64 protein-coding genes, 2 pseudogenes and 2 riboswitches (2 of these 68 only partly in view) are annotated in these 57,232 nt (G+C 35.1%); of the genes and pseudogenes, 44 read left to right on the top strand and 22 right to left on the bottom strand.

What is annotated here, in order from left to right:
• From FH036_RS11320 to kdpDN, 16 genes are all read left to right on the top strand, one after another.
• Positions 1-493: the 3' portion of an ABC transporter permease gene (locus tag FH036_RS11320; protein WP_139895770.1), read on the top strand. The gene continues 260 nt to the left of window position 1, outside the view; only the last 493 of its 753 coding nucleotides appear in the window; its start codon lies off the left edge, out of view; it ends in the stop codon at positions 491-493.
• Entirely contained in the window at positions 490-1,491 is a 1,002-nt protein-coding gene (locus tag FH036_RS11315; protein ID WP_000670443.1) for an ABC transporter substrate-binding protein, read from the top strand. The genes FH036_RS11320 and FH036_RS11315 overlap by 4 nt, the downstream gene beginning before the upstream one ends.
• Before the next feature lie 10 nt (positions 1,492-1,501).
• The gene (tenI, locus tag FH036_RS11310; protein WP_000787179.1) at positions 1,502-2,122 is read left to right on the top strand and encodes a thiazole tautomerase TenI; all 621 of its coding nucleotides are present in this window, start codon (positions 1,502-1,504) and stop codon (positions 2,120-2,122) included.
• Positions 2,115-3,224: a glycine oxidase ThiO gene (thiO, locus tag FH036_RS11305; RefSeq protein WP_000335189.1), complete on the top strand. Its 1,110-nt coding sequence runs from the start codon at positions 2,115-2,117 to the stop codon at positions 3,222-3,224. Before tenI ends, thiO begins: the two co-directional genes overlap by 8 nt.
• Positions 3,225-3,239: 15 nt before the next feature.
• Entirely contained in the window at positions 3,240-3,443 is a 204-nt protein-coding gene (gene thiS, locus FH036_RS11300) for a sulfur carrier protein ThiS (protein ID WP_001049505.1), read from the top strand.
• Between the two features lie 2 nt (positions 3,444-3,445).
• Positions 3,446-4,216, top strand: a complete 771-nt coding sequence (thiG, locus tag FH036_RS11295; protein ID WP_000931981.1) for a thiazole synthase — start codon at positions 3,446-3,448, stop codon at positions 4,214-4,216.
• Entirely contained in the window at positions 4,209-5,228 is a 1,020-nt protein-coding gene (thiF, locus tag FH036_RS11290; protein ID WP_001065442.1) for a thiazole biosynthesis adenylyltransferase ThiF, read from the top strand. The genes thiG and thiF overlap by 8 nt, the downstream gene beginning before the upstream one ends.
• Before the next feature lie 15 nt (positions 5,229-5,243).
• A complete protein-coding gene (gene thiD / locus FH036_RS11285) occupies positions 5,244-6,056 on the top strand; it encodes a bifunctional hydroxymethylpyrimidine kinase/phosphomethylpyrimidine kinase (RefSeq protein WP_000867394.1) in 813 nt (270 codons plus the stop codon).
• An 86-nt stretch (positions 6,057-6,142) separates the two neighbouring features.
• Positions 6,143-6,290, top strand: a riboswitch (cyclic di-AMP (ydaO/yuaA leader).
• Positions 6,291-6,383: 93 nt separating this feature from the next.
• Complete coding sequence (locus FH036_RS11280; RefSeq protein ID WP_000424093.1) at positions 6,384-6,770, top strand: hypothetical protein; 387 nt, start codon at positions 6,384-6,386, stop codon at positions 6,768-6,770.
• Positions 6,771-6,786: 16 nt separating this feature from the next.
• Positions 6,787-7,017 carry a hypothetical protein gene (locus FH036_RS11275; protein WP_044790931.1) on the top strand — a complete coding sequence of 77 codons (231 nt, stop codon included), beginning with the start codon at positions 6,787-6,789 and terminating at the stop codon, positions 7,015-7,017.
• Between the two features lie 260 nt (positions 7,018-7,277).
• Positions 7,278-7,423: riboswitch (cyclic di-AMP (ydaO/yuaA leader) on the top strand.
• Positions 7,424-7,522: 99 nt separating this feature from the next.
• Positions 7,523-7,627 (top strand): SipW-dependent-type signal peptide-containing protein, encoded by a 105-nt coding sequence (locus FH036_RS11270; protein ID WP_000887889.1) that lies wholly within the window; start codon positions 7,523-7,525, stop codon positions 7,625-7,627.
• On the top strand, positions 7,624-7,704 hold the full coding sequence (gene kdpF, locus FH036_RS11265) for a K(+)-transporting ATPase subunit F (RefSeq protein ID WP_000150654.1): 81 nt from the start codon (positions 7,624-7,626) through the stop codon (positions 7,702-7,704). The genes FH036_RS11270 and kdpF overlap by 4 nt, the downstream gene beginning before the upstream one ends.
• Positions 7,705-7,723: 19 nt before the next feature.
• On the top strand, positions 7,724-9,391 hold the full coding sequence (gene kdpA, locus FH036_RS11260; protein WP_000638352.1) for a potassium-transporting ATPase subunit KdpA: 1,668 nt from the start codon (positions 7,724-7,726) through the stop codon (positions 9,389-9,391).
• 13 nt (positions 9,392-9,404) lie between these two features.
• Positions 9,405-11,495, top strand: coding sequence for a potassium-transporting ATPase subunit KdpB (gene kdpB / locus FH036_RS11255; RefSeq protein ID WP_001248013.1), 2,091 nt, complete (start codon positions 9,405-9,407; stop codon positions 11,493-11,495).
• 16 nt (positions 11,496-11,511) lie between these two features.
• A complete protein-coding gene (kdpC, locus tag FH036_RS11250) occupies positions 11,512-12,093 on the top strand; it encodes a K(+)-transporting ATPase subunit C (protein ID WP_001085556.1) in 582 nt (193 codons plus the stop codon).
• A 56-nt stretch (positions 12,094-12,149) separates the two neighbouring features.
• On the top strand, positions 12,150-13,304 hold the full coding sequence (gene kdpDN / locus FH036_RS11245; protein WP_080559624.1) for a KdpD-like non-kinase potassium sensor: 1,155 nt from the start codon (positions 12,150-12,152) through the stop codon (positions 13,302-13,304).
• Between the two features lie 22 nt (positions 13,305-13,326).
• Here kdpDN and FH036_RS11240 read toward each other — a convergent pair whose 3' ends face one another.
• The gene (locus tag FH036_RS11240) at positions 13,327-14,508 is read right to left on the bottom strand and encodes an MFS transporter (RefSeq protein WP_138322462.1); all 1,182 of its coding nucleotides are present in this window, start codon (positions 14,506-14,508) and stop codon (positions 13,327-13,329) included.
• Between the two features lie 139 nt (positions 14,509-14,647).
• Here FH036_RS11240 and FH036_RS11235 point away from each other — a divergent pair, with 139 nt between their 5' ends.
• The 7 genes from FH036_RS11235 to FH036_RS11205 all read left to right on the top strand — a co-directional run bounded on the left by FH036_RS11235 (position 14,648) and on the right by FH036_RS11205 (position 19,974).
• The gene (locus FH036_RS11235; RefSeq protein ID WP_138322461.1) at positions 14,648-15,109 is read left to right on the top strand and encodes a MarR family transcriptional regulator; all 462 of its coding nucleotides are present in this window, start codon (positions 14,648-14,650) and stop codon (positions 15,107-15,109) included.
• A gap of 128 nt (positions 15,110-15,237) precedes the next feature.
• A complete protein-coding gene (locus FH036_RS11230) occupies positions 15,238-16,092 on the top strand; it encodes a patatin-like phospholipase family protein (RefSeq protein WP_139895765.1) in 855 nt (284 codons plus the stop codon).
• A gap of 196 nt (positions 16,093-16,288) precedes the next feature.
• Positions 16,289-16,684 carry a hypothetical protein gene (locus FH036_RS11225; protein ID WP_000676979.1) on the top strand — a complete coding sequence of 132 codons (396 nt, stop codon included), beginning with the start codon at positions 16,289-16,291 and terminating at the stop codon, positions 16,682-16,684.
• An 87-nt stretch (positions 16,685-16,771) separates the two neighbouring features.
• Positions 16,772-17,845 carry an ABC transporter permease gene (locus tag FH036_RS11220; protein ID WP_000280206.1) on the top strand — a complete coding sequence of 358 codons (1,074 nt, stop codon included), beginning with the start codon at positions 16,772-16,774 and terminating at the stop codon, positions 17,843-17,845.
• A gap of 9 nt (positions 17,846-17,854) precedes the next feature.
• The gene (locus FH036_RS11215) at positions 17,855-19,087 is read left to right on the top strand and encodes an ABC transporter permease (RefSeq protein ID WP_044790938.1); all 1,233 of its coding nucleotides are present in this window, start codon (positions 17,855-17,857) and stop codon (positions 19,085-19,087) included.
• A complete protein-coding gene (locus FH036_RS11210; RefSeq protein ID WP_000615501.1) occupies positions 19,088-19,738 on the top strand; it encodes an ABC transporter ATP-binding protein in 651 nt (216 codons plus the stop codon). It abuts the gene before it with no gap.
• A complete protein-coding gene (locus FH036_RS11205; protein WP_014481573.1) occupies positions 19,726-19,974 on the top strand; it encodes a hypothetical protein in 249 nt (82 codons plus the stop codon). The genes FH036_RS11210 and FH036_RS11205 overlap by 13 nt, the downstream gene beginning before the upstream one ends.
• Before the next feature lie 97 nt (positions 19,975-20,071).
• Here the strand turns inward: FH036_RS11205 and FH036_RS11200 are convergent, their stop codons facing one another.
• Complete coding sequence (locus FH036_RS11200; protein WP_000482726.1) at positions 20,072-21,373, bottom strand: NCS2 family permease; 1,302 nt, start codon at positions 21,371-21,373, stop codon at positions 20,072-20,074.
• A 201-nt stretch (positions 21,374-21,574) separates the two neighbouring features.
• Here FH036_RS11200 and FH036_RS11195 point away from each other — a divergent pair, with 201 nt between their 5' ends.
• The 3 genes from FH036_RS11195 to FH036_RS11185 all read left to right on the top strand — a co-directional run bounded on the left by FH036_RS11195 (position 21,575) and on the right by FH036_RS11185 (position 23,624).
• Positions 21,575-22,441 (top strand): SDR family oxidoreductase, encoded by an 867-nt coding sequence (locus FH036_RS11195; protein ID WP_139895764.1) that lies wholly within the window; start codon positions 21,575-21,577, stop codon positions 22,439-22,441.
• A gap of 66 nt (positions 22,442-22,507) precedes the next feature.
• Positions 22,508-23,269 (top strand): L,D-transpeptidase, encoded by a 762-nt coding sequence (locus FH036_RS11190; RefSeq protein ID WP_000732014.1) that lies wholly within the window; start codon positions 22,508-22,510, stop codon positions 23,267-23,269.
• Between the two features lie 103 nt (positions 23,270-23,372).
• Positions 23,373-23,624 (top strand): hypothetical protein, encoded by a 252-nt coding sequence (locus FH036_RS11185; protein WP_000834195.1) that lies wholly within the window; start codon positions 23,373-23,375, stop codon positions 23,622-23,624.
• 12 nt (positions 23,625-23,636) lie between these two features.
• On the opposite strand, the gene FH036_RS11180 is transcribed toward FH036_RS11185, so the two are convergent.
• The 13 genes from FH036_RS11180 to FH036_RS11120 all read right to left on the bottom strand — a co-directional run bounded on the left by FH036_RS11180 (position 23,637) and on the right by FH036_RS11120 (position 35,352).
• On the bottom strand, positions 23,637-24,578 hold the full coding sequence (locus tag FH036_RS11180) for a carbohydrate kinase family protein (RefSeq protein ID WP_001246636.1): 942 nt from the start codon (positions 24,576-24,578) through the stop codon (positions 23,637-23,639).
• Complete coding sequence (gene scrB, locus FH036_RS11175) at positions 24,575-26,050, bottom strand: beta-fructofuranosidase (protein WP_139895763.1); 1,476 nt, start codon at positions 26,048-26,050, stop codon at positions 24,575-24,577. The genes FH036_RS11180 and scrB overlap by 4 nt, the downstream gene beginning before the upstream one ends.
• A 16-nt stretch (positions 26,051-26,066) precedes the next feature.
• Positions 26,067-27,443 carry a sucrose-specific PTS transporter subunit IIBC gene (locus tag FH036_RS11170; protein WP_139895762.1) on the bottom strand — a complete coding sequence of 459 codons (1,377 nt, stop codon included), beginning with the start codon at positions 27,441-27,443 and terminating at the stop codon, positions 26,067-26,069.
• Between the two features lie 135 nt (positions 27,444-27,578).
• On the bottom strand, positions 27,579-28,565 hold the full coding sequence (locus FH036_RS11165; protein WP_001140405.1) for a LacI family DNA-binding transcriptional regulator: 987 nt from the start codon (positions 28,563-28,565) through the stop codon (positions 27,579-27,581).
• A 117-nt stretch (positions 28,566-28,682) separates the two neighbouring features.
• On the bottom strand, positions 28,683-28,898 hold the full coding sequence (locus FH036_RS11160) for a DUF1540 domain-containing protein (protein ID WP_001115394.1): 216 nt from the start codon (positions 28,896-28,898) through the stop codon (positions 28,683-28,685).
• Between the two features lie 72 nt (positions 28,899-28,970).
• The gene (locus tag FH036_RS11155) at positions 28,971-29,390 is read right to left on the bottom strand and encodes a thioredoxin family protein (protein WP_000721874.1); all 420 of its coding nucleotides are present in this window, start codon (positions 29,388-29,390) and stop codon (positions 28,971-28,973) included.
• A gap of 12 nt (positions 29,391-29,402) precedes the next feature.
• Entirely contained in the window at positions 29,403-29,822 is a 420-nt protein-coding gene (locus FH036_RS11150) for a disulfide formation protein C (protein WP_000532254.1), read from the bottom strand.
• Between the two features lie 165 nt (positions 29,823-29,987).
• Entirely contained in the window at positions 29,988-30,236 is a 249-nt protein-coding gene (locus FH036_RS11145; protein WP_001195458.1) for a YhdB family protein, read from the bottom strand.
• A 117-nt stretch (positions 30,237-30,353) separates the two neighbouring features.
• A complete protein-coding gene (locus FH036_RS11140; RefSeq protein WP_000761019.1) occupies positions 30,354-30,863 on the bottom strand; it encodes a PCYCGC domain-containing protein in 510 nt (169 codons plus the stop codon).
• A 45-nt stretch (positions 30,864-30,908) separates the two neighbouring features.
• On the bottom strand, positions 30,909-32,018 hold the full coding sequence (locus FH036_RS11135; RefSeq protein WP_139895761.1) for a GerAB/ArcD/ProY family transporter: 1,110 nt from the start codon (positions 32,016-32,018) through the stop codon (positions 30,909-30,911).
• Positions 32,019-32,034: 16 nt separating this feature from the next.
• Complete coding sequence (locus FH036_RS11130) at positions 32,035-33,117, bottom strand: Ger(x)C family spore germination protein (RefSeq protein ID WP_139895760.1); 1,083 nt, start codon at positions 33,115-33,117, stop codon at positions 32,035-32,037.
• Positions 33,114-34,631: a spore germination protein gene (locus tag FH036_RS11125; RefSeq protein ID WP_000467475.1), complete on the bottom strand. Its 1,518-nt coding sequence runs from the start codon at positions 34,629-34,631 to the stop codon at positions 33,114-33,116. The genes FH036_RS11130 and FH036_RS11125 overlap by 4 nt, the downstream gene beginning before the upstream one ends.
• Positions 34,632-34,755: 124 nt before the next feature.
• Positions 34,756-35,352 carry a hypothetical protein gene (locus tag FH036_RS11120; RefSeq protein WP_000277029.1) on the bottom strand — a complete coding sequence of 199 codons (597 nt, stop codon included), beginning with the start codon at positions 35,350-35,352 and terminating at the stop codon, positions 34,756-34,758.
• Positions 35,353-35,584: 232 nt separating this feature from the next.
• Here FH036_RS11120 and FH036_RS11115 point away from each other — a divergent pair, with 232 nt between their 5' ends.
• A complete protein-coding gene (locus tag FH036_RS11115) occupies positions 35,585-36,145 on the top strand; it encodes a nitroreductase family protein (protein ID WP_000214808.1) in 561 nt (186 codons plus the stop codon).
• 114 nt (positions 36,146-36,259) lie between these two features.
• Positions 36,260-37,678, top strand: a complete 1,419-nt coding sequence (spoVR, locus tag FH036_RS11110) for a stage V sporulation protein SpoVR (RefSeq protein WP_001202710.1) — start codon at positions 36,260-36,262, stop codon at positions 37,676-37,678.
• A 76-nt stretch (positions 37,679-37,754) separates the two neighbouring features.
• On the opposite strand, the gene FH036_RS11105 is transcribed toward spoVR, so the two are convergent.
• Both FH036_RS11105 and FH036_RS11100 read right to left on the bottom strand, forming a co-directional pair.
• Positions 37,755-39,353, bottom strand: coding sequence for a restriction endonuclease (locus tag FH036_RS11105; RefSeq protein ID WP_138322457.1), 1,599 nt, complete (start codon positions 39,351-39,353; stop codon positions 37,755-37,757).
• Positions 39,354-40,072: 719 nt separating this feature from the next.
• The gene (locus FH036_RS11100; protein WP_001070031.1) at positions 40,073-40,600 is read right to left on the bottom strand and encodes a TcaA NTF2-like domain-containing protein; all 528 of its coding nucleotides are present in this window, start codon (positions 40,598-40,600) and stop codon (positions 40,073-40,075) included.
• 178 nt (positions 40,601-40,778) lie between these two features.
• On the opposite strand from FH036_RS11100, the pseudogene FH036_RS11095 reads away from it, so the two are divergent.
• The 3 genes and pseudogenes from FH036_RS11095 to FH036_RS11085 all read left to right on the top strand — a co-directional run.
• A pseudogene (locus tag FH036_RS11095) lies at positions 40,779-41,005 on the top strand (SpoVR family protein); the annotation flags it as partial.
• 145 nt (positions 41,006-41,150) lie between these two features.
• Positions 41,151-41,474 (top strand): annotated as a pseudogene (locus FH036_RS11090) (trypsin-like serine peptidase); the annotation flags it as partial.
• A 40-nt stretch (positions 41,475-41,514) separates the two neighbouring features.
• Positions 41,515-41,901, top strand: coding sequence for a DUF2606 family protein (locus tag FH036_RS11085; RefSeq protein WP_000478590.1), 387 nt, complete (start codon positions 41,515-41,517; stop codon positions 41,899-41,901).
• Between the two features lie 62 nt (positions 41,902-41,963).
• Here FH036_RS11085 and FH036_RS11080 read toward each other — a convergent pair whose 3' ends face one another.
• On the bottom strand, positions 41,964-42,434 hold the full coding sequence (locus tag FH036_RS11080) for a MarR family winged helix-turn-helix transcriptional regulator (protein WP_000372886.1): 471 nt from the start codon (positions 42,432-42,434) through the stop codon (positions 41,964-41,966).
• 145 nt (positions 42,435-42,579) lie between these two features.
• Between FH036_RS11080 and FH036_RS11075 the strand changes: the two genes are divergently transcribed.
• From FH036_RS11075 to FH036_RS11030, 10 genes are all read left to right on the top strand, one after another.
• Positions 42,580-43,164 carry a DUF3238 domain-containing protein gene (locus tag FH036_RS11075; protein ID WP_139895759.1) on the top strand — a complete coding sequence of 195 codons (585 nt, stop codon included), beginning with the start codon at positions 42,580-42,582 and terminating at the stop codon, positions 43,162-43,164.
• A gap of 89 nt (positions 43,165-43,253) precedes the next feature.
• Positions 43,254-44,611, top strand: a protein-coding gene (locus FH036_RS11070; RefSeq protein ID WP_139895758.1) for an IS3 family transposase whose coding sequence is annotated in 2 segments (ribosomal slippage) — positions 43,254-43,710 and positions 43,710-44,611 — 1,359 coding nt in all. Because the reading frame shifts where the segments join, the coding sequence is not laid out codon by codon here.
• A gap of 180 nt (positions 44,612-44,791) precedes the next feature.
• Positions 44,792-45,055, top strand: coding sequence for a metal-sensitive transcriptional regulator (locus tag FH036_RS11065; RefSeq protein ID WP_000456204.1), 264 nt, complete (start codon positions 44,792-44,794; stop codon positions 45,053-45,055).
• 88 nt (positions 45,056-45,143) lie between these two features.
• Positions 45,144-45,704 (top strand): sulfurtransferase TusA family protein, encoded by a 561-nt coding sequence (locus tag FH036_RS11060; RefSeq protein WP_000023967.1) that lies wholly within the window; start codon positions 45,144-45,146, stop codon positions 45,702-45,704.
• Between the two features lie 38 nt (positions 45,705-45,742).
• Complete coding sequence (locus tag FH036_RS11055) at positions 45,743-46,873, top strand: MBL fold metallo-hydrolase (RefSeq protein ID WP_139895757.1); 1,131 nt, start codon at positions 45,743-45,745, stop codon at positions 46,871-46,873.
• Between the two features lie 39 nt (positions 46,874-46,912).
• The gene (locus tag FH036_RS11050) at positions 46,913-47,143 is read left to right on the top strand and encodes a sulfurtransferase TusA family protein (RefSeq protein ID WP_002035794.1); all 231 of its coding nucleotides are present in this window, start codon (positions 46,913-46,915) and stop codon (positions 47,141-47,143) included.
• 30 nt (positions 47,144-47,173) lie between these two features.
• Positions 47,174-47,533 carry a rhodanese-like domain-containing protein gene (locus FH036_RS11045; protein WP_001092321.1) on the top strand — a complete coding sequence of 120 codons (360 nt, stop codon included), beginning with the start codon at positions 47,174-47,176 and terminating at the stop codon, positions 47,531-47,533.
• A 14-nt stretch (positions 47,534-47,547) separates the two neighbouring features.
• On the top strand, positions 47,548-47,844 hold the full coding sequence (locus FH036_RS11040) for a rhodanese-like domain-containing protein (RefSeq protein WP_000661804.1): 297 nt from the start codon (positions 47,548-47,550) through the stop codon (positions 47,842-47,844).
• A 60-nt stretch (positions 47,845-47,904) separates the two neighbouring features.
• A complete protein-coding gene (locus tag FH036_RS11035; RefSeq protein WP_000437743.1) occupies positions 47,905-48,384 on the top strand; it encodes a DsrE/DsrF/DrsH-like family protein in 480 nt (159 codons plus the stop codon).
• A 33-nt stretch (positions 48,385-48,417) separates the two neighbouring features.
• Positions 48,418-49,182, top strand: coding sequence for a sulfite exporter TauE/SafE family protein (locus FH036_RS11030; RefSeq protein WP_000060722.1), 765 nt, complete (start codon positions 48,418-48,420; stop codon positions 49,180-49,182).
• A gap of 33 nt (positions 49,183-49,215) precedes the next feature.
• On the opposite strand, the gene FH036_RS11025 is transcribed toward FH036_RS11030, so the two are convergent.
• Positions 49,216-49,656, bottom strand: coding sequence for a hypothetical protein (locus FH036_RS11025; RefSeq protein WP_000642359.1), 441 nt, complete (start codon positions 49,654-49,656; stop codon positions 49,216-49,218).
• 148 nt (positions 49,657-49,804) lie between these two features.
• Positions 49,805-51,007, bottom strand: coding sequence for an LCP family protein (locus FH036_RS11020; protein WP_000437409.1), 1,203 nt, complete (start codon positions 51,005-51,007; stop codon positions 49,805-49,807).
• A gap of 314 nt (positions 51,008-51,321) precedes the next feature.
• Here FH036_RS11020 and FH036_RS11015 point away from each other — a divergent pair, with 314 nt between their 5' ends.
• A complete protein-coding gene (locus FH036_RS11015; RefSeq protein WP_139895756.1) occupies positions 51,322-52,320 on the top strand; it encodes a YhdH/YhfP family quinone oxidoreductase in 999 nt (332 codons plus the stop codon).
• Positions 52,321-52,355: 35 nt separating this feature from the next.
• Here the strand turns inward: FH036_RS11015 and FH036_RS11010 are convergent, their stop codons facing one another.
• Together FH036_RS11010 and FH036_RS11005 are read right to left on the bottom strand one after the other, a co-directional pair.
• The gene (locus FH036_RS11010; protein WP_139895755.1) at positions 52,356-54,011 is read right to left on the bottom strand and encodes a Na/Pi cotransporter family protein; all 1,656 of its coding nucleotides are present in this window, start codon (positions 54,009-54,011) and stop codon (positions 52,356-52,358) included.
• A gap of 330 nt (positions 54,012-54,341) precedes the next feature.
• The gene (locus FH036_RS11005) at positions 54,342-55,544 is read right to left on the bottom strand and encodes an MFS transporter (RefSeq protein ID WP_000503265.1); all 1,203 of its coding nucleotides are present in this window, start codon (positions 55,542-55,544) and stop codon (positions 54,342-54,344) included.
• Positions 55,545-55,862: 318 nt separating this feature from the next.
• On the opposite strand from FH036_RS11005, the gene FH036_RS11000 reads away from it, so the two are divergent.
• Positions 55,863-56,951 carry a DUF871 domain-containing protein gene (locus tag FH036_RS11000; protein WP_001253341.1) on the top strand — a complete coding sequence of 363 codons (1,089 nt, stop codon included), beginning with the start codon at positions 55,863-55,865 and terminating at the stop codon, positions 56,949-56,951.
• A 74-nt stretch (positions 56,952-57,025) separates the two neighbouring features.
• Positions 57,026-57,232, top strand: partial view of a BglG family transcription antiterminator gene (locus tag FH036_RS10995; RefSeq protein ID WP_000169846.1) — the 5' end (the start) only. 1,734 nt of this gene lie beyond the right edge of the window; only the first 207 of its 1,941 coding nucleotides appear in the window; it begins with the start codon at positions 57,026-57,028; the stop codon falls past the right edge of the window.

The following is a 57,232-nucleotide window of genomic DNA, read 5'->3' as shown; positions in this document are numbered from 1 at the left end:
GGAGAGAGCATTTTATCCATTATTAGTTGCCTCACAAACGATTCCTATTACAGCGCTTGCTCCGCTTTTCGTTTTATGGTTTGGATATACGATCTGGAGTAAGGTTGTTGTTACAGTTTTAATTACGTTTTTCCCAATTGCGGTTAATACGTATGATGGACTGCGCAGTACGAAAAAAGAATGGGAAGAGCTTTTAGTTACGTATGGGGCAACGAAAAAAGATCTTTTTCTTAAATTAAAATTGCCGTCTGCACTTCCTTATTTTTTCTCAGCTTTAAAAATTGCAGTACCGCTTAGTGTAATTGGGGCGGCAATTGGTGAATGGCTCGGTGCACAAGCGGGGCTAGGATATTTCAGTAAGAGAATGATGACGCAATTAGACGGGGCAGGTGTATTTGCACCCATTGTATTGTTATCATTATTAGCTATTTTCTTCGTCGTACTTATTTCGGTATTAGAAAAGAAATTCATTAGTTGGAGGAAGCATTCATGAAATTTTTAAAACGCATCTTTGTGCTTACATTATTAGTTGCAATGATTGCTGGATGTTCGAGTAATTCAGCATCAGATAAGAATAAAAAAGAGAAAGAAATAACGGTCATGCTTGATTGGTACCCAAATGCGGTACATAGCTTTATTTATGCGGCAATTGAAAAAGGTTACTTTAAAGAAGAAGGAGTAAAGGTAAATATTAAATTCCCTTCTAATCCGACTGACCCATTAACGTTAGCAGCTGCAGGAAAAGTAACAGTTGGCTTATATTATCAGCCAGATGTTGTCATGGCAAAAGCAAATGAACAAATTCCAGTGAAATCAATTGGAGCCGTCGTACGTTCACCATTAAATCATGTTGTATCGCTGAAGTCTGCAGGCATTCAATCGCCAAAAGATTTAGAGGGTAAAACAGTTGGATATTCTGGAACACCTTTAAGTGAGATGTATTTAAAAACGATGGTAAAAGAAGCTGGTGGTAATCCAGATACAGTGAAAGTAGTCGATGTTGGTTTTGATTTAGTACCAGCATTAATTACGAAAAAAGTGGATGCGGTAACAGGAGCATATATTAACCACGAAGTACCTGTTATGCGTCATGAAGGTCATGAACCAGCATACTTTAATCCAGCAGATTATGGTGTACCGAATTATCATGAGCTCGTATTTGTAACAGGTGATAAGACATTGAAAAAAGATAAAGAAGCTTTGCAAGCTTTCTTGCGTGGTACGAAAAAAGGCTATGATTTCATGAAGAAAAACCCAGATGAAGCATTGAATATTTTATTAAATCATCAAGAAAAAGAAAACTTCCCACTTGTGCCAGAAGTTGAAAAGGAAAGTATGAAAATTTTATTAGAGAAGATGGAAACGAAAGATGAGCCATTTTTATCAGATTCAAAAGAGTCATGGGAGAAACAAAATAAATGGTTGAAAGATAAAGGAATGACGAAAGAAATCGTTCCGGCCGATGAGTTATTCGAAAACATTTTAAAGTAGGCGAATGAATATGAAAAATGAGCTTCATGTAATCTCAAATGGTCACATGTCATTCGAAGAGTTAGTGAATGTAGCGATGCAAATTGAAAGTGAAATTGATTATTTGCATATTCGTGAGCGTGAGAAAAGTACGAAGGAATTGTATGAAGGTGTGGAAAGTCTTTTGAAGAAGGGCTTTCCAGCATCGAAAATAGTGATAAATGATCGAATTGATATTGCTATTTTATTAAATATTCCGCGTGTGCAGCTAGGATATCGAAGCGCAGATGTAAGGTCAGTGAAAGAAAAGTTTTCTTATTTGCATGTCGGTTATTCTGTGCATTCTTTAGAAGAGGCGATTGATGCATTTAAGAATGGCGCGGATTCACTCGTCTATGGTCATGTATTTCCGACAGATTGTAAAAAAGGTGTGCCAGCGAGAGGGCTTGAAGAAATTTCAGACATTGCAAAGTGTTTATCCATACCGATTACAGCAATTGGAGGAATCACTCCGGAAAACACTGGAGATGTTCTTACTAACGGCGTCAGTGGTATTGCTGTTATGTCTGGGATTATAAGTAGTAGTAACCCGTATAGCAAAGCGAAATCTTATAAGGAATCAATAAGAAAGTGGGCGGAAAAACATGTGTAAGAAGTATGATGTAGCGATAATTGGCGGTGGTGTAATTGGTAGTTCGGTTGCACATTTTCTAGCAGAAAGAGGCCATAAAGTAGCGATTGTAGAGAAGCAACAGATTGCATCTGAAGCCTCGAAAGCAGCCGCTGGTTTACTTGGGGTGCAGGCAGAATGGGATGAATATGACCCGCTATTTGAACTTGCTAGAGAAAGCCGTGCTATATTTCCACAACTTGCAGAAGTTTTACGCGAAAAAACAGGCATCGATATTGGGTATGAAGAGAAAGGCATTTATCGCATTGCTCAAAATGAAGATGAGAAGGAAAGAATTCTTCACATTATGGATTGGCAGCAGAAAACCGGTGAAGATTCTTACTTTCTAGCGGGAGATCGTTTGCGAGAGAAAGAGCCGTATTTATCTGAGTCAATTATAGGGGCTGTATATTATCCGAAAGATGGTCATGTTATTGCACCAGAGCTTACGAAAGCATTCGCACATTCCGCATCATTTTCGGGCGCTGATATATATGAACAGACAGAAGTGTTTGATATCCGTATTGAAAATAATAAAGTGAATGGAATTGTGACGAGTGAAGGCATGATCACTTGCGAGAAAGTTGTTATTGCGGGTGGCTCATGGAGCACGAAGTTACTAGGTTATTTTCACCGCGAATGGGGTACATATCCAGTTAAAGGAGAAGTAGTAGCGGTAAGAAGTAGAAAACCACTTTTAAAGGCGCCTATTTTCCAAGAAAGATTTTACATTGCACCAAAGCGCGGCGGACGTTACGTAATTGGAGCAACGATGAAGCCCCGTACATTCAATAAAACTGTGCAACCAGAGAGTATTACTTCTATATTAGAGCGCGCGTATACAATATTGCCAGCATTAAAAGAAGCGGAATGGGAAAGCGCATGGGCAGGATTAAGACCACAGTCGAATCATGAAGCTCCTTATATGGGAGAGCATGAAGAAATAAAAGGTTTATATGCTTGCACAGGCCATTATCGAAACGGCATTTTATTAAGTCCTGTTTCTGGTCAATATATGGCTGATTTAATAGAAGGAAAGCAGGAGAATCACTTGCTAGATTTATTGCTTTCTAAAACAGTTTAGAAAGGGGATGGAAGTTTGAATTTAAAAATTAATGGTAATCAAATTGAAGTGCCAGAGAGTGTGAAAACAGTAGCTGAGCTACTTACACATTTAGAGTTAGATAACAGAATTGTTGTAGTAGAGCGTAATAAAGATATTTTACAAAAAGATGATCATACAGATACATCTGTTTTTGATGGAGACCAAATTGAGATTGTAACTTTCGTAGGAGGCGGTTGATTATGTTAAACATTGGACCATTTTCATTTCATTCTAGACTTTTATTAGGAACAGGCAAATTCCCTGATTTTGATGTGCAGCAAAAGGCAATTGATGTATCTGAGGCAGAAATTTTAACGTTCGCAGTACGTCGTATGGATATATTTGATGCAAAGCAGCCTAATTTATTAGAGAAACTTGATGTAAAAAAATATACGTTATTACCGAATACAGCCGGAGCAAAAAATGCTGAAGAAGCTGTTCGTATTGCAAAATTAGCAAAAGCTTCAGGGCTGTGCGACATGATAAAGGTAGAAGTTATTGGTGATGATAGAACGTTATTACCTGATCCGGTAGAGACGTTAAAGGCATCTGAAATGTTACTAGAAGAAGGATTTATCGTACTTCCGTACACATCTGATGATGTTGTATTAGCACGTAAATTACAAGAACTTGGCGTGCATGCGATTATGCCAGGAGCATCTCCAATTGGATCAGGACTTGGTATTGTAAATCCATTGAATTTGAGCTTCATTATTGAACAAGCGACAGTACCAGTTATCGTTGATGCTGGTATCGGTAGCCCGGCTGATGCGGCATTTGCGATGGAATTAGGAGCAGATGGTGTGTTATTAAATACAGCTGTATCAGGAGCAAAAGATCCTATTAAAATGGCACAAGCAATGAAATTAAGTATTGAGGCAGGTCGTTTAGGCTTTGAAGCAGGTCGCATTGCACGTAAACGTTGTGCAACAGCAAGTAGTCCTTTAGAAGGAATGAGCGTAGTTGAATAATCGATATTCTCGCCAAGAACTATTTTCTCCGATTGGAGAAGAAGGACAGCAAAAGATAAGGGAAAAGCATGTGCTTATTATCGGTGCAGGCGCACTAGGTAGTGCAAATGCAGAAATGTTTGTAAGAGCTGGTGTTGGTACAGTAACGATTGTTGACCGGGATTATGTCGATTGGAGTAATTTACAAAGGCAGCAATTGTATGCAGAGAGTGATGTGAAAAATAATCTTCCGAAAGCTGTAGCAGCGAAGAAGCGTCTAGAAGAGATTAATAGTGAAGTAAGAGTAGAAGCGCTCGTTCAAGATGTAACAGCTGAGGAGTTAGAAGAGCTTGTTACAAACGTTAATGTAATGATTGATGCAACTGATAATTTCGAAACGCGTTTCATTGTGAATGATATAGCACAAAAATATTCTATTCCATGGATTTACGGAGCATGTGTAGGGAGTTACGGCCTTTCTTACACAATCCTTCCTAGTAAAACGCCATGTTTATCTTGTTTATTACAATCGATTCCGCTTGGCGGAGCGACATGTGATACAGCGGGGATTATATCGCCTGCTGTATCTCTCGTCGTTTCTCATCAAGTAACGGAAGCTCTTAAACTATTAGTAGAAGATTACGAATCGCTTCGAGATGGACTTGTATCGTTTGATGTATGGAAAAATGAATATTCATGTATGAATGTGCAAAAGCTTCGTAAGCACAATTGTCCTTCGTGCGGAGAGAATGCCTTGTATCCGTATTTAAATAAAGATAATACATCGAAAACAGCAGTTTTATGCGGGAGAAATACAGTTCAAATTAGACCACCTCATAAAGAGGAAATAGATTTTGAACGATACAAAGAGCTGCTGAATGATCGTGTGAATGATTTAAATGTAAATCCATATTTATTATCATTTTCTGTGGAAGAAAAGAGATTAGTTGCTTTTAAAGATGGTCGTGTACTTGTACATGGAACGAAAGATATAAGCGAAGCAAAAACGATTTATCATCGATATTTTGGATAGAAAAGGATGAGTGGGATGAAAGTAAATAAAGCTTTAACAATTGCAGGTTCTGATAGCGGAGGCGGTGCTGGCATTCAAGCAGATTTAAAAACATTTCAAGAGCTTGGCGTGTATGGGATGACGGCTATTACGGCAATTACTGCTCAAAATACGCTTGGCGTTCAAGGGGTATATCCAGTTTCGTTAGAAGGTATTACGGAACAGTTGAATTCAATTGGTACGGATTTAACACCAGATGCTGTAAAAATAGGTATGTTATTTAGCAACGAAATTATTCAAATTGTAGCAGAATATATTAATAAATTTGGCTGGAATAATATTGTACTAGATCCTGTTATGATTGCTAAGGGCGGTGCATCATTATTACAACAAGAAGCAGTACAAGCTTTAAAAGAATATTTATTGCCAGTAGCAACAGTTGTAACGCCGAATGTTCCTGAGGCAGAAGTGTTAACGGGGCTAGAAATTCATAACGTTGAAGATAGTAAAGAGGCTGCAAAAGTATTGCATGAATTAGGGGCGAAATATGTACTTATGAAGGGCGGACATGCAGAATATCAAGGTAATGAAGTAATTGATTTACTTTTTGATGGAGAAAAGTTTATTGAATTTAGAAGTGAGCGAATTCCTTCAAAGCAAACACATGGAAGCGGCTGTACATTTGCTTCAGCGGTTACAGCAGGGCTTGCGAAAGGCTACTCGATGGAAGAGGCAGTTCAAGAAGCAAAACGATTTATTAGTATAGCAATTGAAGAGCCGTTGCATATTGGAAGTGGTCATGGGCCGACGAATCATTTTGCATATAAAGTGAATAAAACGAGTGTGTAGGTAAGTAAAAAGTCAGTTTTATAACTGGCTTTTTTTTCTGTTTACTTTTTCTAAATACAGGAGTAATATATCAGCCAGAATATATTTTTTGTAATACGCTGAGTCCAATTATATGGAGCGGGGGAACCAATTTGTGCATTGTCACTTGGGGTGAATCTTTCAATTTTGAAAGTAGGGCTACTCTCAAAGTCCGAATCCGACAGCTAACTTCGTAAGCGTCTTGAGAGAGGACGGTGCCATGATGGATACATCACTTCATCGATCTGATTAGTATAAGGGAATATCAATCTATGTTTGAGTTCTTTTATACTAAGGAGGATGAGGTACATGGAACTAACACTTATTTGTGTTGGAGAAGAAAGCAAGGTAAATAGTTTAAGAAATTTAGTAGCATTTCAACATGAGTTAATTATTTTTACAGCAAATGAAGAGATAGCGGCTGAAGTGAGGAATTGTGGATTTGATTGGACGTATAGTTGTAGTAAGGAGCAAGATTTTACTAGTATTTGTGAGTGTATTAAGAAGGTAATTTTACTAGGGGATGAACTCCCAATCGTTAGTTTTTTCACAGAACACATTCGCTTTTCTTTTCAGGCACCTATTACTGTTGTTACAAGGAATAAACGATATCCAGCGAGGCTCTATGAAACAATTGGAGCTACATTTGTCGTGTTTACGAATTGTGATAATATTACTTTTTTATTTTTTGAATAGGGCGGGGGAAAAGAAGATGAAGGTTTTGTTACTAGGAGATATAGCGAATCGTTGGGCGGTATCGGTAGAGCGAGTTCAAGAATTGGTGGTGCTCGACCCCATTTTTCCAAAGCCCTATATCATACTGCCATCAAAAGACGCTTTATATTTAAAAACAGATATTATCGAATATGAGCAGCTACATGCAGAATTGTCACAAGTTTATATTCGCGGGAGAAATTTACGTACTTTTTTACGAGGAGAATAAATAGTGAATAAAAAAGAGCGAATGCTAAGTGCAACAAGCGATGCACTTCATGTCATTCGCTCTTTTTATTTCGTATTTAAAATATCATTTCTATGAAAAAGCAAGAAAAGACGAGAAAATAGATGGAATAATATTAATAACACTTAATGTAAGCGTTTAAATAGATGGATATTTTCTTATTTTCAGTAATTTAGCTCTTTACAAGTGAAATATAGAGGAGTATATTTACTCTCATAAATCATTCATAAAATTTCCAAAAAAACCTAAAATCGCTGAGTTCCAGAAATGGAGCGGGGGAACCAATTTTGTGCATCGTCACTTGGGGTGAATCTTTCAGTTTTGAAAGTAGGGCTACTCTTTAGGCCCGAATCCGACAGCTAACCTCGTAAGCGTTTAGAGAGGAGGTTTACTTTTTGTTGTTCATTTTTTGAACACTGAGTAGAGCTCAGTGTTCTTTTTTAATATTTTAATGGTAAAATTTAACAATTAGAAATGAGGGATAGCTATGTTAGATGTTGTAATGATCGGGATTTTTGTTGTGTTAGTTGCATCGATGGCAAGTCTTGCAAGTTGGTCAGATAAAGTTGTGAAAGAAGGGAAGCAATCATGACGATTGCCTTATCAATTATTGTTGCAGCAATTACGGTGTACTTAGTGTATGCATTATTAAATCCGGAAAAGTTTTAATTAGGGGGAGTCATTCATTATGATCTGGGTTGCAGTCGTTATTACAATGCTATTGTTTATTCTTGTGGCAAAGCCAACGGGAATTTATTTAGAGAAAGCCTTTCAAGGGAGTAAAAAGCTAGATAAAGTATTCGGGCCTTTTGAAAAACTTATTTTTAAAATTACGGGTGTAAAAGAATATAATCAAACGTGGAAACAGTACGCATTATCATTAGTTTTATTAAATGGATTTATGATTGTTGTCGTATATTTCATTTTCAGACTACAAGGAGTATTGCCATTAAATCCAGCACACATTGAAGGAATGGAGCCTACGCTCGCTTTTAATACAGCAATTAGTTTTATGGCTGATACGAACTTACAGCATTATAGCGGTGAAAATGGTTTATCTTATTTATCACAATTAATCGGAATTACATTCTTAATGTTTGCAGCACCGGCAACGACTTTAGCGCTCGTTATGGCATTTATAAGAGGGCTTGCTGGAAAAGAACTCGGTAACTTTTTCGTTGATTTTACGAGAGCACTAACGAGAGTATTTCTTCCTATCGCATTTATGGCGGCACTAGTCTTTGTTGCACTTGGCGTACCACAAACGTTAGACGGTGCCGTTACAGCACAAACAATTGATGGGGCAAAGCAAAGCATATTACGCGGGCCAGTTGCATCATTCGTTTCTATTAAGGAACTTGGAAATAACGGCGGTGGATTTTTCGGAGCAAACTCTACACATCCTTTCGAAAATCCAGGACAAATGAGTAATATTTTGCAAATGATGCTTATGATGTTATTGCCAACAGCACTTCCATTTACGTACGGACGAATGGTGGGCAATAAAAAGCAAGGTCGCATCCTTTTTGTTTCACTATTCATGGTCTTTTTACTAGGGTTTATAACGATTACGACATCTGAATTACATGGAAATCCAGCTTTAAATGGAATGGGTATCGAACATGTACAAGGAAGTACAGAAGGAAAAGAAGTAAGGTTCGGAACAGTATTTTCTTCACTATACGCAACAGTAACGACAGCTGCTGAAACTGGAGCGGTGAATACGATGCATGATACGTTAACACCAATTGGCGGGTTAGTACCACTCGTAAATATGATGTTAAATACAGTATACGGCGGCGTTGGAGCAGGCTTTGTGAACATTATTATGTATGCGATTATCGCAGTCTTTATATCTGGATTGATGGTTGGACGGACACCGGAATTTTTAGGTAAGAAAATTGAAGGTAAGGAAATGAAATTAATTGCGGTAACAATACTATTTCATCCACTGCTTATTTTAGGATTTTCAGCATTGGCTCTTTCTACACATTTAGGAACAGAAGCGATTTCTAACTCGGGCTTCCACGGTTTAACACAAGTTGTTTATGAGTATACGTCATCAGCTGCGAATAACGGATCTGGATTTGAAGGGTTAGCAGATAATACACCGTTTTGGAATATTACAACTGGTTTAGTTATGTTTTTAGGACGCTATTTCAGTTTAATTACGATGCTAGCTGTTGCAGCTTCATTGAAAGAGAAGACGGTTGTGCCAGAAACAGTCGGAACGTTCCGTACGGATAATAGTTTATTTGGCGGCATTTTCATCGGAACAATTGTAATTGTCGGTGCATTAACATTCTTCCCGATGTTAGTACTCGGCCCAATTGCAGAATTTCTTACATTGAAGTAATGGAGGGTAAATGATGAGACCGGTAGTAGTAAAAGAAAAAAGAGTAAATGAGTCACACATACATGCAGTAGAAGATGAGGTTAGACAAGCGAAAACGATGGATCGTGATATCGTGAAACATGCGATGAAACAATCCTTTGCGAAATTGAATCCGAAAGTTATGATAAAAAATCCGATTATGTTCGTTGTGGAGATTGGATTTATCATTACGTTCATTTTATCGTTTCTTCCAAGTCGTTCTAGTAGTGTACCAGGATGGTTTAATATAACAGTTTCCCTCATTCTATTATTTACAGTTTTATTTGCTAACTTTGCAGAAGCATTAGCGGAAGGACGGGGGAAAGCGCAAGCTGATTCTTTAAAACAGTCGAAGAAAGATGTGTTTGCCAATGTTGTAAAAGAAAACGGGAACATTGTTCAAGTTTCAGCAACGGATCTGAGAAAAGGTGATGTTGTTATTGTAAAACAAGGAGAAATGATTCCAAGTGATGGAGAAGTAATAAAAGGGTTAGCATCTGTTGATGAATCTGCGATTACAGGGGAATCAGCTCCTGTAATAAAAGAAGCTGGCGGTGATTTTTGTTCCGTAACAGGCGGTACGATGGTTGTAAGTGATGAGATTACAATTATCATTACGAGTAATCCTGGTGAATCATTTATTGATAAAATGATCTCTTTAGTAGAAGGGGCTGCTCGTCAAAAAACACCGAATGAAATTGCTTTAAATACAGTATTAACGAGTTTAACGCTTATTTTCTTAATCGTTGTTGTGACGCTGCCGATTTTCACAAATTATTTAGGGTTTCAAATTGATACAGCTGTACTTGTAGCATTGTTAGTATGTTTAATTCCAACGACAATTGGTGGTTTGCTATCAGCGATTGGTATTGCTGGGATGGACCGAGTGACAAAATTTAACGTGTTAGCGATGTCAGGGAAAGCAGTAGAAGCTGCGGGTGATATTAATACAATTATTTTAGATAAAACAGGTACGATTACTTTTGGGAACCGAATGGCTCATACATTATTACCTGTAGGAAATGAAACGATTGAGCAAGTTGGAAAGTGGGCTGCTATTAGCTCAGTTTTAGATGAAACACCAGAAGGTCGATCTGTTATCGAGTATGTGCAAGCGAAATCTATATCATATAATAGAGAACTTGCAGAACAAGGTGAGTTTGTTCCATTTAAAGCAGAAACGAGAATGAGTGGTGTTGATTTACAGGACGGAACGAAAGTGAGAAAAGGTGCTGTCGGTAGCGTGATTGAATGGGTTCAGTCACAAGGTGGAACAATTCCGAAAGATGTAAATCAAAAAGCAGATTTCATTTCAAAAGAGGGCGGAACACCACTTGTAGTTGCAGTGAATAATCGTATTTACGGTTTAATCTATTTAAAAGATACAGTAAAACCTGGTATGCGTGAACGTTTTGAACAGTTGCGTCAAATGGGGATTAAAACGGTTATGTGTACAGGGGATAACCCATTAACAGCAGCAACCATTGCAAAAGAAGCAGGAGTAGATGAGTTTGTTGCTGAGTGCAAACCAGAAGATAAAATTGCAGTTATTAAAGCAGAGCAAGATAAAGGAAAACTCGTAGCGATGACAGGTGATGGTACAAATGATGCGCCGGCATTAGCACAGGCTGATGTTGGATTAGCGATGAATAGTGGTACAACAGCTGCGAAAGAAGCAGCCAATATGATTGATTTAGATTCGAACCCGACAAAAATTATTGAGGTTGTAGGAATCGGTAAGCAATTGTTAATGACACGTGGTGCGTTAACGACGTTTAGTATTGCAAATGATATAGCGAAATATTTTGCAATCATTCCAGCAATGTTTACACTTGCGATTCCGCAAATGGAAGCATTGAACATTATGAAACTAACATCACCACTGTCAGCGATTTTATCAGCATTACTATTTAATGCGGTTATTATTCCATTACTCATTCCATTGGCGATGAAAGGTATCGCATATAAACCGATGAGTTCGAATGCACTACTTGGCCGAAACCTACTTATTTATGGGCTTGGCGGAGTGATTGTACCGTTCATTGGAATTAAAGTAATTGATATGATTGTCGGCTTGTTTATATAAGGAAGAGGGGAAAGAGATGGCGAAGAAACAAAGTATACTATCACCAATCATCCGTATTACTTTTACATTTTTAGTGTTGTGCGGACTTGTATATCCGCTTATTGTTACTGGTATTGCACAAGCAGTAATGAAGGATAATGCGGATGGAAGTCTAATATATAATGATAAAAATGAAGTGATTGGTTCTAAATTAATCGGTCAAAATTTCACAGATCCACGTTATTTTCATGGGCGTGTCTCTAGTATTGAATATAAAGCAGAAGCGTCAGGTTCAAATAACTATGCACCGTCTAATCCAGATTTAGAGAAACGAGTAGAGAAAAGTATTGAAGAGTGGAAGAAACAAAATCCGAGCGTTCCAGTTACAGAAGTACCAATCGATTTAGTGACAAATTCAGGTTCAGGGCTTGATCCTGATATTAGTCCGAAGGCGGCTTCCGTACAGGTAGAGCGTATCTCAAAATTAACGAAAATTCCGAAAGAAACACTAGAGCAATTGATTAAAGATCAAACAGAAGGTGCGGCACTTGGTTTATTTGGAGAGACCCGCGTAAACGTCTTAAAGTTAAATTTAGAATTACAGAAACTAATGAAATAGTAACGGTGCTACCTCAATCTAACGGATTGAGGTAGCGTTGTTTCAAAAGAAAGGTTGTGAATGTTTTGTATGCGGATGACTATAAACCCACTTTTCAAAGGCGAACACCAGAAGAGTATTTAGAATATATTCGTCAGCAAAACCGTGGGAAGTTAAAGCTATATGTAGGAGCAGCTCCAGGAGTAGGGAAAAGTTATAAAATGCTCTTTGATGCTAGAGAGATGAAAAAGGACGGTACGGATATTGTAATTGGTTTAATTGAAACGCATGGGAGAAAAGAGACGGAAGACGCAATTGCTGATTTAGAAAAGGTTCCTTTAAAAGAAATAGAGTATAAAGGGAAAGTGTTTTATGAACTTGATGTGGAAGGAATTATAAAGCGTGCACCTGGGGTCGTTGTTGTGGATGAACTTGCACATAGTAATATTCCCAGCTCTAAAAACAAGAAGCGTTATATGGATGTACAAGAATTGTTAGAGGCTGGTATATCCGTATTGTCAGCGTTTAATATTCAACATTTAGAAAGCGTTCATGACATTGTAGCTCAAATTACAAATGTAAAAGTAAGAGAACGTATTCCGGATTTTATTTTACAAAAAGCAAATGAAATTCAGCTCGTCGATGCAACGCCGGAAGTACTTCGGAAGAGATTAATAGACGGGAAAATATATAAGGAGGAAAAAATTCAGCAAAGCTTACAAAATTTCTTTACGCTTAATAATTTAGGAGCACTCAGGGAATTATCGCTTCGTGAAGTCGCTGACGATATGGACGAGAAAATTAGTCAAACAGTGATAGAACCAATTGGCGTGAAAGAAAAAATTCTCGTTTGTGTACAGTACAGTTCAACAGCAGAGAAATTAATAAGACGGGGCTGGCGCATGGCTGATCGGTTAAACGCTGAATTGTATGTATTAAATGTTGAAAGAGAAAATATAGATTCTCTTTCAGCTGGAAAAAAGCAGACGATTGAAGAGTGGAAGGCGCTCACGAATCAATTTGATGCAAGTTTTGTATTAGAAGAAGCAAAAGGAAGAAAGCCAGCGGATGTTATTATTGAAGTTGCAAAAAGATTACAAGTAACGCAAATTTTACTTGGGCAATCAGCGAGAACGCGATGGGAAGAAATTCGAAAAGGTTCGATTGTGAATGAAATTATGAGACAGACGAAGCATATTGATATTCATATTGTTGCGGATCAACGAGTTTAAAATAGAGACCATCTGTAGGTCTCTATTTTGCTTTTTGTGTGGCAGGGAATCGTAGCATTTTCATTGCATATAAGATTACAAGTAAAAACATAATTGCGCCTAGGAAGAAAATCCAAAAGTAATTTTGGTTAAATAAAAGAAATCCACCTATAAGTGGGCCTGTGCCCATACCAAGATAGCGGATGAAGTTGTACATACCGATAGCAGTTGCGCGTTCTTGTACGAATTCTTCCGTTAATAAAGTAGTGTGAGTTGGCATAGAAAGTCCCATACTAAAACCGTACAAAGATGTAACGATAATGATGAATGGGATATTAATGCTATATGTGAAAGAGAATAAAACGACACATATAATATTGAAGAAACTCGTAATAAATAAAGTTTGCTTTGTTGTCAGGCGTTTTTGCAAAAACTTGTAGCAAAAACTTCCCAGCATGATAGAAAGAGACATTGGTACAAACATAAGACCAATTTCATTTACAGTTAAATGAAATGAATTTGTTAAAATACTCGGTAAAAAAACGAGAAAGCAAAAGTAAATACAAAATTGAATGAAGCCAATAAGAGTAATAGAAAATCCAGTTTTATTTTTTAAGATAAACCAGTAATTCTTTTTTGATTGCGGTTGCTTACTTACAGTTGGTTTTGTTTCTGGAAGTAGTGAAAGGTTTATCATTAATAAAAGAATGCCAAGTATAGATAAAAATAGAAATACGGATAAGTGGCCATTTATACTGCCGAGATAACCACCAATGAGAGGACCAATCGCAGGTGCGAGGGCAAGTAACATTTGGTATAGGCTCATCGCTTCTCCGCGTTCTTTTCCTTCAAACAAATCACCAATAATCGTTGCTGAAACTACAGGTATAGCCGCTATTCCTATAGCTTGAATAACTCTAAAAAAGAGAAATAAATAAATGTTTGCCGAAAAAGCACATCCGATTGAACCAATTGTACTAATGACTAAACTAGGGATAAGGACGGATTTTCTCCCTTTTGTATCAATTAAAGGTCCATATACGAGCTGCATAATTGCAAGAATGAATGTGAAAAGTGAAACTGTGACATTTACAAGATAAGGAGAAGTATGAAAAGAACCTTGAATCATGGGCAAGATAGGTGTGTAAATATTTTGAGCGAAGGAACTGAGTAAGGCACTAATACAGACAACATATAAAATGAAATGTAGTTTGGATTTTTTCATTATGTTAACCTCCTTCTTTTTAGTTTCCTAGGAAACTAAATTTATTTTAACATGTTTTTCTAACTTGTAAATATGAAAAAATGATTTTAAAATGGTATATAGCTAAATTGTTTCTTTGGAAACTTAGGGGGTGAACAGATTGGATTATACAACGAAACAAATGGAAATACTTTCGAACATTCGTACACTTTTGCATAAAAGAGAAGAACATTTGAAAGGACAAAATGAGAAGTTTCTTCGTGAGACAGGTGTAAGTGGTATGTCTTTATCTGAGTTACATGTAATCGAGTGTATCGGGAAAAATGGTCTGATGAATGTAACGGCAATTACGATAGAAATGGGAATGACGAAGGGTGCAATCTCTAAAGTTTGTACAAAGTTGTTCCAAAAGAAATTCGTTGAGAAGATGCAAATGTTAGACAATCAAAAAGAAATTTTCTTTCGCTTAACGGAAAGCGGAAATGAAATATATAAAGCTCATGAGAAATTGCATAAACAAGCTGAAGAAAAGTGGCTGTTACTCTTAGATAGATATACGAAAGAAGAACAAGATTTTATTCAAAGGTTTATAAAGGATGTCTCGGATCATTTGGAAATATAATTGGAAGAAAAAATTCCGTTTTCTCAAGTCTTTTAAATATAATTTCTGAAAGAACTCATATATAATAGAAAAAGATACTTAACATGGTGAATAATTAAAGAGTCAATATATATAGAGGAGAGAGTAACATGCTTGAAAATACAGGGTTAGTATTAGAAGGCGGCGGTATGCGTGGTGTATATACGGGCGGGATATTAGAATACTTTATGGAACAAGATTTATATTTTCCATATGTAATTGGTGTATCAGCTGGTGCTTGTCATGCAGCGTCGTATCTTTCCAGACAAAGAAATAGAAATAAAACAGTAAATATTGATTATGCATCACATCCGAAATATTTATCGTATAAAAACTTATGGAGAAAACGTCAGCTATTTGATATGGATTTTATTTTTCATGAAATTCCAGAAAAGCATGTGCCGTTTGATTTTGAAACATACTTTAATAGCCCAGAGCGTTTCCTTGTAGGAACGACGGATTGTGAAACAGGACAGTCTGTTTATTTTGAAAAAGAGGGAACGAATGATGATGCACTAAATTTATTACAAGCTTCTAGTTCATTACCTTTCATTGCACCAGTAGTAAATTACCGTGGTAAACAATTATTAGATGGCGGGATTTCAGATCCGATTCCAGTTCGTAAAGCACAGGAAGATGGATTTAAAAAATCAGTCGTAATTTTAACAAGAAATCACGGTTACACAAAGAAAAAATCAAGATTTGGTTGGGTTGCTGCGAAAGCTTATAAAAAATATCCGAATCTTGTTAACACGATGCTAAATCGCTATGAAGTATATAATGAAACACTGCACTACATTGAAAAAGAAGAACAAGCTGGGAATTTATTTGTTATTCGCCCAGAAGTGCCGCTTCAAGTAGATCGTATGGAAAAAGATACAACAAAACTACAAAATCTATATGAGCAAGGCTATGAAGATGCAAAGAGACAGTTTGCAGATTTGCAGGCGTTTTTGCAAAAATAAGTATGAGGCTGTGGAGAAGAATTTCTCTGCAGCCTTTTTATATTGCTACTTATACGTTACTTTTGAAAAATGTATGAATGTTTAAGTGTTTAAAGAGTTTGTAAAACATAGGGGTGTCTTATTGAGGAGAATTTATTTGAAGGATATTATGATGAGGTAGCGCTACAAAACTATTTAATTTATGAGGTGATTGTTAATGAAGGGAAAGGTTTTTTCGATTGCGACTTTAATGTTATTAGCAACATCCATCTCAACAAGTGCATTCTATCCAACTTTAAGTGGTCACAAAAGTGGTAACCTACTATCTTACAGAGCTCAAACAACTACGAATCAAAATGCATCTCGCTGTTCAGTAGCAATTTCTTTTATTAATTCAAAAGGAAGTTATTCATATATTGAAAGTGCTTCGGATAAATTAGGATCACATGAATCTGGAAGGGCATTAAATGCCACGGTTAGTAATGGCGCATATAACGCCTTTGGTGCAAAGGGGCTATACTCTGAGCATTATGCTAATGAGAATAATGACTATCAAGAAGATACACACAAAGGAACTTTTGATAGTAACGGTAACTTACGATTACAGTGGTAAAAAATATTCAATAGTTGTCTTTATAAATATTTGGATAAGGAGAAGGGGATGTTCATCATCTCCTTCTTATCTAAAAGGAGCAGAGACATGTATTTAGCTTTTAAAAATATAAAAAACAATAAACTATTTTCCATAATTCTTCTTATGGCATTTTTTATTTCTTTTCTTTCTATATCAGTAGCCGCACTTTTAACAGAGTCTAAACGGAATTTTATATCTGCTTTTCAAATCGGTTTCCCAGAAAAAAATCAAGTTTTAAATGTTCCGATAGCAAATGCAACTGAATTGGATGAGATAATTCCTTTCATACAAGATACTTTTGTGAAAAGTGATATTTACGTAGAGCATTTAAAAGCATTAAATAGTTCAGGTGCAATAAAAATCGTAGCTGTGAACTTAAAAGATGATTATTATTGGACGCCATATATTTCTGAGGGTCAATATTTTCATCGTGAAAATGTAAATGATATGGTTGTTGGTGATCAAACGAATGTAAAGGAGTTATATGAATTTGATAATACATATAAAAAAATAGGCACTATATCAAGAAAAGACAGTGACGTCGGTGTATCAGACATATACATTCCACTTCAAAATTTACCTACTATATCTAAAAAAGGTATTATCGCGAGTAAACAATTACAATTAACAGTTGTTAACCCTACATCATCTATCCATAAAGAAATAAAAACATTTATGAATAAGAGCAAAGAAGTAATCTCAGGTGAGGTTCAAATACTGAATAAAAGAGATTTTCAGGAACTAAATGTAACATATGTAGATCCAGCCAATAAGTATTATTATAAATTTATTCTTGTTGCAGTAGTTTCTGGTATTTCAGCAGTGTTGTTTTGGATTTATAAAAAAGAAAGAGAGATTTCATTAAAAAAAGCAGTAGGTGCTTCTAATATATCTATTTATTGTGAACTATATGTTCAAATTTTGTTTATTTCTCTAGTGGCGATGTTGTTGGTTTTTCTTGTGTTAGAAATGTTTTCTGGAACAATTCATACGTATTTTCAGACATACTTATTAAAACCGTTAACACCATATGTATTCGTATGTAATATTGTTTTTATTATTTTTCTTACAATGTTTGTTACTGTAATTCCAATCAAGCACATTATAAATATATATCCTGGAAAACATTTAAGAGCGTAGGTGATCTTCATGTTTTTTATATTTGATTCTATACGGTCTATGAAAAAACGGTTGTTACCAAGTTTGATTATAGTAATTTCTTTAATTATTTCATTTTCTTCAGCTATAGAATTTATTAGTAATCTGTCGGGATATCGAAAAATGATGACAGTAGCAAATAATTTATCGACTCATAAAAGTTTCTATGAACTTTATGCGACGCAAGATATAACATTGTTTAGCGAAGAAAAAGCGAAAAGTGATTATCAACAATTCATGCAAGGGTTATCTAATACGATACCAATAACAAATACAACAAATTATTTGTTCCGTAACTATTCATTTAGCTTAAAAAAAGAAAGTGAAACGATAAAGACTCTTATTATTGATAAAGATATTAATAAGTACTTTCATATCCGACTTTCACAAGGAAGGTATTTTGAGGAATCAGAATTTCATAAATCCGTATTTGATATTAGACCTGTTATATTAGGTGCTAATTATAAAGAAAAAGTATCCATTGGTGATGTTATACCATCTGGAAAAATGAAGCTAAAAGTAATTGGCTTTTTAGAAAAAAATTCACCATTTACATATCCTCGGAGCGGCGAAATATCGGATAATCGTATTACATTGTTAGATGACATGGCGATTTTACCAATTGGAACAGAAGAAATAGAGTTCTATAGTATAGACCTGTTATACAATGGGTTAATTATAGAAACAAATGAGAAGATAAATATAAATGAATTTCAAAAGAAAGTATTAAAGGTAACAGAAGGTAAGGGGTATTCGTATTACGTTACAAATCCGAATAAATTGTTAGAAAACGAAAAGCAGGGTATTGATAATATGTCATACCCATTATTATTAAGCGGTATAGTCTTATTTTTTTCATTTCTATCTATTGTATTAATATCAATGGCAGCACTTTATATGGAGCGTAAAAATATTTCTATTAAATCAGCGTTAGGTGCAAGTGCTTTTCAAATATGTCTTCCATTTATTATTGAGTATATATTGTTATTTATTTTATCGATATGTATAGGAATTACGTATTTTCAATGGGAGAATAGCGGGACGATTGAACTTCAAAAAGAGATAGAAAATAGTACTGTATCTTTTTTTGGAACGTTACAAGTTTCTGAAGAATCATTGATTGTTATAAGTATGTTATCAATTGTAATGCTCTTCATTATATATACAATCATTTATTTCAATGTATTAAAAATAAAAAATACATATATGAAAGAGGTGTTGTAGATGATTCAACTCGTAAATGTGGCTAAAGGCTTTGGAAAGAATAATTTTAGTGCGTTAAAGGATATTAATCTTACAATAGAAAAAGGCGAAATGATAGCTATTATGGGGCCCTCTGGTTCGGGGAAATCTACTCTTCTTAACATTATTGGCTTAATCGATAGTCCCTCTGCTGGAAAGTATTTTTTAGATGGAATGGATACGAGTACATTCAAGTCAAACTATCATAAGTATAGAAACACGGAAGTTGGATTTGTGTTTCAGAACTTTTCGCTATTAGGTGATTATACAGTTGTTGAAAATGTGATGCTTCCGCTTGTATATAGAAGAATTTCTCATAAGAAACGTATGCAAATATCAAAAGAAATGCTGAAAATGGTAGGGCTGGAGAGGCATATTAACAAATATCCTTACGAGTTATCAGGCGGAGAACAGCAAAGAACAGCAATAGCAAGGGCTTTAGCACAAGATACAAAGATTATACTTGCTGATGAACCGACTGGTGCTCTTGATCAAGAAAATGGGAAAAAAATTATGAGTATTTTAAAAGAAATTAATAAACAAGGAAAAACGGTTCTAGTTGTCACGCACGATCAAAAGGTAGCTACATACTGCCAGAGGACGATATGTTTGCTCGATGGATGCGTGGTATAATATGGATAAAAGTATATGGAGAGGTGATACATATGGAAAATGTATATAAAGGACTTCGACATACTGGATTTACTATGATGCTTATTTTTGGTGGGGTATTTCTACTACGTTGGTTCATTCAGGATGAAATGCTACTGGATCAGCTTATTGGATTTAGTGTAGGGATGGTAATGGTTGTTTCGTCAGTTTTCATTCAAAAGTATAGTAAAGAATTACAGGTAGAAGAGAAGTATTAAATGGTTATAAGCTCCTTCATATTTTGGAGGGACTGTTATAGTTTGAATGATTGTTATAAAAGAAAAGTAGAGCATCGAATTTCGATGCTCTACTTTTTTAATGTGGTAAGAAAATTAATTGATAAGCGAACAAGATTCCAAATACATACACAAGCGGGTGAACAGCACGGAACTTACCTTTTGCCACTTTCATAAGTGGGTATGAAATAAATCCAAGTGCGATACCTGTTGCGATACTTGATGTAAGTGGCATGCTTAAGATTACTAAGAATGCTGGGAATGCTTCATCAAATGCGTCCCAATCGATGTGGCGAACTGAACCCATCATAAGACTACCAACGATAATTAATGATGGTGCAGTAATAGCTGATACACCAGAAACGGCACTTACTAATGGTCCGAAGAATGCTGCTAGTGCGAATAAAACAGCTACTGTAACAGTTGTTAAACCAGTACGACCACCAGCTGCAACACCAGCAGATGATTCAATGTAAGCTGTTGATGGTGTTGTTCCGAACATAGAACCGATTGTTGCTGAGAATGAGTCAGATAGAAGAGCTCGTCCAGCTTTTGGAAGCTTTCCATCTTTCATAAATCCACCTTGTTGAGCAACGCCAAGTAATGTACCTGTTGTATCGAATAATGTAACAAGGAAGAATGAGAATACAACGCCGTATAATCCGTAGTTAATTACATCAGATACAGCAGTAATTGGGTTTGAAACGATAATTCCTTCTGGTAATCCAGGCATTGATGTAACACCGTTTGAGAATGATAATTGTCCCGTGAAGAAAGCGATAATACCAGTTAATAGCATACCGATAAATAGTGCGCCATTTACATTTAAAGACATAAGGACAATTGTAATTCCAAGTCCAGCTAATGCGAGTAGTACTGGAGCAGAGTGAAGGTCACCAAGTCCAACTAAATTTGCTTCATTTTTTGTAACGATACCTGTTAAACGTAAACCGATAAAGGCGATGAAAAGACCGATACCAGCAGTAATTGCATGTTTTAAGTTTTCAGGAATTGCTTCCATTAATTTTGTACGGAAAGATGTGAATGATAACAAAATTAAAATCATACCTGCTACGAATACAGCAGAGAATGCAATTGCGAAAGTCATGCCTTCATGAGCTTTTACAACAGAGTAAGAGAAGTAAGCATTTAATCCCATACCTGGTGCAATTGCGATTGGTAAGTTTGTAAAGATCGCCATAAATAATGTTCCGACAACAGCAGCGATAATTGTTGCTGTAAATGCTTGTTCAAATGGAACACCTGCATCCCCAAGGATAACTGGGTTTACGACAATGATATATGCCATTGTTAAGAAGGTAATAATACCTGCCATAATTTCAGTTTTAATAGAAGTTTTATGTTTTGAAAGGTTAAACATATAAACATCCTTTCTGTTTACGAATAATTTTCACAACAGTTATATATAATATTCGCTTTTTATCTATTTTGCAATAGTTTTGCATAAAAAGTTTACAACAATTCATATTTTGTGTCTTAAATTCGAATATTAATCGTAACTTGATGTGTGAATTTCAGTTTTTATTATGCACATTATAAGGAAAAGGAGTTGAAAGAAGCTATGCCACAGCAAAAAAACTTTATAACAATGCCAGCGCAACATCAAAATAAACAACCTGGTATTGAATCATTAATGAATCCTCTACCACAGTTTGAAGATCCAAATTATAAAGGTAGCGAAAAGTTAAAAGGAAAGAATGTATTAATTACAGGGGGAGATAGTGGGATTGGACGAGCTGTTTCCATCGCTTTTGCGAAAGAGGGAGCAAATATTGCGATTGCTTATTTAGATGAGGAAGAAGATGCTAATGAGACGAAGCAGTATGTTGAGAAAGAAGGTGTAAAGTGTGTATTGTTGCCGGGTGATTTAAGTGATGAACAGCATTGTAAAGATGTTGTTCAAGAGACCGTCCAGCAGCTAGGTAGTTTACAGGTTTTGGTAAATAATGTCGCACAGCAATATCCGCAGCAAGGACTAGAGTATATTACAGCAGAACAGCTAGAAAAGACTTTTCGTATTAATATTTTTTCTTATTTTCACGTTGCGAAAGCCGCACTTTCTCATTTAAAGCAAGGGGATGTCATTATAAATACCGCGTCTATCGTTGCATACGAAGGAAATGAAACGTTAATTGATTATTCCGCAACGAAAGGGGCAATCGTTGCTTTCACAAGATCACTTTCTCAGTCATTAGTGCAAAAAGGGATTCGTGTAAATGGTGTTGCGCCAGGACCGATTTGGACACCACTTATTCCATCGAGCTTTGATGAGAAAAAAGTATCACAGTTTGGAAGCAATGTTCCGATGCAAAGACCGGGCCAACCATATGAATTAGCACCAGCATACGTATATTTAGCGTCTGATGATTCATCCTATGTTACCGGGCAAATGATACACGTAAATGGGGGCGTTATTGTAAATGGATAGTTTTCATTTATAAGAGCAAAGTAAAGTTAATTCCACTTATTATAGTGAGCGCTAGGGGGGATATAAATGAAAAAGTTATGTTTCATCATACTATTATTTTTCATCCTACCGGTTAGTGCCTTGGCTAATACAGATCATCTAATATTAGTGAACCTTACGACAAACCAATTGTCTTTTTTTGAAAATGGAAATTATACAAAAACATTCCCCGTAACAACTGGAAGAGATCGTACTCCTACACCTGAAGGTAATTTTTGTATTATAACTAAATTTAAAAATAAAGAATATCATCGAAAAAAAATAGCTGGTGGTGCACCGAATAATCCTCTTGGTACGAGATGGCTTGGACTAGATAAAAATGAATATGCGATTCATGGGACAAATCGGGAATGGACAATTGGAAGTAGGGAATCAAATGGCTGTATTCGTATGCATGACAGGGATATACAGTGGTTATATGACCGAGTTCAATTACAGACGAAAGTAATCATTTCTCGGTTTCATACGAGCCCGGAATATGAAGCGAATAAGCTTGGTTATCGTGTTGTGAGCTGGAATGGTCGTAAAGTAGAAGAAGAGCAAATTGGTATGCTTACGTTAGTAGATCGCGTGGATATATATTGGCAAGAACCGAATGGACAGCTAACGAAAGTGAAAATGGTATTGCCAAACGAAAGATATGCAGTGTACTCAAAACGAAAAGATGGAATATATTATATAGGAAACAATTTGTATATTGTCGATGAAACAGGAGAAAAAATTCGTTATGAGCAAATTCCTTCTTCGATTTTAAGTAATATATATAAAAGGAAATATAATGTTCCGTAATGGCTACCGTATTATAGACGGTAGCTTATTTCTACTTCCAGTTTAACTGCAACTATTGTACTTTGCTGAATATAATACAGTACAGATAGGGGGCGGTTACATTATGAAAAGTGAATTTGCGTTTAAAGTTTTCTTAGTAACGACCTGTTTATTTATCGTGTATTTGTATGCGTTTCTCGTCTTTTCGTTTTATGTTCCATATGTTGATTTAATATTGTTCTTCGGATTTATTTGGGCGTTTGTTAAGGCGAGAGAAGGGGAGAAGAGTATATATCGGCGCATTACGTTATGCGGGACGGCCGTTCTCGTTATTTTATACTTTTTTATTATGCATGATTTTTGGAGGGGGATGTAAAAAAGCATACGATTAGTCGTATGCTTTTATATCTGTTAATGATGGAAGGGAGGCAATTGCACCGTAATTTGTACATGTGATAGCGCCTACTTTATTTGCAAAGGAGATAAACGCTGTTAAGTCTTTGAAATGATACGAAAGTGTATGTTCACTTTGGGCAATCTGATATAACATTGCTCCGACGAAAGCATCACCAGCACCAGTTGTATCGACTTGTTGAATAGAAATAGAAGAGACAATGGTTTGACCTTCATTTGTCGCTAGAAGGGTACCGTCTTTTCCAAGTGTAATAGCTACTACTTTTGCGCCATAATTTAATAATTTGAGAGCAGCTTGTTGTAAATCACTCTCTTTAGAGAGCATAGTAGCCTCCTCTTGACTTACTTTTACGAAGTGTGCATGTTTTATAAAGGTTAGACAATCTTGAGAGAATTGTTCTGTATTTGTAATGAGTGCACTTCGATAATTTGGATCAAAAGAAATAAAATGGCCGTTATCTTTCGCATATTGTAACAACTGGAAATACGTTTCTTTTAATGGGCTTGATAGTAAAGCTGTCGCTGAACCAAAATGTATTAAATCATTCGTTTGTATTTTTGATAAATCAATGCTATTGAATTGATATTCACCATCTGCACCACGCATAAAAGTAAAATCACGTTCGCCATCTTGATCTATGGATACGAATGCAAGTGTTGTTTGTTTATCTTTTATGAGCATGGAAGTGTCGACTTGCGCACGCTGTAAAGTTTGTTCAAGAAAATCACCAAATGGGTCGTTTCCTACTTGGCCCATAAATGTAGCGTGTCCACCTAATTTTGTAATTGCAGCAGCAACGTTAGCGGGTGCTCCACCAGCTTTTTTTTCGAAATCTGAACCGTTTACTAAAGAAACGTTAGTATTTCGGCACACAAAATCAATTAATAGTTCACCTATACAAAAGACATTTCTCATATAATTCCTCTTTTCAGCTTATATTGTGTGATGGTAAAGTTTAGTTTTGCATCTGAAAAGATTGCGATATGATGTTTCATGTCTTTTCGAGGAAAAACTCGGGAAGTAAAGACTGTTGAACCATCATATAAGAAAATTTCCACGATGCTTTTATCTACAAATATTTGTAGTTCTATCGTATCTTGAATATCGATTTTTTTACAGCGTTCAAATCCATATTCTCCGCCAAATTGATGGTAGAAGTTGCCCCTGTCTATAGAAATAGTACCTTGTTCCCGATTAAATGTAATTGGAAAACATTCCTCCTCATTGTGGAAGAGAGAAAGCCCAAAACACTTTGCATCTTCTGTTTTAAGGGAAGCAATTAATTCGTAGGAGCCTTCATCATCAAGCGTTGATAATACATTTAATCCAGCTGTTATATCTCCTGAGATTTCTTTTTTTGTTGTTCGTAGTTTTGTTAATTCTGAAACTGGTTTTTGTTTTAAGATGTTATCTTCTAATGTTAATTCACGTGGAATTGTTAGGCAATGAGCCCACATATAACCATCAGAAGGATATGTGATTTCACTTGATCCTGCCCAAGCAAACAATAGGCGACGACTAGTAAAGTCTTCTAAAGTTTGAGGAGCATAAAAATCGAATCCTTTATCAACTTCGTAATAGGAATCAACATGGAAATATAAATTTTTAATATCGAAATGGCCTATAGCATAAACGACATTGTATACATTGTGAAAGTTTTCTCCGTCTTTTTCAATTCCTTGCGGTGAAAAGAGAAGTACATCTTTCCCTGATAATTGGAAGTAATCGGGGCATTCCCACATAAATCCAAATTCTTTTAAATTTGTTGTAATTTCGCCTTGGAAATGCCAATTGTATAGGTCTTGTGATTTGTATAGTAATAGAGTTCCTGTTTTATTTTCACGTTGGGCACCGAGTAACATATAGTACATATCATTATGTTTCCAGACTTTTGGATCACGTACATGTTTTGTATATCCGTCAGGAATTATATCAATAACGGGATTATTACTATATTTCGTCATCGTATATTGTGAATCCATTGTTGCCATACATTGTTTTGCATCACGGGAATCATCAGGATTTTTTATATTCCCTGTATAAAGTAAATGAAGAAAGCCATCTTTTACGATAGCACTACCAGAATATGCACCGTGTGATTCATAGCTTTCAGTAGGGATGATGGCTACAGGCATACGCTCCCAGTTAATAAGGTCTTTTGACTTCACATGCCCCCAATGCTTCATTCCATGAATGGGACCAAATGGATACCATTGATAAAAAACGTGATATTCATCATTGTAGTATGATACACCGTTAGGATCATTCATTAATCCAAATGGTGGATGGATATGATAAATTGGTTTCCATGAATCTTGGTTTGCAATTTCATATAAAGAATGTAATTCGTCTTTATTAGATTGCAGTATTGTTTTATATTTTGACATAGTTTTTACCCCGTTATTATTTACTTTCTTTATATAAAATGAATGTGGCAACAAAAGCAGTGATAACTGCAATAGTGAAGCCAATTATATAGTGAATCATGTTCATCATGCCAAGAGGTGCAACAATTGTAAGCATCGGAATACCTGTTAAACCGTATGCATTAGCCGCCACTTGCATCCAAACAACGTAAGCGCCTCCAATTGCGCCGCCAATAGCGGCTGCAATAAATGGTTTACCAAGTTTTAAATTGACCCCAAAAATAGCTGGTTCCGTAATTCCTAAAAATGCTGAGGCTGCTGCGGGAATTGCAATTTCTTTCGTTTTTTTGTTTTTTGTTTTGAAATAAACTGCTAAAATAGCACCGCCCTGTGCAACGTTCGCCATTGACCAAATAGGGAGTAAGAAATTGACACCGATATCTTTATTTGCAAGTAAGCCCGCTTCAATAGCGTGGAAGCTATGATGTAAGCCAGTAAGAACGATTGTTGAATACAATCCGCCGAATATAAGTCCAGCTACTGGTCCTGCAAATTGATAAATTGTATTTAAAAGGTACGTAATGCCGTCACCGATTTTATATCCAATTGGTCCGATAATAATAAGTGATAAAAAGCCAGTTATAATAATTGTTAAGAATGGTGTAACTAATAAATCTAAAGAGTTCGGAACACGTTTTCGAAGTTCTTTTTCAATTGTACTCATAACATATACGCATAATAAAATAGGTAAAACAGTACCTTGATAGCCAATCATATCAATATCCATACCAAGGAAATGTAAAACAGTTGGTTTTGCATTTGAAAGAGTCCAAGGGTTTGTTAAGCTTGGATGAGTTAATATACCACCAACAACTGCACCTAAGAAAATATTTCCACCAAATTCTTTAGCGGCACTCACTCCAATTAAAATAGGTAAAATAATGAAAGCTGCACTTGAGAACATATCAAGTAATTGGATAAGTGAGTGATCTCCAGGAACTAATTTAAACGCTTTCAACATTCCGAGTAGACCCATAAGTAAACCGCTTGCGACGATAGCTGGAATAATTGGAACAAAAATATTGGATAGTGTCTTTGCTAGGCGGGCGATAGGATTCATTTTTTTCTTAGGTATATCGTTTGATGTTGTAGAATCTAGTTCGGCTATCCCAATTAGTTTTGAGAATTCATCATATACTTTGTTTACTATGCCAGTTCCAAAAATAATTTGATATTGCTCGGTCGTTGCGAAAGCACCTTTTACTCCATCGATGTTTTCGATTTCTGCAGCGTTTATTTTCGTATCATCCTTTAATATAAGACGAAGGCGAGTCGCGCAATGTGTGGCACGAACAATGTTTTCCTTTCCACCAATGTTCTGTAATACTTGAGTTGCAATTTGTTTCATATCCATAAAAATTCCCCCTTACTATAAATTCTCTTTTATGGAACCGGTTCCGTAATAAGTTAAAATAAAAAACAGGGAAATGATGTTGAAAATCCTGTTTTTAAAATATGGAACCGGTTTTAATTTTATTATAGAGCGCCTTTATATTTTGTCAACGCTTTCTTGGATTTTTAATGTATAACGAGAGTGTAATATTTTTGGTATAGTTTTGTTTTCAACAAGCTGTGAAAGAGAAGTGGCAGCAAGCTTTCCAGCATACTCATAGTCAAACGCAATTGTCGTTAAGCTAGGGTGTACCATTTCTGAAATATCATATCCCCCAAATCCTGTTACAGAAATATCACCTGGTACAGAAAGGGAGTGGGAGTGAATAACTTTCATTGCGCCAAGAGCGATATTATCTGTAGCACATACGATAAGAGTTGGGCGATTATTATCTAAAATATGTTGTACTTGTTTCATGGCATCTTCTATTTGGAAAGATGTTTCGTAATAACAAACACTGCAAGTTGGTTCTAAATTTTCAATGGCTTTTTGAAAACCGTTTTTTCGATTTATACCAACAGAAATATCATCTTTTTCTACTCCTAAATAGGCGATATTTCTATGACCTTGTGATAATACGTATGCTCCTAACTCATAAGCTGCATCATAATCATCATGAACGAGGCAATATTGATCTTTATATTCTTGCCCAACGAATAAAATAGGGATATTTGAATTAGCAATAATTTGTTGATGCTTATTTGTTAAAGTTTTGGTTAATAAAATAATGCCAGCTACTCTTTGTTTTATAAAGTTTTCCATTGCTTGTATTTCAGTTTCAATTGTTTGATTTGCATTTGCTACAAGCATTTGATAGTTATTTTCCTGTAACGTATTATCAATCCCGATAAGTGTTTTCATTGTAGCGAAGGAGTCTAATCGGGGGATAATAACACCAATTAAATTTGTTGTTTTTGCTTTTAAGCTTTGAGCAAATGTATTGGGAGAAAAATTTGTTTCTTGAATAATACTTTCGATTTTAAGTTTTGTTTTATCACTTACATATCCACCGTTTAAGTAACGAGAAACTGTGCTTTTTGCAACTCCAGCCAATTTGGCGATATCTGCAATTGTTTTAGCCATAGTATTTCACCTTCGTATTCATAAAAATGTTAACTTTATTATAGGGAGAATTAGAGAAGACGTAAATAAGAAGGGGGAAAGAAAAAACCACCTCACGTATATGAGGTGGAATAATTGTTAATATTTTGGTTTAAAAGTATGGCAACAAGTTTCAACACTTGTTGTTACAGAACTTTCTAGCGTCTCGTTTGTTAAAACTGCGCTTGTATACGAATCATTTGTATTCGAACCCGTTTCTTCAGCATCTGGTTGAACAATGATTGCACTTGCTTGACAAAAGTTACCTTGTCCCCAAAATGAGCAATTGGAAACAGAACATTTTACTTCTGGCATAAAACCCCCTCCTTATACATTAGTTTGGAATTTTACGTCCATTTCATGTGTAGAAGGAGTTTCCTTTTCTCGTTATTTTTTCGTTTGTTCAAACCATTCTTTGAACTTTTCTTTTGATTGTTCGCCGCTAATACGGCTTACTTCTTTACCATCTTTAAAATGAATAATTGTTGGTGTTCCTTGGATATTGTATTTATCCCAAGGCTCGTTTAAATTTTCAATATCAATTACTTTCATATCAACATTTAAATCTTTTGCTAAAGGTACAACAGTAGGAGAGACCTTTTGACAATGAACACAAGACGTTTGATAAAAGTAAATCGTTTGTGCTTTTTTATCTTCTATATTTTTATTGAGATCCTCAAGAGAAATTTTATTTGAGTAGTAATCTTTTTCATTTGTCGATGCGTTTTTCTTTTCCATTTGTGCTACAGCAAACATTGCCGCAAATAAAACGATAATAATACCGCCAAATATAAGTATTTTTTTCATTCTTTCATCTCCTTATTTGTTTTTAATGACAATAAAGCTACAAACAGCGATTGTAATAAAGCCGATAAGTGCTAAAAACGGGATTGTCACAAAGCCGAACCAGTTTATGTATTCTCCCGTACATGGTACACGGCCGCAAGCTGCCCCAGCAGCTGAAAATGCTGCGATCTTTTGAATTGCATAGTGATATAAAGAAATACAAGCACCAATACTTGCGATTGGTAAAGAATAATTTGCGATGCGATAGTCTTTTTTTACTACAGCGATACCGAGCCATAAAACGAATGGATACATAAAAATACGTTGATACCAACAAAGGACACAAGGCTCAAATTTCATGATTTCGGAAAAGTATAGACTTCCTAGTGTAGCAATAAAAGAAGCTCCCCACGCGGTAAATAAAGCATATTCTTGCTTTTTTTCTCGTCCCATATTTTATACCTCTCTTATAATAGTTACATACTAAATTATAGTATGAAGTGGTACAGAAAAGAAAGAAAAAATATGTTTATCAATAAAAGTTTTATAAGGGGAAACTTTTATTGATATGAACATTTTAAAAAAGCGCTATTCTCCAGAAGAGAATAGCGCTATAGTTTACATTTGAATTTGCTCTACTTCTTCTATATGTGACTTTTGGGATGCGTGGTCAATATATTGAAATAGGAGCTGCAATTGTTTATCAACTTCTGGCAGTTCTTTACTGTATTGATAAGCGTGTAAAAAATGCTCAATACGCTTAGAAAATAATTGATCGTTCGTTTGAACCATGAGAACGAGTAATTTATCCCAATTACAGCAATACGTGTAATAGAGAGCTTTATCATAGTCGTTATATGTTTGCACTGTGTACCCTCCTTACCGAGAGTTATATATAGTGTGTGATAAGTAAGGAGAAATACACTTGAAAGAATTTGTTAAGAAAAAAAGTGAATGAAAAAAAACGAGGTGTTTCCTCGTTTTTTAAGCTTTTGGCATTGGCGTAGGTGTTGGTTTTCCATAGCCTTCTTTGTATTTATTGTCGATATAGTTACGAATTTCAAGCGTTGATTTTCCTTTTTGTTTCATCGAAGCAGATTCAACTGCAATTTCTAGGCAATTGACGCAAGTCGTTGCATGGGAATCCCAAACAACTTCACCATTTTTTTTAATTTCACGAATAAAGCAATTTTTATTGTTTTTATGTCCTACACTTTCACCGCAACCACAGTAACATGGAATCCAATCTAATAGCTCTGCATTTTGTCCAGCGACAGTGTAGATATCTTTCATTTGTGGATCAAGCTTGTCTAGGAAGGTAGGAAGTGTGTCGACTCCTTTTGTTTTCTCTTGAATGTCAGCTTGCTGAGTATGCGATGCATGGTCGTGCTCTTCTTTTGATTCAGATGATTTTTTTTCATTTGTACTAGTAGCTCCGCATCCAGCAAGAATTAAACTCAGTACTGCAAGTAAAGAAAATACATATTTCTTCATACGCTTGTCCCCTTTACAAATGTATTAATCAAATTGTATCAGAGATTATGGTGTGTCGGGTGAAGATTTTTTCGACTGATTTTTGAAGCGCCATCTTAGCGAATGGAATAGAAATAAAACCGGGATATAAGCGTATACAATATATAAACCAGCTTGAGATAGGACTGTATTTAATGTATTGATACTTTCACGGTTTTTAAAAAATAAAGAAGCTGTAAAAACGATGAAAATAAAAAACGGTAATGTAAATTTAAATGAAATATGAAATGAACGCTTCATCGTTTGGCATGATGACCAAATGGTTAAACAAAGGTTCGGCAAAATAATTAAAAACCAAACAAAAATAATAATATATTCAAACCGTTGAATAAAAGGAACTTTAATTATTTTTAACATCGTTAAAGTAGGCCAAATAGTATGATTTAATTGTCCTTCACTATAATACATAAAAGATACAATAGCTAAAACTACATAAATCAAAGTGCTAAAAAAAATTCCTGCATGAGCCCATCTTTTTAAAGACTTACCTTTTTCAATAAATGGATAGAAGATAAGGATTGTTTCAAAGCCGAGAAACTCTAATGCAGATTGTTTTGCAGATATAAGCATGTCAAAAGGTGAATGTGTAAAAATAGGTAAAATATTACGGAAATGAGCGTATTTCATTGGATAGACTAAAAAGAATACAACGAAAATAGGAAGTACAATACCCCAAAAACATATCCCTGTCACAGAACGGAACCCACCTTTTATAATGTAGTAAGTGACTAATAAAAACATAAGGGTAAGTTTCCATAACTTAATGGTAGGGAAAATCCAAACTTGTATCACTTCCATATATGTACGAAGAACAGTAAGGCAGAATAATAAGCAATAAAGAGTGAAAATGACAGAAAATATAGAGCCAAACCATTTTCCAAAACTTGTTGTATGAATGCTAATTAAATCTCCATCTTTTTCTAACATTTTTAACATACAAAACAGCACAATATGGGTTGCAATCCCCGCAATAATAAGAGAAATCCAGGCATCATAACCAGCGTTTTTTAAAATTACACGTTGATACCCAAGAACTCCTATTCCGATTTGAAGCGAATGTAATAATATAAAGGCAAAGTATGGAGAGACTGTCTTTGATTTATTCATTGTATTCATTGCTTATTTCACCTCACTATTCCCCGATTCCAGATTGTACAATATTAAGATCTAAATTTATATCTACGGCGACGTTCTTATACATATTTCGAATCTGTTTTATATTCCATTTTCTCGTATGACTTCTAATTTCATCGCGTATGCCTAAAGGATCAATTTCCTTTTTTTGAAATTGTTTTATTAAATCTTCACAGTCTTTTTCAACATTGCGTTCAATTTGTTTCTTTATATAGTTGATATTTGTTTCTTTTCTCAAATCAATCCAATTAGGAGAGTTTTTAATTAAACCATTTAATTTTAAATGGATTTTTACTTTTGGTATGTCGCCAGTTTGATCTATATCATATTTATTTTTCCCAGCTAAGTTTTGTATAACAACCATACCTTTATGTTTATCCTTTGTTATCGCTGCTTCGTAACGCCCATTTTTGGTAGGATTAATTAGCAGTTTTGCTAAAACAGAATGTCTTTTATCCGTATACATGACGACTTTATCGCCTTTTAAAAAGGCAAGTCCTTTGACAGCGACGGAATGATTATCGCCCATTTTTATATAAGGAACGTAGGCATCACATACAGAAGAGTAGTAATTATATAAAAAAACATTTAATTCAGTTTGTGGAATGTTCTCATTTCTTATATTTTGCTCGAGTAAATCAGCAATATATAAAGAACCATTTTTTTTTCCGTAATTTAAAAGCTCTTCAGCTGATCCATCTACAATTGCTAGTTGTACATCACGTCCTATATTTGGATCACGTTGTAAGTTAGTAATAATTTCTCCCATTCCACGTTCTCCTAGAGTCTTTCCAAATAAGACGACACGCATTTGACCTACAACAACATTGTGAGGAGATTTAGCATTCAATCGTGAAGCGATTGTTTCAAGTGAACGAGCAGATGTTGATTGTGTCTCAGGCTTAGACTTTACACCATGCGTGTATTCTGGGAATAAGATCGTCCCTTGGAATTGTTTGTTTTTTGTAATATCAAATCCAGCAATATGAATAATGCGCTGTGTATCCACTATATACGTTTGTGTACAGCCAGTTTGTAGAACAAAAAAGATTATAATAAGGGACAAGAAAAGTTTTTTCATTCATTATCACCATCACGTTTTTGCTTCACTTTGTTCGGATTATAGCGCCATTTTGATTTTGGTCTAAGGAAAGAAGGCCTTTGTGCTGTTTGACTAAATGGTAATCGAAGAAAACCTTCTGCTGTACCTAAACCACGAAATGGATATAAAGGTAATAAATAAGGTGATCCAAGTGATTTTAATTTAATTAAATGAGCTAAAATAAATACAAATCCGACAATAAGGCCTAATCCTCCGAATGCGCCGGCTAAAAGAATAAGCGGAAATCGTAACAACCGGATAGTAGAAGACATTTTTACAGTCGGTGTTGTGAAAGATGCAAGAGCGGATAAAGCAACTGCAATTAATAAAATTGTACTTGTTAAAGCGGCTTCAACAGATGCTTGCCCAATTACAATCCCGCCAACAATACCAATTGTTTGTCCTACTTTCGTCGGTAAACGTGCTCCCGCTTCACGAAGCAATTCAATTGTAATTTCTAAAAAGAGTGCTTCTAGAATAGGAGGGAAAGGTACGTTAGCTCTCGAGAAAATAATAGGACCTAGTAAATCGGCAGGAATCATTTGATAATGATATGTTAAAGCCGCTGTATAAATAGCGGAGGAAAAAAGAGAAAATATAGCCCCGAAAAAACGAATAACACGAAAGAACGATCCAATCATCCACGGTAAATAATAATCTTCTGGTGAAATGAAAAAATCTAGTAACGTTGTTGGTCCTGATAAAGCATATGGAGAGCCATCTGTTAAAATTAAAACTTCCCCGTTAATTAAAGCAAATACAGCTCGATCTAATCGTTCTGTAGGTAATAGAACAGGAAAAGGTGAATTGCTATTATCACTAATAAATTGCTCAATCATAGTTGCATCAAATGGGACATCGAAGTCAATGTCTTCTAGCCGTTGTATTGCGGTGTTGATAAATTGTTCATTTGTAACGCCTTCTATATAAGCAACAGCTACTTTCGTTTTTGACATAGATCCGACGGTAACTTCTTTAAAAATGAGTTGCTCTGTTACAATATTTCGGCGTAATAAGTGTATATTTGTATCAAGGTTTTCAACGAAACCGATTTTAGGCCCGATTACGCTATATTCATTTTCTGTATCGTTATATAATCGTGTTCCTAAAACAGTACTTTCGGCGCGAATTAAAGCATATTGATCGGGATTCGAATTATTTTTTAAGCGTATTAAAATATATCCACCTAATAATTTCTCACGAATATCATCAATAGAAGGGGAGGTAATAATATCTTCAATAGAGACAATATTGCATAAATCAGAGATGTTTTGGATTTGTTCAGATTCCTTTTTTAGAGGAGTTAAAATAAATTGTTTAATAATAAGTGCTTCCACGACAGATTTATAATAAAACAAGCATAACGTGTCATCGTCAAGTACGTTATAGGAGACAAAATCGCTAGATTCTTTCATGCTTTTTATAAATTCTGGAATAGAACAAATTGTTTTTGTACTATTCTTTTTGGATTTCTTAGATGATAAACCGAACATTTTCTCACCCCTAACATATATCATTTACTTGTGTTAGTTTTTGGGAAAGACGGGAATTTATACTTGAAAATTGAAAGTTCATAAACAAAAGGAAGAGTATTAAAAAACTCTTCCTTTTGTTGTATTAATTTGTTTTCTTTTCTTTAATCGACTTTACTAATTTAATTATTTCTACTCGTATATCTTCTTTCTTTACATTTAATTTTTCAGCAATTTGTTTCATATCCATTCCGTCTTTTTTCATTTTTAGCACATCATCAAGGGGAGTATTACTTTTTTGAGAGATGATTGTTAATACCGTGAGCTGACGTAATCCGATATTATATTCTTTCATTTTTTGTTTTAGCCCGTCTGGTGTAGATTTTTGCATATTTGCTAATTCTTGCAGCAGCGCCTTTTTCGTTTCTTTATTCATATGATGCTTTTTCAACTTACTTGGATCTACCCCGAAATGTTCAGCTGTTTTCTCCCAAGATTTATTTTGCTTATAGTAAGCTAAAACGTCCTTAATTTCTTTTTTACTCATTCTTGCAATGTGGGCAGCTTTCCAAATTTCATGTTTGTTATAGCCGAGTTTTTCGAACGATTGCATTTCTTCTTCTGAAATTGGCTTATGATGATGCAATGTTACTTCTTTTGGCGTAGCAGCGGAGGCAGGGAAAGTAGCTATCCCGCATAATAATGCTGCCATAGTCATACTTACTACGATTTTTTTGTACATGTAAACTCCTCCTAGATGGATAATGTGGAAAACTTTACACATATCATTTCCATAAAATGTGAAAAACTTGTGAACGAGCTAAGTTTTTTTATTCACAGTAGAAAAAGAAGTTTTTACAAGTTTTCCAACATAAAACATTGATTAATAGTAAAAAACTAGGTTATAATCGAAATTGAAAATCAATATCAATAACAAACATATACATATAGATAAAAATAAGGGAGAGAAAAATATGACTACATATACTTCCATCGCAAATGTGATTAAAGAAAGACGTTCTGTTCGTACATTTACAGATAAAGCAGTAGACAAAGAGCTATTAATTGAACTATTAAACGACGCAACATGGGCACCGAATCATAAACACCGTGAACCATGGAATTGTAAATTATACATTGGAGAAGGCCGTAAGAAATTGGTAGATGCAGTATTAAACTCTTTCACAGAAGAAGAAAGAGCGAAACGTGGTAAAATTTTATCTGATCGTTTCTTAAGCACGCCAGCACAAATCGTTGTATATATAAATGAAGACCCACGTCAAATTCAACGTGACGAAGATTACGCTGCAACATGTGCATTTATGCAAAACTTCCAACTTCTTGCTTGGGAACGTGGATTAGGTTGTGTTTGGAAATCAGGCGGATTGAACTACAATCCATTATTTATAGAAGGACTCGGTTTAACTAGAGGTCAACGCATCGTTGGAATTCTTCACCTTGGCTACTTCGATAAAGCTCCAGAAGGAAAAGCTCGTACACCGATTACGGAGAAGATGGAGATTATTGAGGGGTAATAGATGAGACATTCTCGTTTTTATGAGGGTGTCTTTTTATTATGCAATCAATCCTCATGAAAGCTTGTTCCTCATCATACACTTTCTTAAGGGAAAGTGTAAGGAGGGAAAATAATGAGAGCAAGTGATGATAAAGCACTGCAATATGCGATTGCGGAAATTACGGAAATTGCGACTGGATTTGGGCTTGATTTTTATCCGATGCGTTATGAAATATGTCCAGCGGAAATTATTTATACATTTGGTGCATATGGGATGCCGACGCGGTTTTCACATTGGAGTTTTGGAAAACAGTTTTTCAGAATGAAATTACAATACGATTTAGGTCTTAGTAAAATATACGAACTCGTTATTAACTCTGATCCATGTTATGCCTTTTTATTAGATACGAACTCGTTAATTCAAAATAAATTAATTGTGGCGCACGTGTTAGCGCACTGTGATTTCTTTAAAAATAATATTCGTTTTTCAAATACGAAGCGAGATATGGTAGAAAGTATGTCAGCAACAGCTGAACGGGTGAAAGCATATGAGCATAAGTACGGAAAAGAAGAGGTAGAAACATTTTTAGATGCCGTACTTGCCATTCAAGAGCATATTGACCCGTCGCTTATGCGTCCGAAACTAGCGTGGAGTATTGATGATTTAGAAGAGGAAGAAGTAGAGAAGAAAAAGGCATCACAGTACGATGACCTATGGAATTTAGATAATCGAAATAAAAAACAGGAACGCTCCAACGTGCGTAAAAAGAAAAAGATTCCACCGCAACCAGAGAAAGATTTACTCCTTTTTATTGAAGAATATAGCCGTGAGCTAGAAGATTGGCAGCGAGACATATTAACGATGATGCGTGAGGAAATGCTATATTTCTGGCCACAGCTTGAAACGAAGATCATGAACGAAGGCTGGGCATCCTTCTGGCATCAACGCATACTTCGCGAAATGGACTTAACATCGGATGAAGCAATTGAATTTGCGAAACTAAATGCAGGTGTCGTCCAGCCATCAAAAACGAGTATTAACCCATACTACCTCGGTATTAAAATGTTTGAAGATATTGAGGAGCGCTACAACAACCCGACAGAAGAAATGAAACGACGCGGCGTCAAACCAGGATCTGGTCGAGACAAAATCTTTGAAGTACGCGAAATCGAATGGGACGTATCGTTCTTAAGAAACTACTTAAATAAAGATCTCGTAATGAGAGAAGATATGTACTTATTCCAGCGTCAAGGAAAAGAATATAAGGTAATAGATAAAGAGTGGGAACATGTGCGTGATCAACTCGTAAATATGCGGACAAATGGTGGCTTCCCGTACTTAGTAGTAGAAGACGGGGACTACTTAAAGAATGGAGAATTGTACATTAAACATAGTTACGAAGGAATCGAGCTCGATTTAAAATACTTAGAAAAAGTATTGCCATATCTTCATCAGCTATGGGGAAGAACGGTGCATATGGAGTCGATTGTGGAGAGTAAGGGTGTTGTGTTTTCTTATGATGGGAAGATGGTGCATCGGAAGTATGTGTGAAGCCATCTAAAGGGAAGTATTAATTAAAGTAAAATAGGTAACTTGAAAAATAACGGGGGAACTTCCCCCGTTATTTTTATCTATTCAATGTTATATTGAGAGTCGAATATCCAAACTTATTAAACAAGTATAAAAGATTTTGACCATCAATCAGTGTAATTGGCTTATCTTTTATAAATGTGACAGAGTCTTTTCCGAAAGAGCTTGTTGTTACTAAAATTCCTTTTGTTGCTCCTTCGTGAAGCATAGTTCCATACAAATCACGTACTGCGGATACAGGAACCGTCATATTATATCGTTTTGCTTGGATGATAAACTTTCCGCCTTTAATTGGATCGGGGTCAAACGCAATAGCATCTACTCCGCCATCACGACTAGCTTGTGTTACTTTGACTTCGGCACCATCCTCATTAAACATTCTTTCAAACAATTCTCTTACTAGATGTTCAAAGTCTTCCCAATGCATAGTAGCTAAGTTGTCCGCAGAAGTAAGGTTAGCTAAAACCTTTTTGGATTCCACAAACCGTTTATCATTTGTTTGTAGAGTCATGATAGGTTTAACAGGAGATAAGGTTGTAAGCTTACCTGCAAATAATCCTTTTAGACTTTGAATACATTTTTTATAGTCTATTCTGTCTAATTTTATAGGTTCAAATTCTTCACGAGACGCTTGGACGGAAATAATACATGAAGTAGAATCATTGCCAGTTGCTTCGTCTATATAACTAATCCATCCATTAAAGACAACGATATTTACATCGTTGTTATATACAGCTTCAAAAATTTCGTGAATTGTTCTTAATGTTATTTGAAATATTATAGATTCATAAAATTCCTCGAAATCCTTCTTTTTCATTTCGACTGATTTTACTTCTTTTCTTGTGGCAATATATTTATATTCAGTGATATTTGGAATTAAGGTTGGATTAGGTAGTTTATATGATATAACTAGTGTATTTAAATCTTTTCGAAACTGTACATCATACTCTTTCTCAATCCCATCAGGGTAAAGAGAGTTTTCTAATACCACATTTACATACTTCTCAACTGCTTCAGGTTCCCCTAATTCAAATTGCTTTTTCCAGTTCGTAATATTGTCATTGTATTGTTGTTGTTCCAATTCAAATGTTTCTTTTTGCTGAAGGTGTTTATTGAGAGCATCTTCTTTCTGTTTTTCGTATGTATCATAAGTTTGATTATATTCTTCCAATGCTTGTTCATAAGCGTTGTTTGCCTGATTTTCTAGTTGAATTCTTTTACGTTTGAGGGGAGATATGAATTTTTCTAATATTCCTTCGGTTGGAACTTTATATGTATGTTTAAAAGTATCTAAGGTAGGTTTTTGTGTATTAAAAGGTTCATAGAAAAATGGTGGATAACTGTCGTATTTCTTTTGAGATTCCCAATCTAAGGTGTCGTCAATTTCGAGGGTAGCATTTAACAGGTTTTCATATTCATGGATTATATCTTGGGCAGCAATTGTATCAAATTCTGCTTGCATTTTTATATCTTGAATCTTGTCTCGTTCACGTTGCTTCACTTCAGCTTGTGCCCATTTTTGTTCTTGTTCTTGTATTTTTAGATTCAATTCCCATGGAGATGCAGCTTTAATCAGTTTGCTTTTTCCTAAATAGTCATTACTAATAGTTTTTTGATAATGGTATCGACTTGCCATGCATACACACCCTTTACAAGTTCAAATTATCTTCTTCTATATTTTACCTATACAATAAGTTAGAGTAAAGAGATGGAAGATATGAATTTTGAAAGGTTCTAGATGCAGTATTTGTGATTTCAATAACAAATTAATCCCTAATGAGTGTGAAATTAGGGATTAATAGATGATAAGGATGCAGAAGGACAAGTAGAAAGAAGGAAAATAGTTTACGAGAACTTGTTGGGATTAGAAAATAGGGATAAAAAAGGAGGTTGGGAGAATTTTATGTAAAAATACGGAAAGATCCTGTTCATTCAAGAGTACAGCCAGGAAATAGAAGAAGATGTGATAAGTATTTTACAAGATTTAATGAAAAGAATTAAAGAAAATTAGCGATGAAGTGATAGTTGGAAATAAAGAAATAGATATAGTAAGACAAACGTTTTCTAATTATGATTTAGATGTTCAGACTAATGAGGATGTAAAGATTATTGGTAAACTATATAATACTTCAACTATTATTAAAATATTTAATAACAACTATTTAAGCGCTGAAGCTATTTCAAGAAGTAGACTTTGAGAAAGTATGAATATGTTTATTAATCACAGAAAAAAGTGAAAGTAGAGGGTGGATTTTGAAATTAGATGCAATCATTGAGGTATTAAAATAGACTGTGAACCAAGGGCTTACAGTCTATTTTAGTAAAAATTCTATTTAGAGAATAATGTATAGGGCTTCATTCAATTGGTTTTGGCCCTGTCGTGTCTCCTTTGTCTAACATTGAGGAAATTTGAATCTTATTATCAAGTATCTTTATTTTATATAATCTGTTTTTTACCTTTTCTCTATACTTGCTTTTTCCGGTGGTAAAAATATATTCTTCAGAGGTTGTAATTTTGTATTCTGAACTCGTAATCTCTTCTGGTTTTGCAGAAAGTTGAAATTCAACGACATGATACTGGTGCCCCTCAGAGAATTCATTGTGTATATAATTGTTCATACCTGTATAATATTGACCATCTTTTTCAATAAAATCTTCAATGTAACTGCTAGTGTTTTTATTAAAAGCAAGTAAGCTTTGTTTGCTATAATTGTTTAAAAAGATTTGAATATCTTCAGAGGTTTTCTGCTTTTGATTGTTTTCCGTTTTAGTTTCTATATAGCTAATTATTCCTATACATGTTCCAATAGTTGTGATGACGCCAGCTATAAAAGCAACTATCTTTTTTTTATTACTAGTGGATTCGATGGATGACGGATTCATATTAAATTCCCCTTATGATAATTGAATGTATTTTAAAACAAGAATTTTCTACCATTCCATATAATACATAAATGATGGGCATAAAAGCAATAGATTTTGTGAAAAATATCATATTATCTAGATTATAAATTTTTAATTAGTTTTGGGTGATTAAAGCACCTTATCAATACGAGGGCTGGGTGCTCTTCAGCTATCAAAAACGAGCATTAATCCATACTACCTCGGTATTAAAATGTTTGAAGATATTGAAGAACGCTACAACAACCCGACAGAAGAAATAAAACAATAGGATCTGGTCGAGACAAAATCTTTGAAGTATGCGAAATTGAATGGAACGTATCTTTCTTAAGAAACTACTTAAATAAAGATTTTGTAATGCGACAGATTTTTGAACGCAGAGTAAAGAATATGACTCATTGTTTGATTTTGTGAAGTCAATGTAATTAATAATGATACTCATTATTAATTACATTGACTTCTGAAAAAAGAAAAACTAGAATTTATAAAGGGATCTTCAATTGTTCGCTATCATTTGTATAGCAGGTAAGTTATGTTGGATAGCTTTATTTCTATAAGATGTAGGTTGGCTCTTTATAGTTTTGGTGTTCTTTTTATCTTTTTTTGTACAGTATTTTTGGTGAATCAAAAGGTGTATGCAGAAGATGTACCGTGGACATCAGTTTCCAATGAGGGAGAACGTGTACTTTTTCAAGAACAATCTTTGTATAGTAATGATCGAAGGAGAGAAGATCTTGTTTCACCTTCATTTGAAGGGCGTAAACATGGTGGGGAAGATTGGGGATACTTATTAAGAGACAGTAATTTTAATTATCCATCTCGTACGGGTGTAACAATAATAGCTACCCATACAGTAGGAAGTAGTTCTTGGAATTCTGGAAACCGGGTGACAGACGATGTTTTTAATAATCTTAAAAAATGGTCTGAATAAATATAATAACCTTATATGGATTTTATGTTGTATATTGGTCATTATCATAATGTCTAGTTCTATAGCAAATAATGAAAAGAAGTTTAGTAAGGTTGTTAATTATGTAACTTTTCACGTGAAAAATAAAGAAAAACAGCCAATAAAAGGTTTTGAAATTATACTTATGAAAGACGAATCACCTGAGCCGAGTAAAGAAATTGGGATTTCAATAGGGAGAACGGATGAAGAAGGAAAAGTTATTTGGAGGAATGTGAGGAAGGGAAATTATATCATATTTTTGCCAAATGGTGAGACGCAAATAGTTAGGGTTAACGATAGAGATGAAACGAGAGTAATAAATATATTATTGTAGAAAACGAATCCATTTTGAAAAAGAATACTCAAAATGGATTCGTTTTTTTATGGAGTTTTTAGTTACCAAACAGGACGTATATTTGATGATAATTTCTCTGTATTTTCTTTAGTAACGAATGTTGTTAAATCTTCTTTTAGCATTTGCATTCGTTCAGCACCTATGTTTTCAATCCATCGTTGCTCTATTTCAGCTACTATTTTTTCTTTTGCCTTCAATACTGACAAACCACGTTCGGTTAAAACAATGATTTTCCCTCTTTTATCAGTAGGATGTGTTTTGCGTGTAACGTAGCCACTCTTCTCAAGAGAATCCACCATTTTACTTACAGCTTGTTTTGAAACCCCTAAATATTCAGCTAGTTCTATACCCGTTGCTCCATTAGGTAGAATGCGTTTGAACATAAAACCATGTGCTGGCCTAATATCTTCAAATCCCAATTCATTTAATTTGTCATGTAGTTCAGTAATTAATGTGCTAAATGATAATGATAAAAGCGATGTAAGATCGAACTCGTTAAATGTTTGATCCATGTATATAACCTCCGTATCTGTAGTCAATTAAGTTGACTATACATGATACTTATTGTACTATGCATAATATAGTCAATCAAATTGACTATATTATGTTGTAGAACAAATAATGATTTATATAATATACAATCAATGGAGGTTTCACATGGTTAATATCGTAAAAATTAGAGGGAGTGTATTTGCACCGTATGCGTTGCTGAAGCCTATTAAGGACGCTGCAACAGGAAGAATTTTTGAATACGCCGGAGATGCACGTGAATTTACACCGTACGCTGTAAATTCAAAGCGTTCAAGATTAGAACAAGAAGTGATTGTTGATTTTTATAAAAGAGAAATTTTCACATATGCAGATGCTTGCATCGTTACTGTAAAAATTACAAATCCAGACGGCTCAATTGAATATCAAAAGGGAGAAACAAGTACAGAAAACATCGCATGTACAAATATTGTATGGAGTGAAGATGAAGTTTCATTTGAAATGAGAGCAAGTGCAAGTAATCCGTTAAATGCGGCGGCACCTGCAGCAGATTATTTTTTGGTTATAAGAGTTAATACAAGTGGCATTGTGCATATTGAAGGTTTACATGATGGTTTCCCTTGCTATGAATTTTATAAACAAATAGATTTTGGTTCATTTGAAAAAATATATACACATGATTTCAGAGAAACGAATGATACCCCAGCAGCACTAGCTGGAGAAATGGAATATAACTTTAAAAGGAAAATATAGCACCATTTTTATGAAGGAAGTAGCCAACATAAAATGAACTGCACCCCAATTGTTAGACACAGTCTAACAATTGGAGGTGCAGTTTTTTTATGACAAAATTTACGAAGGATTCAAAGTTAACGCTTGTTCAAGGATTTAATCCAAAAACAAGTTCTCAAGCAGAATATGCAAAACAGATGCATATTACAAAGGCACAATTTCAATACTGGTTGCGCTTATACGAACTTCATGGAGAAGAAGGTTTACACGAGGTCTATACAAATTACACCGTAGAGTTTAAACTAAACGTACTAAATTTTATGGCTCAATCGGGTATGTCGTTAATGGATACGGCAGCTACATTCATGATTCCTTCTTTTTCAACGTTTTATCAATGGAAGAAGCAATTTGAAGTAGGTGGTTTAGATGCCCTTGAACCAAAGAAAAATGGGCGTCCATCCATGAAAAATAAAAACACAAAACAGGATACGAAAAAGATTCCGGTAGAAGGTTCAGTTGAAGCGTTACAAGCTGAATTAGAACGCTTACGTATGGAAAATGCGTATTTAAAAAAGTTGAATGCCTTAGTTCAAAACAAGGAAAAATCACGAAACAAGACAAGGCACAAGTAGTCTATGAATTAAGGCATGAGTTTCAAGTGAAAGAATTAGTAAGGTTAGCGGGTATCCCTCGAAGCACATATTACTTTTATGTAAAACAAATGGATAGAATCGATCCAGATGCGGATTTAAAAGTAGAAATTAAAGCGATTTATGATGAACACGAAGGTCGTTATGGATATCGCCGTATTCGTGATGAATTAGTTAACCGTAATCGAATAGTGAATCATAAAAAAGTGCAACGGATTATGAAAGAGTTAGGTTTAAAATGCCTTATACGTATGAAAAAATATAAATCTTATAAAGGAACAGTTGGTAAAATTGCACCCCATATTTTAGAACGTAATTTTACTGCATATGCGCCAAATGAAAAATGGGTAACCGATATTACGGAATTTAAATTATTTGGTGAGAAACTTTATTTATCACCTGTATTAGACTTGTATAATGGTGAAATTATTACCTATACAATTGGCTCTAGACCGACTTATTCACTTGTTTCAGAAATGTTAGAGACAGCATTAGAACGTTTACCTGAAAGTCACCAATTATTGATGCATTCAGATCAAGGTTGGCATTATCAAATGAAACAGTACCGTCACGCATTACAAGAAAGAGGTATCGTACAAAGTATGTCTCGTAAAGGCAACTGTTACGACAACGCAGTAATGGAGAATTTCTTTGGCATCATGAAGTCTGAATTTCTCTACATAAAAGAATTTGAAAGTGTAGAGCATTTCAAAATAGAATTAGAAAAATATATAGATTATTATAATACGAAACGGATTAAGGCAAAATTAAAAATGAGCCCGGTACAATACCGGACTCACTTTTATCAAGCTGCCTAATGAAATAACCGTGTCTAACTTTTAGGGGTCACTTCACAATCAGTGGCTTTTGCATTTTTACTATCCGTTAGAAATGTCCAAAAAACAAAACGCTTTACAATATACCCTTAAGGGTATATGATATTATACAAAGTTACAAAGTAATGTATAATATAGTTATAATTACGGAGGTGGTCTATAGTGGAATACAATCAAGATATGAAAAATAGATTAAAACGTATTGAAGGCCAAGTTCGTGGTGTGCTTCGTATGATGGAAGAAGGAAAAGATTGCCGAGAGGTTATTACACAGTTAACGGCATCTCGTTCTGCACTTGATCGTACAATTGGACTTGTTGTTGGAACAAATCTAGAGCAATGTTTACGTGAGCAGTTTGAAAAAGGTAACGGTTCAAATGAAGAGTTAATTAAAGAAGCTGTTCAATTACTTGTAAAAAGCCGATAATCTGTCAAACGTAAGAGTTGACAGATTTTCAAAAACATTTTAATATACCCCTACAGGTATATGTATATAAATTGTGGAGGAATCGACTATGAGTATAAAAGTGGATATGAGTTTAGATTGTAAAGGTTTGGCTTGTCCGATGCCGATTGTGAAAACGAAGAAGGCGATAGAAGGATTGGCATCAGGACAAGTGATTGAAATTAAGGCAACAGATAAAGGGTCTACAGTAGACATACAAAGCTGGGCGAATAAAGTAGGGCATCAATATATCGGGACGAAACAAGAGGGCGATGTTTTGATGCATTACGTTAGGAAAGCGCATGAGCATGAAGTGAATGAAGTAGCAAAGTATCCTCATACAATTACGAATGAAGAGTTGGAAGAGATATTATTAAGTGATGAAGAGTGTATTGTATTAGATGTTCGAGAAGCGGCGGAATTCGCTTTTGGTCATATTCCATCGGCTGTTTCCGTGCCGTTAGGAGAGTTAGACAGTGCAGCTTTAGATCAGACGAAGCAAATTTATGTTGTTTGCCGAACGGGTAACCGTAGTGATGTAGCTTGCCATATGTTGAAAGAGAAAGGTTATGTAAATGTGAAGAATGTCATTCCAGGCATGTTAGAGTGGCAAGGGAATATAAAGAATTAAAATTTTTTAAATAAAAATATACCTATGGGGGTAATTAAATGAATGTTAAACCGTTACAAGCAAAAGATGTTGCAGAGAAAGTTTTATTCGGAGAGTTGTTTATTTTAGATGTTCGTAATGAGACGGATTATGAAGATTGGAAAATTGAAGGGAAACAAATCTCATCTATAAATAAACCGTATTTTGATTTGTTAGATGGTGTAGATCATATTGTAAGTGAATTACCTAAAGATAAAGATGTTTTAGTAGTATGCGCAAAAGAAGGGTCTTCTATATTTGTGGCAGAGCAATTAACAGAGGCTGGATTAGAAAATATTTATTATTTAGCTGGTGGTATGAAGGCATGGAGTGAATATGTAAAGCCTGTAAAAGTTGGAGATTTAAAAAATGGCGGAAGTATGTATCAGTTTAACCGTCTTGGAAAAGGCTGTTTATCTTATATGGTCGTTTCAAACGGTGAAGCAGCAGTTATTGATGCAGTAAGAACAGTTGAAGCGTATGAAGAATTTGCGAAAGAGCATGCTGTTACGATTACGAATGTAATGGATACACATTTACATGCAGACCATATTTCTGGAGGACGTAAGTTAGCGGAACAAGTAGGTGGTACGTATTGGTTATCGCCAAAAGATGCGGAGGAAGTTGTTTTCTCATACGAACCGCTTGTTGAAGGATCTGTTATTACGGTGGGGGGTACTAAAATTGAAATTGACGCATTATACTCACCAGGGCATACGATTGGAAGTACGTCATTTATTGTAGATGATTCCTATTTATTATCAGGCGATATTTTATTTGTAGATTCCATCGGGCGTCCAGATCTTGCTGGGAAAGCTGAAGATTGGGTAAGTGATTTACGTAATACTTTGTATAGCCGATATAAAGAACTATCTCAAAGTTTAATTGTGTTACCGGCTCATTATTCAAAAATAAGTGAAATGGACGAAAGTGGTATTGTTAGTGCAAAATTAAAAGATTTATTTGAGCATAATGCAGGTTTAAATATTGAGGATGAGGGAGAGTTCCGTAAAGTTGTAACAGAGAATTTACCACCTCAACCGAATGCATATGAAGAAATCCGTCAAACGAATATGGGTAAAATTCACCCGAGTTTGGATGAAGAGCGTGAAATGGAGATTGGTCCAAATCGTTGTGCAGTTCACAAATAAATAAATAAATAAACGAATGAATGAAAAATGGAGGAATAGATGATGAATGTAAAACAAGTATTAGATGCAAAAGATTTAGCATGTCCAATGCCGATTGTAAGAACGAAGAGAGCGATGGATACTTTGCAAACTGGAGAAGTGTTAGAAGTACAGGTAACTGATAAAGGGTCAGTTAAGGATATTCCAGCTTGGGCAAATAAAAGTGGCCATGACATCGTAAAGCATGAAGAGGAAGGCGATGTGCTGAAGTTTTGGATTAAGAAGGCATAGTATTTTTATAAATGTAGAGAGGTTGATTATATGAACACAATATTAAGTACGCTTTTCATTGTACTTGCTGCATGGTTTGTTATTTCACGCTTTTTACCTGTGAAAGGTGTTCAAAATATAAACGGAAAAGAATTAAAAAGTATAGTAGGAAAACAGGGAAAGTACTTTATCGATGTTCGTACAGTAGGTGAATATAGAGGAAATCATATGAAAGGATTTCAAAATATCCCGCTAAATGACTTAGCGAGTAAGACAAATCAATTAGATAAGAATAGGGAAGTAATCGTTATTTGTCAGAGTGGAATGAGAAGTAAACAAGCAGCGAAAATGTTAAAAAAATTAGGATTTCAGCACGTTATCAATGTTTCAGGCGGAATGAATGGTTTGTGAGGAGGAAATGTAAAATGAAAGAAATGACAGCAAAAGAATTAGAAGAAAAATTGGTACGTAAAGAAGCAGTAAATATCGTAGATGTACGTGAAGTAGAAGAAGTAGCTGAAGGGAAAATTCCAGAAGCGTGTAATATTCCACTAGGACTGTTAGAATTTCGTATGCATGAGTTGGATAAAAAGAAAGAGTATATTATCGTTTGTCGTTCTGGCGGAAGAAGTGCAAGAGCAGTTCAGTTTTTAGAAAGTTACGGTTTTCAAGTGATCAATATGGTAGGTGGTATGTTAGCTTGGGAAGGTAAAGGAGAATAGGGCGAAACGATTTTTTATAAAAATGAAAATACCCCTATAGGTAATTGGAGGAAGGACAACATGGAACAACAAAAGAAAACAACAATCGTTTTGTTTAGCGGAGATTATGATAAAGCGATGGCTGCTTATATTATTGCAAATGGTGCAGCTGCTTATGATCAAGAGGTAACGATTTTTCATACTTTCTGGGGATTAAATGCTTTAAGAAAAGATGAACCTGTGAAGGTAAAGAAAAATTTCATCGAAAAAGTGTTTGGAAAAATGATGCCACGTGGCGCTGATAAGATGGGGTTATCTAAAATGAATTTTGCTGGTATGGGACCAAAGATGATTAAAGGTATTATGAAAAAACATAATGCGATGCCGTTACCAGATTTAATAGATTTGGCGAAAGAGCAGGGGATTAAACTTGTCGCTTGTCAAATGACAGTAGATTTATTAGGGTTAAAAGAGGAAGAGATTATGGAAGGGGTAGAGTTTGCAGGAGTAGGAGCATATTTAGCAGATGCTTCGGATGGGAATGTGAACTTATTCATTTAATTCATCTTCTTTCTAGAAGGGAGGGGATGTAAGATGAGCTTAGTCGTATTACTTTTTATAATTGGGTTTATAGGATCGTTTATATCAGGAATGGTTGGAATTGGCGGTGCGATTATTAATTATCCGATGATCTTATACATTCCGGTATTGCTAGGATTTACTGGCTATACTGCACATGAAGTGAGTGGTATTACAGCGGTGCAAGTATTCTTTGCAACTTTTGCAGGGGCATGGGCTTATCGGAAAAGTAATGATATGGATAAAACGCTCGTTGTGTATATGGGAGCTAGTATATTAATAGGAAGTTTTATAGGTAGTTTTGGTGCTAATGCATTAGCGGAACATACGGTCAATGTTGTTTATGCAGCGTTAGCAACAATTGCTGCTATTATGATGTTCGTACCGAAACGAAATAATGGTGATGAACTGAAATATAATAAATGGTTAGCAAGCTTGTTAGCGTTTAGTGTAGGCGGAGCATCAGGTATTATAGGTGCTGGAGGTTCGTTCCTTTTAGTTCCGATTATGCTAGTCATTTTAAATTTGCCAATACGTACAACGATAGCAACCTCTATCGCTATTACGTTCATTTCCTCAGTAGGGATTACGACTGGAAAAGTGATAACTGGGCAAGTAGTTGTAATGCCAGCTCTTATTATTGCGATTGCAAGCATCTTTGCTGCGCCGCTTGGAGCGCGAGTTGGGAAAAAGATCAATCAAAAAGCACTGCAATATATGTTATCGATTTTGATTGTAGGAACAGCTATTAAGATGTGGATTGATATGATATCGAAATAAAAGGATGGCGCTGCTTGCAGCCCATCCTTTTATTTACGCCCAAATCACTTTCATTAAGTTCTTATATTCGTCATTAGCTAATTTATATAGCATTCTCGTATGTTCAAATACAAGTGCTGGATTAAAGTTTGGTTCTGAGAATGCAAGAGATGTTGAAATGTCAATTGCATTTTGCTTGTTTAATGTGAATTTTGCAAATCGGTAAGATGTGTTTAATTCATTGATAACGTGCAAAATGTCATTTGTTGCTGTTGCATCCGGTACGTGAGCAACATTGAAGCAGTATATATCTACAGTAGGATGTTCGTTTTGGAAAGCAGCGATCAGTTGAATTTTTGCGCCAGCTTCTGTCTCTAATCCTACTGAAAAGTGAACAGAGCCATCATTTTCATCTATATTTTCTTCCATGTATATATCGTTTGATTTTAAGTAGTCTTTAAAATCTGAGATGTTATGTTTTACTGCAGCTTTCATATGTATGAGCCTCCTGATAATTGGAATAGATTGCTACTATTTATTATAATTTAAAAATATTAAAAAAGATAGTTAGAAAGTTCTGATTTTTAATTGTGACGGAATAAAAAGAAGCAGTACTCTACCTCCATAGAGAACTGCTTCTTTATTATTCATTGTCGTTAGACGATGTTTCTGTATCTTCATTGCTATTTTTATTTTTCACTTCATTGTTACTTGATTCGCGTTCACTTGAATTTTCAGACTTAGATTCTTTTATTTTCTCTGTACTTGTTTTTTTCGAATCAGAGTCTGTTTTTGTATATGCAGGTAATCCGAGATGAGAACGAAGATCATTTGTAACTTTTGCTAATTCTTTTTTATCTGGATTGTAGTAATACGTTCGGCCGCCACCAGCGGATTTGCTACATGTATCGTCACCTTTTTCCATATAGCAGTCGTCACCTTGAATTTGTAATTTCTCGATTTCTGAATCCGATCCGTACTTATAGAATGAAAGCATATCATCAAATGTTAAGTTTGTAACGAATTGTCCGTTAATATCATCAATGATGTTGCCAACTTTTGTTACAGAACCAACACTTGTTAGTTTCTTTAAAATAGCCTCGATAACGAGTTGTTGACGTTGTCCACGCATTGCATCACTATCGATGTGTCTTGTTCTAGCAAGAGCAAGAGCTTCTTCGCCATTTAACTTTTGAACACCTTTTTCTAGGTGAATTGCCTCTGCATTATCATTGCTATCTTGCTCAGTAAATTCAACTGGTACATCAACTTCAATACCGCCCAAGTCATCGACGATTTTTATAAATGATTTAAAGTTAAATTTCACAAAATAATCGACAGGAACATTCATTAATTTTTCAACTGCATCAATGCTTGCTTGTGGTCCACCATTTTTTCCGTTTTTAGCAGAACCGAATGCATGAGCGTGTGTAATTTTATCTTTTTTCTTTTCTATTGGAATATAAGTATATGTGTCACGTGGGATACTTAATAGTTTTACAGTTTTGCTATCTTTATTAAACGTTGCAAGTAATAGTGCATCCGTTCTTATAGCTTCACCATATTCTTTTCCCCGGACATCACTTTCATCAACACCCATTATTAAAACAGAGACATTGTTTGTAATAGGTTTTACAGCTTTATCACGTAAATCAGATTTATCACCGCGCGCTAAATCATGTGCGGCATTTCGAACAGCAGAAGATGCTTTATTTACTAAAAACCAAGTATAACCGCCACCTACTATTAAAAAGAATAGTATAACGCTTATAATAATTTTTATTTTTTTCTTACTTTTTTTCGGTTTACTGCGTGTATTTTCTTGCAAAGATGGGTTTTGCTCCATTTCCTGTACTCCTTCATTTGGATTGAAATACGACACTCATATCCACTTATTATAATGAAATTTAGCGAAAAAAAACATTACAAATCATTTACATTTCGTAAAAATTCAATTTATTTATAAAAAGTCAGATTTTATATATTTTATTTTTTAGATGTAGAATAAGTATAAGGTTTTTTAGTAGAAATGAAAATATGTATTATGAGAAAGTAATAGAGAAGTAAGATTTGTTGAAATATAGCCAAGAAGAAATGAGTAGGTTTACTAGTTTCTTCTATATAATAAAGAAGAATTTGACGGATAAAGGAGAGAACATAATGAATCATACATCATTCCGAGCAATCGTTGTGAACGAAACAGAAAATAAGCAGTTTGTAAGAAACGTTGTCGAGAGAGAAGTAAGTAGTTTACCTGAGGGGGACGTATTCATACAGGTTCATTATTCTTCATTAAATTATAAAGATGCTCTTTCAGCCACAGGCAATAAAGGTGTTACGAGAACATATCCTCATACGCCAGGAATTGATGCAGCAGGAGTGGTTGTGAGTAGTAAAGATGAAACCATTAAGTCAGGAGATCAAGTCATTGTAACGGGATATGATTTAGGTATGAATACTTCTGGTGGTTTCGGAGAATATATTCGCGTGCCGGCGTCTTGGGTTGTCCCGTTACCAGAGGGAATGTCATTAAAGGAAAGTATGATGTACGGGACAGCCGGTTTTACCGCCGCTTTATCAGTATATAAGCTTATTAGAGCAGGAGTAACGCCTAGTATGGGCGATGTTTTAGTAACGGGTGCTACAGGTGGCGTAGGAAGTGTAGCTGTTAGTATTTTAAGTAAGTTAGGGTTTAGCGTAGTAGGAGCGACAGGAAAAATGGAAGAGGAACAGATGCTACTACGTCTAGGAGCGAAAAAGGTGATTCATCGCGCAGAATTGAATGATGAATCAGGAAGACCAATGCTTAAAGGAATATACGCCGGAGTTATCGATACTGTAGGTGGGCACATGTTAGAAACAGCTTTAAAAACGGTAAAGTATGGCGGATGCATAACGACATGCGGTAATGTGGCAGGCCATGAATTACAAACAACGGTATATCCGTTTATTTTGCGAGGCATAAGCCTTTTAGGGGTAGATTCTGTGCAATGTCCAGTAGATGTGAGAAGTGATGTGTGGACGCTCTTAGCAAATGAATGGGGAAATAAAGAGTTACAATCTTATACAGAAGAATGTACATTAGAAGAGCTAGATGAGAAGTTTACACTTATATTGCAAGGAAAATTAAAGGGAAGAACTGTTGTAAATATGAAATAAGAAAAGAGACGCTTACATTAGCGTCTCTTTTCTTATTATAATGATTGTTTTAAATGGACTTTACTCTGTTCACCTAAAACACCATCAGCGATATTTACAGCGTGATCGCCAATGCGCTCTAAGTTACTTACCATATCAACGAAGATGATACTTGCATCACCTGAACAGCTACGTTCATTCAGACGTAATACGTGACGTTTACGAAGAACACGTTCCATTTGATCGATTTTACGTTCTTTTGCAATAACTGTTTGAGCTAGTTCAGTATCGAAGTTTGTTAAAGCTTCAACTGCGTCTTGTAATGTTGAAATCGTTAACTCAAGCATTTCATTTAATTCAGCTAGTGCTTCGTTTGATAGGGAAACACGGTTTGAAATTTGGAAATCTACAAGTTCTACAAGGTTTTCTACATGATCACCGACACGTTCAATATCGCCAACGACACCTGCTAGGACTGAATGCTTCTCAGAGTCTGTCGGTGAAAGTGGTTTTTCTGATAGTAAAACTAAATACTCGGTAATTTTTTTATCTAAGTTGTTAATAGCTCCTTCTAATTGAGTAGCCATGTCAGCGTGTTTTTTATCTTGTGTGTTTAAAAATTGGTTTGCTTCTTTTAACCCATGTAATGAAAACTCAGCCATACGAATAATCTCTTTTTGTGCTTCAGTTAAAGCAATAGCTGGAGATTGTTCAATAAAGATTGGATTTAAATGTTGCGGTTTGAAATCAATAGCAGCATCTTCCCCGCGAATAATTTTCGTTACAATCCATGCTAATACAGCAATGAATGGGAACTGAATAATTGTATTCGTTACGTTAAATGTTCCGTGTGCAAATGCAATTGTCATCTCTGGATTTAAGTTTAATGACGTTTGGAAGTATTGAATTAAATTTGTAAAAGGTATTAATAAAATTGTAAAGATGATTGTACCGACAATATTAAAGATAACGTGAACTAATGCTGCGCGTCTTGCAGCAATTGAAGTACCGATTGCTGCTAATACAGCTGTAATTGTTGTACCGATGTTATCACCAAACAATACAGGAAGGGCAGCTTGTAAATCGATTGCACCTTGACCGAATAGTTCTTGTAAAATACCGATTGTTGCACTTGAGCTTTGTACAATTAAAGTGAAGACTGTACCAACAACAATACCTAAAATTGCATTATCACTCATGCTAACCGTTAATTCTTGGAATGATTCTAAAGAGCGAAGAGGCTTCATACCTGTGCTCATTAGTTCTAAACCGAAGAATAACATACCAAAACCGAATATAACTTGACCTAAAGAATGTACTTTTTTATTTTTAAAGAAGAATAGTAAGATAGCTCCAACTGCCATAATTGGAAGAGCATATTCTCCGATTTTAATTCCAATAATAAATGCAGTAACTGTCGTACCGATGTTCGCACCCATAATAACACCGATTGCTTGTCTTAATGTCATAAACCCAGCACTTACAAGTCCGACTGTTAAAGCGGTTGTTCCTGAACTTGATTGGATTAATACGGTAACTAACATACCTGCTAGTACACCCATCAGTGGGTTTGTTGTAAAGCGATCTAGAATATCACGAAGACGATCTCCAGCAGCTTGTTGCAGTCCATCGCCCATGTATTTAATTCCGAATAAGAAAATACCTAATCCACCAATGAACTGGAAGATCATATCTTGAACATTGTATTCCACGCATTCCACTCCTTAAATTTCATGTACGATGTAATTATTAACTAAACCGTGAGACACTGTAAACGATTTATCAGTAAAATTTACACTAAATTTACAAAGGGATAAAAAGTTTACAATTCTTTAAAGAAACAGCTGTATTTTATTGGTTTTTATCTTTTGTAAATCGTATTTTTGTAAAGAAATCACACTCTTTAGAATAGTGTTTTTCATTTGTATATGAAGGAAAGCGTCTGTGAGTTCATCGTATATTTTTTGATGAAAGGTAAAAAAATATGTAGGAAAATGCATGTAGTTTTATAAAATCAAAAATACGTAAAAAAGCCACTGGAATTATCCAGCAGCTTTTTCCGTATTTTTGTCACCATGCTTTTGTTTTTTTACACTTGTAATGTAAATGAACAGGAAAGCAATAAGTAGTAGAGAGGAATAACGATATACAGTTGCGTAGTTTGTAAAATGTGCAATGAATCCAAAAATAATCGCGCCAGCACCAATTCCAAGGTCAAATGCTGAGAAGAATGTAGCTGTTGCGACTCCTCGTCGGTGCGGTGCTACTCGGTCAATCATCCACGCTTGTAGTGCAGGTTGAATCGCTCCGAAACCACTTCCGTAGCATGCTGCTGCAATAATTAAGCTTGGAATGGTAGTTGTATACGACAATAAAATAATCCCTGTAAACGTAATAATAACTCCTGGAATAATTACGAAGGAATGACCTTTCGCATCATATAACTTTCCGGAAAATGGACGAGTAACAGCGATTGCAAGTGCATTAAATAAGAAGAAGAGGCTTATATCAGCAATGCCGACTTCCGTAGCAAATAACGTAATAAAGCTTCCGATTCCCCCGTACATTAATGTAATACATAATATTAATAATGAAGGAAGTAAAGCTTTACGTTCAATAAATCCATCAAGGAAGGTACCAGATGTTTGCTGTGGTGATTGCGGCGATTTTTTGATTTGAAGTAGTTTCGTTAATATTAATGAAACAATTGTACAGGAAAGTGCACATAAAAAAAGAATCGTGAAGTTATATGTTTGCATAAGCCAAAGTCCGATAAGTGGACCGAGCGCCATTGCAATCGTTCCAGAAAGACCGAAATATCCCATGCCTTCACCGCGGCGAGCTTGCGGAATTAAATCTGAAACGACAGTTCCATATGTAGTCGTTGTAATACCAAAACCAGCTCCGTGTAAAATTCGAACGGCAAGCAATAGGAAAACAGTTGAAGCGAAAAGATAACTACCCATAGCGAGTAAACAAATAGCAGTACCGATCATTAAAATGATTTTTTTGCTGAATTTTTGCAAGGCATTTCCAGTTAGCGGTCTAACAAAAAGTGCCGCAACAGTAAACATACCGACAACAAATCCAATATTGGAACTTGTACCTCCAATTTCTTTCACATAAACAGGTAAAGTCGGAATTAACATTTGAAATCCTAAAAACATACATAAGTTTGCTAGAATTAGCGCAACAAATTCTTTCGTCCATAACGGTTCTCGTTTTACGAGTATTGCTTCTCCCATATATTCATCCCCTATATAAAAATTTCTGTTTTCTTTCGAGTATATGTATTGGCCAATGAAACAGTCAAGGAAGGTGCCTTGAAAACGTACAACAATTTTCGAGGTAAAAAACTGACAAATTTGTGGAAAGACTACACAACTATGAAAAAAAGATGTAAAGTATAGATGTATAGACTGGTAGTTGTTATGAATGATAGAAATTGTTTTTTCTTTAAAGAAAGCGGATTCAAAAAGTAGTGAATGAGAAGGGGATATATACTTTTTCACTACATATATTTGAAAAGGTTTACAAAACAATGAAGAAAGAGGCGTGTACATATGAGACGATTAGGTATTTCTATTTATCCAGAACATTCAACAGTAGAGAAAGATAAGGAATATTTAACATTAGCAAGTAAATACGGATTTACACGTGTATTCACATGCTTATTGTCTGTAGATGGAGAAAAAGAGAAAATTATAGAAGAGTTTAAAGAAACGATCTCTCATGCAAATGCATTAGGGTTCCAAGTATTAGTTGATATTAGTCCAGCTGTTTTTGAACAACTAGGTATTTCGTATAATGATTTATCATTCTTCCATGAACTAGGTGCGTACGGTATTCGTTTAGATGTTGGTTTCTCAGGATTAGAAGAATCAATTATGACGTACAATCCGTATGGCTTAAAAATTGAGATTAATATGAGTAACGGTACGAAGTATGTAGATAATATTATGAGCCATAGACCAAATCGTGAAAATTTAATTGGTTGCCATAATTTTTATCCGCATCGTTATTCTGGATTATCATACGATCATTTCATTAAATGCTCGAAACAATTTAAAGATTACGGTATGAGAACGGCTGCTTTTATTTCATCATTTGATGCAACATATGGACCTTGGCCCGTAACAGAAGGATTATGTACGTTAGAACAGCATCGTGAACTGCCAATGACAACACAGGCGAAGCATTTATTTGCGACAGAATTAATTGATGATGTTATTATTGCGAACGCTTATGCATCAGAAGAAGAATTACAAGCACTAGGTGCATTAAATAAAGAGAAACAAACATTTGATATAGAGTTATATGATACAACGACAGAACTAGAAAGAATTATCGTATTAGATGAACCTCATTTTTATCGCGGGGATGTATCTGAATATATGATTCGCTCGACACAAAGCCGTGTGAAATATAAAAAAGAAGAGTTTAAACCTCATCATACACGTGAAATTAAGCGTGGCGATCTTTTAATTGATAATGAGCAATATGGCCAATATAAAGGTGAATTGCAAATTGCATTAAAAGATATGGTGAATACAGGAAAAACAAATGTAGTTGGTCGAATTGTAGAAGAAGAGATTTTCTTACTAGACTATTTACAAGCATGGGATAAATTCGGATTTACATTAAAGAAATAGATAAATTTAAAAAAGGAAAAAACTACTGACCTCAGCAGCTTTTTCCTTTTTATATAAGTGCGAGAGGAAGAGCTATGACAAAGGTGCATCAGCGATTAGTTTCTATTTTAGAGGAGTTTTTAGAAGAGAAATCGATGTTAAATCGAGCTTTTTTAGCGAGCCGTTTACATGTATCAACGAAGACGATTCAAAAAGATATAAAATTATTAAATAATATATTGGAAGAAAATGGAGCGAAAATTGAATCGCAAAGAGGGACTGGATACGAACTAGAAATTATA

The sequence above is a fragment of the Bacillus sp. CD3-5 genome, from assembly GCF_006349665.1.
GTDB classification, from domain to species: Bacteria; Bacillota; Bacilli; order Bacillales; family Bacillaceae_G; genus Bacillus_A; species Bacillus_A paranthracis.
The sequence above is the reverse complement of the archived record's forward strand: the minus strand, read 5'-3'. Positions and strand labels throughout refer to the sequence as shown.

What these genes read in the sequence shown, in the direction of transcription:
- FH036_RS11170 (WP_139895762.1), bottom strand. Translation starts at nt 27,443, where the DNA reads ATGGATATGAAACAAATTGCAACTCAAGTATTACAGAACATTGGTGGA.
- FH036_RS11005 (WP_000503265.1), bottom strand. Translation starts at nt 55,544, where the DNA reads ATGGGAGAAGCAATACTCGTAAAACGAGAACCGTTATGGACGAAAGAA.
- FH036_RS11055 (WP_139895757.1), top strand. Translation starts at nt 45,743, where the DNA reads ATGAATGTTAAACCGTTACAAGCAAAAGATGTTGCAGAGAAAGTTTTA.
- FH036_RS11130 (WP_139895760.1), bottom strand. Translation starts at nt 33,117, where the DNA reads ATGAAAAAACTTTTCTTGTCCCTTATTATAATCTTTTTTGTTCTACAA.
- FH036_RS11035 (WP_000437743.1), top strand. Translation starts at nt 47,905, where the DNA reads ATGGAACAACAAAAGAAAACAACAATCGTTTTGTTTAGCGGAGATTAT.
- FH036_RS11140 (WP_000761019.1), bottom strand. Translation starts at nt 30,863, where the DNA reads ATGAAGAAATATGTATTTTCTTTACTTGCAGTACTGAGTTTAATTCTT.
- FH036_RS11280 (WP_000424093.1), top strand. Translation starts at nt 6,384, where the DNA reads ATGGAACTAACACTTATTTGTGTTGGAGAAGAAAGCAAGGTAAATAGT.
- FH036_RS11120 (WP_000277029.1), bottom strand. Translation starts at nt 35,352, where the DNA reads ATGTACAAAAAAATCGTAGTAAGTATGACTATGGCAGCATTATTATGC.
- FH036_RS11085 (WP_000478590.1), top strand. Translation starts at nt 41,515, where the DNA reads ATGTTTTTAATAATCTTAAAAAATGGTCTGAATAAATATAATAACCTT.
- FH036_RS11105 (WP_138322457.1), bottom strand. Translation starts at nt 39,353, where the DNA reads ATGGCAAGTCGATACCATTATCAAAAAACTATTAGTAATGACTATTTA.
- FH036_RS11060 (WP_000023967.1), top strand. Translation starts at nt 45,144, where the DNA reads ATGAGTATAAAAGTGGATATGAGTTTAGATTGTAAAGGTTTGGCTTGT.
- FH036_RS11165 (WP_001140405.1), bottom strand. Translation starts at nt 28,565, where the DNA reads ATGGCTAAAACAATTGCAGATATCGCCAAATTGGCTGGAGTTGCAAAA.
- FH036_RS11135 (WP_139895761.1), bottom strand. Translation starts at nt 32,018, where the DNA reads ATGAATACAATGAATAAATCAAAGACAGTCTCTCCATACTTTGCCTTT.
- thiG (WP_000931981.1), top strand. Translation starts at nt 3,446, where the DNA reads ATGTTAAACATTGGACCATTTTCATTTCATTCTAGACTTTTATTAGGA.
- FH036_RS11045 (WP_001092321.1), top strand. Translation starts at nt 47,174, where the DNA reads ATGAACACAATATTAAGTACGCTTTTCATTGTACTTGCTGCATGGTTT.
- FH036_RS11185 (WP_000834195.1), top strand. Translation starts at nt 23,373, where the DNA reads ATGAAAAGTGAATTTGCGTTTAAAGTTTTCTTAGTAACGACCTGTTTA.
- FH036_RS11210 (WP_000615501.1), top strand. Translation starts at nt 19,088, where the DNA reads ATGATTCAACTCGTAAATGTGGCTAAAGGCTTTGGAAAGAATAATTTT.
- FH036_RS11100 (WP_001070031.1), bottom strand. Translation starts at nt 40,600, where the DNA reads ATGAATCCGTCATCCATCGAATCCACTAGTAATAAAAAAAAGATAGTT.
- FH036_RS11000 (WP_001253341.1), top strand. Translation starts at nt 55,863, where the DNA reads ATGAGACGATTAGGTATTTCTATTTATCCAGAACATTCAACAGTAGAG.
- FH036_RS11075 (WP_139895759.1), top strand. Translation starts at nt 42,580, where the DNA reads ATGGTTAATATCGTAAAAATTAGAGGGAGTGTATTTGCACCGTATGCG.
- FH036_RS11270 (WP_000887889.1), top strand. Translation starts at nt 7,523, where the DNA reads ATGTTAGATGTTGTAATGATCGGGATTTTTGTTGTGTTAGTTGCATCG.
- FH036_RS11215 (WP_044790938.1), top strand. Translation starts at nt 17,855, where the DNA reads ATGTTTTTTATATTTGATTCTATACGGTCTATGAAAAAACGGTTGTTA.
- FH036_RS11225 (WP_000676979.1), top strand. Translation starts at nt 16,289, where the DNA reads ATGAAGGGAAAGGTTTTTTCGATTGCGACTTTAATGTTATTAGCAACA.
- thiO (WP_000335189.1), top strand. Translation starts at nt 2,115, where the DNA reads ATGTGTAAGAAGTATGATGTAGCGATAATTGGCGGTGGTGTAATTGGT.
- kdpA (WP_000638352.1), top strand. Translation starts at nt 7,724, where the DNA reads ATGATCTGGGTTGCAGTCGTTATTACAATGCTATTGTTTATTCTTGTG.
- FH036_RS11020 (WP_000437409.1), bottom strand. Translation starts at nt 51,007, where the DNA reads ATGGAGCAAAACCCATCTTTGCAAGAAAATACACGCAGTAAACCGAAA.
- FH036_RS11155 (WP_000721874.1), bottom strand. Translation starts at nt 29,390, where the DNA reads ATGAAAAAAATACTTATATTTGGCGGTATTATTATCGTTTTATTTGCG.
- kdpB (WP_001248013.1), top strand. Translation starts at nt 9,405, where the DNA reads ATGAGACCGGTAGTAGTAAAAGAAAAAAGAGTAAATGAGTCACACATA.
- tenI (WP_000787179.1), top strand. Translation starts at nt 1,502, where the DNA reads ATGAAAAATGAGCTTCATGTAATCTCAAATGGTCACATGTCATTCGAA.
- scrB (WP_139895763.1), bottom strand. Translation starts at nt 26,050, where the DNA reads ATGTCAAAATATAAAACAATACTGCAATCTAATAAAGACGAATTACAT.
- FH036_RS11315 (WP_000670443.1), top strand. Translation starts at nt 490, where the DNA reads ATGAAATTTTTAAAACGCATCTTTGTGCTTACATTATTAGTTGCAATG.
- FH036_RS11195 (WP_139895764.1), top strand. Translation starts at nt 21,575, where the DNA reads ATGCCACAGCAAAAAAACTTTATAACAATGCCAGCGCAACATCAAAAT.
- FH036_RS11125 (WP_000467475.1), bottom strand. Translation starts at nt 34,631, where the DNA reads ATGTTCGGTTTATCATCTAAGAAATCCAAAAAGAATAGTACAAAAACA.
- FH036_RS11160 (WP_001115394.1), bottom strand. Translation starts at nt 28,898, where the DNA reads ATGCCAGAAGTAAAATGTTCTGTTTCCAATTGCTCATTTTGGGGACAA.
- spoVR (WP_001202710.1), top strand. Translation starts at nt 36,260, where the DNA reads ATGAGAGCAAGTGATGATAAAGCACTGCAATATGCGATTGCGGAAATT.
- FH036_RS11240 (WP_138322462.1), bottom strand. Translation starts at nt 14,508, where the DNA reads ATGAAAAAATCCAAACTACATTTCATTTTATATGTTGTCTGTATTAGT.
- FH036_RS11230 (WP_139895765.1), top strand. Translation starts at nt 15,238, where the DNA reads ATGCTTGAAAATACAGGGTTAGTATTAGAAGGCGGCGGTATGCGTGGT.
- FH036_RS11040 (WP_000661804.1), top strand. Translation starts at nt 47,548, where the DNA reads ATGAAAGAAATGACAGCAAAAGAATTAGAAGAAAAATTGGTACGTAAA.
- FH036_RS11015 (WP_139895756.1), top strand. Translation starts at nt 51,322, where the DNA reads ATGAATCATACATCATTCCGAGCAATCGTTGTGAACGAAACAGAAAAT.
- kdpF (WP_000150654.1), top strand. Translation starts at nt 7,624, where the DNA reads ATGACGATTGCCTTATCAATTATTGTTGCAGCAATTACGGTGTACTTA.
- FH036_RS11205 (WP_014481573.1), top strand. Translation starts at nt 19,726, where the DNA reads ATGCGTGGTATAATATGGATAAAAGTATATGGAGAGGTGATACATATG.
- thiD (WP_000867394.1), top strand. Translation starts at nt 5,244, where the DNA reads ATGAAAGTAAATAAAGCTTTAACAATTGCAGGTTCTGATAGCGGAGGC.
- FH036_RS11115 (WP_000214808.1), top strand. Translation starts at nt 35,585, where the DNA reads ATGACTACATATACTTCCATCGCAAATGTGATTAAAGAAAGACGTTCT.
- FH036_RS11275 (WP_044790931.1), top strand. Translation starts at nt 6,787, where the DNA reads ATGAAGGTTTTGTTACTAGGAGATATAGCGAATCGTTGGGCGGTATCG.
- FH036_RS11200 (WP_000482726.1), bottom strand. Translation starts at nt 21,373, where the DNA reads ATGTTTAACCTTTCAAAACATAAAACTTCTATTAAAACTGAAATTATG.
- FH036_RS11080 (WP_000372886.1), bottom strand. Translation starts at nt 42,434, where the DNA reads ATGGATCAAACATTTAACGAGTTCGATCTTACATCGCTTTTATCATTA.
- FH036_RS11180 (WP_001246636.1), bottom strand. Translation starts at nt 24,578, where the DNA reads ATGAGAAATGTCTTTTGTATAGGTGAACTATTAATTGATTTTGTGTGC.
- FH036_RS11190 (WP_000732014.1), top strand. Translation starts at nt 22,508, where the DNA reads ATGAAAAAGTTATGTTTCATCATACTATTATTTTTCATCCTACCGGTT.
- kdpC (WP_001085556.1), top strand. Translation starts at nt 11,512, where the DNA reads ATGGCGAAGAAACAAAGTATACTATCACCAATCATCCGTATTACTTTT.
- FH036_RS11030 (WP_000060722.1), top strand. Translation starts at nt 48,418, where the DNA reads ATGAGCTTAGTCGTATTACTTTTTATAATTGGGTTTATAGGATCGTTT.
- FH036_RS11220 (WP_000280206.1), top strand. Translation starts at nt 16,772, where the DNA reads ATGTATTTAGCTTTTAAAAATATAAAAAACAATAAACTATTTTCCATA.
- FH036_RS11150 (WP_000532254.1), bottom strand. Translation starts at nt 29,822, where the DNA reads ATGGGACGAGAAAAAAAGCAAGAATATGCTTTATTTACCGCGTGGGGA.
- FH036_RS11050 (WP_002035794.1), top strand. Translation starts at nt 46,913, where the DNA reads ATGATGAATGTAAAACAAGTATTAGATGCAAAAGATTTAGCATGTCCA.
- FH036_RS11025 (WP_000642359.1), bottom strand. Translation starts at nt 49,656, where the DNA reads ATGAAAGCTGCAGTAAAACATAACATCTCAGATTTTAAAGACTACTTA.